The sequence below is a fragment of the Ignavibacteriales bacterium genome (assembly GCA_016709765.1).
In the GTDB taxonomy this organism is placed as follows: domain Bacteria; phylum Bacteroidota; class Ignavibacteria; order Ignavibacteriales; family Ignavibacteriaceae; genus IGN3.
The window spans coordinates 1-55,089 of record JADJMD010000004.1 but is presented as its reverse complement, the minus strand read 5'-3'; the positions used below and the strand labels follow the sequence as shown (position 1 = coordinate 55,089).

Annotated in this window: 43 protein-coding genes and 7 pseudogenes; 37 read left to right on the top strand and 13 right to left on the bottom strand. The window is 34.1% G+C overall.

Features of this window, described 5'->3' with window-relative positions; translation table 11 throughout:
• On the bottom strand, positions 1-571 hold a 571-nt coding region (locus IPJ23_00715), incomplete at its 3' end, for a pirin family protein (protein MBK7629263.1).
• Positions 572-724: 153 nt separating this feature from the next.
• On the opposite strand from IPJ23_00715, the gene IPJ23_00710 reads away from it, so the two are divergent.
• The 12 genes and pseudogenes from IPJ23_00710 to IPJ23_00655 all read left to right on the top strand — a co-directional run bounded on the left by IPJ23_00710 (position 725) and on the right by IPJ23_00655 (position 10,738).
• Positions 725-3,967, top strand: a complete 3,243-nt coding sequence (locus IPJ23_00710; GenBank protein ID MBK7629262.1) for a hypothetical protein — start codon at positions 725-727, stop codon at positions 3,965-3,967.
• Positions 3,964-4,602, top strand: coding sequence for a response regulator transcription factor (locus IPJ23_00705; GenBank protein MBK7629261.1), 639 nt, complete (start codon positions 3,964-3,966; stop codon positions 4,600-4,602). The genes IPJ23_00710 and IPJ23_00705 overlap by 4 nt, the downstream gene beginning before the upstream one ends.
• A 404-nt stretch (positions 4,603-5,006) precedes the next feature.
• On the top strand, positions 5,007-5,276 hold the full coding sequence (locus tag IPJ23_00700) for a hypothetical protein (protein ID MBK7629260.1): 270 nt from the start codon (positions 5,007-5,009) through the stop codon (positions 5,274-5,276).
• A 134-nt stretch (positions 5,277-5,410) separates the two neighbouring features.
• A pseudogene (locus tag IPJ23_00695) lies at positions 5,411-6,318 on the top strand (1-aminocyclopropane-1-carboxylate deaminase/D-cysteine desulfhydrase).
• 112 nt (positions 6,319-6,430) lie between these two features.
• The gene (locus tag IPJ23_00690; protein ID MBK7629259.1) at positions 6,431-6,841 is read left to right on the top strand and encodes a response regulator; all 411 of its coding nucleotides are present in this window, start codon (positions 6,431-6,433) and stop codon (positions 6,839-6,841) included.
• A complete protein-coding gene (locus IPJ23_00685) occupies positions 6,822-7,913 on the top strand; it encodes a PAS domain S-box protein (protein ID MBK7629258.1) in 1,092 nt (363 codons plus the stop codon). Before IPJ23_00690 ends, IPJ23_00685 begins: the two co-directional genes overlap by 20 nt.
• 137 nt (positions 7,914-8,050) lie before the next feature.
• Positions 8,051-8,767, top strand: coding sequence for an MFS transporter (locus tag IPJ23_00680; GenBank protein ID MBK7629257.1), 717 nt, complete (start codon positions 8,051-8,053; stop codon positions 8,765-8,767).
• On the top strand, positions 8,731-9,243 hold the full coding sequence (locus IPJ23_00675; GenBank protein ID MBK7629256.1) for a hypothetical protein: 513 nt from the start codon (positions 8,731-8,733) through the stop codon (positions 9,241-9,243). Before IPJ23_00680 ends, IPJ23_00675 begins: the two co-directional genes overlap by 37 nt.
• Positions 9,218-9,370, top strand: a complete 153-nt coding sequence (locus IPJ23_00670) for a hypothetical protein (protein ID MBK7629255.1) — start codon at positions 9,218-9,220, stop codon at positions 9,368-9,370. The genes IPJ23_00675 and IPJ23_00670 overlap by 26 nt, the downstream gene beginning before the upstream one ends.
• A gap of 44 nt (positions 9,371-9,414) precedes the next feature.
• Entirely contained in the window at positions 9,415-9,813 is a 399-nt protein-coding gene (locus IPJ23_00665; protein ID MBK7629254.1) for a hypothetical protein, read from the top strand.
• Positions 9,814-9,881: 68 nt separating this feature from the next.
• On the top strand, positions 9,882-10,454 hold the full coding sequence (locus IPJ23_00660; protein MBK7629253.1) for a trypsin-like peptidase domain-containing protein: 573 nt from the start codon (positions 9,882-9,884) through the stop codon (positions 10,452-10,454).
• A gap of 62 nt (positions 10,455-10,516) precedes the next feature.
• Positions 10,517-10,738 (top strand): hypothetical protein, encoded by a 222-nt coding sequence (locus tag IPJ23_00655; GenBank protein ID MBK7629252.1) that lies wholly within the window; start codon positions 10,517-10,519, stop codon positions 10,736-10,738.
• A gap of 21 nt (positions 10,739-10,759) precedes the next feature.
• Here IPJ23_00655 and mnmA read toward each other — a convergent pair.
• The 7 genes and pseudogenes from mnmA to IPJ23_00620 form a co-directional block, all read right to left on the bottom strand.
• Positions 10,760-11,810 (bottom strand): annotated as a pseudogene (gene mnmA / locus IPJ23_00650) (tRNA 2-thiouridine(34) synthase MnmA).
• Positions 11,811-12,212: a hypothetical protein gene (locus IPJ23_00645; protein MBK7629251.1), complete on the bottom strand. Its 402-nt coding sequence runs from the start codon at positions 12,210-12,212 to the stop codon at positions 11,811-11,813. It abuts the pseudogene before it with no gap.
• 235 nt (positions 12,213-12,447) lie between these two features.
• Positions 12,448-12,903 carry a DUF4920 domain-containing protein gene (locus IPJ23_00640; protein MBK7629250.1) on the bottom strand — a complete coding sequence of 152 codons (456 nt, stop codon included), beginning with the start codon at positions 12,901-12,903 and terminating at the stop codon, positions 12,448-12,450.
• A 43-nt stretch (positions 12,904-12,946) separates the two neighbouring features.
• Positions 12,947-13,606 (bottom strand): hypothetical protein, encoded by a 660-nt coding sequence (locus tag IPJ23_00635; GenBank protein ID MBK7629249.1) that lies wholly within the window; start codon positions 13,604-13,606, stop codon positions 12,947-12,949.
• Positions 13,607-13,767: 161 nt separating this feature from the next.
• A pseudogene (locus IPJ23_00630) lies at positions 13,768-15,128 on the bottom strand (PhoH family protein).
• Positions 15,129-15,308: 180 nt separating this feature from the next.
• Positions 15,309-16,304: a HAMP domain-containing histidine kinase gene (locus IPJ23_00625; GenBank protein MBK7629248.1), complete on the bottom strand. Its 996-nt coding sequence runs from the start codon at positions 16,302-16,304 to the stop codon at positions 15,309-15,311.
• A 139-nt stretch (positions 16,305-16,443) separates the two neighbouring features.
• Positions 16,444-17,235: a tetratricopeptide repeat protein gene (locus tag IPJ23_00620; protein ID MBK7629247.1), complete on the bottom strand. Its 792-nt coding sequence runs from the start codon at positions 17,233-17,235 to the stop codon at positions 16,444-16,446.
• A gap of 348 nt (positions 17,236-17,583) precedes the next feature.
• Here IPJ23_00620 and carA point away from each other — a divergent pair, with 348 nt between their 5' ends.
• The 12 genes from carA to IPJ23_00560 all read left to right on the top strand — a co-directional run bounded on the left by carA (position 17,584) and on the right by IPJ23_00560 (position 35,900).
• The gene (gene carA, locus IPJ23_00615) at positions 17,584-18,660 is read left to right on the top strand and encodes a glutamine-hydrolyzing carbamoyl-phosphate synthase small subunit (GenBank protein MBK7629246.1); all 1,077 of its coding nucleotides are present in this window, start codon (positions 17,584-17,586) and stop codon (positions 18,658-18,660) included.
• Positions 18,657-21,854 carry a carbamoyl-phosphate synthase (glutamine-hydrolyzing) large subunit gene (gene carB / locus IPJ23_00610; GenBank protein MBK7629245.1) on the top strand — a complete coding sequence of 1,066 codons (3,198 nt, stop codon included), beginning with the start codon at positions 18,657-18,659 and terminating at the stop codon, positions 21,852-21,854. Before carA ends, carB begins: the two co-directional genes overlap by 4 nt.
• Before the next feature lie 566 nt (positions 21,855-22,420).
• The gene (locus IPJ23_00605) at positions 22,421-23,008 is read left to right on the top strand and encodes a T9SS type A sorting domain-containing protein (protein ID MBK7629244.1); all 588 of its coding nucleotides are present in this window, start codon (positions 22,421-22,423) and stop codon (positions 23,006-23,008) included.
• A 158-nt stretch (positions 23,009-23,166) separates the two neighbouring features.
• A complete protein-coding gene (locus tag IPJ23_00600; protein MBK7629243.1) occupies positions 23,167-23,736 on the top strand; it encodes a sigma-70 family RNA polymerase sigma factor in 570 nt (189 codons plus the stop codon).
• Positions 23,737-23,925: 189 nt separating this feature from the next.
• Positions 23,926-24,735, top strand: a complete 810-nt coding sequence (locus IPJ23_00595; GenBank protein MBK7629242.1) for a hypothetical protein — start codon at positions 23,926-23,928, stop codon at positions 24,733-24,735.
• Entirely contained in the window at positions 24,719-26,464 is a 1,746-nt protein-coding gene (locus IPJ23_00590) for a T9SS type A sorting domain-containing protein (protein ID MBK7629241.1), read from the top strand. The genes IPJ23_00595 and IPJ23_00590 overlap by 17 nt, the downstream gene beginning before the upstream one ends.
• Before the next feature lie 134 nt (positions 26,465-26,598).
• Complete coding sequence (locus IPJ23_00585) at positions 26,599-28,122, top strand: T9SS type A sorting domain-containing protein (protein MBK7629240.1); 1,524 nt, start codon at positions 26,599-26,601, stop codon at positions 28,120-28,122.
• Positions 28,123-28,613: 491 nt separating this feature from the next.
• Positions 28,614-29,588 (top strand): serine/threonine protein kinase, encoded by a 975-nt coding sequence (locus IPJ23_00580; GenBank protein ID MBK7629239.1) that lies wholly within the window; start codon positions 28,614-28,616, stop codon positions 29,586-29,588.
• 20 nt (positions 29,589-29,608) lie between these two features.
• Positions 29,609-30,922, top strand: a complete 1,314-nt coding sequence (locus IPJ23_00575) for a tetratricopeptide repeat protein (protein ID MBK7629238.1) — start codon at positions 29,609-29,611, stop codon at positions 30,920-30,922.
• Between the two features lie 124 nt (positions 30,923-31,046).
• Complete coding sequence (locus IPJ23_00570) at positions 31,047-31,616, top strand: sigma-70 family RNA polymerase sigma factor (protein MBK7629237.1); 570 nt, start codon at positions 31,047-31,049, stop codon at positions 31,614-31,616.
• A gap of 18 nt (positions 31,617-31,634) precedes the next feature.
• Positions 31,635-34,187, top strand: coding sequence for a serine/threonine protein kinase (locus IPJ23_00565; protein ID MBK7629236.1), 2,553 nt, complete (start codon positions 31,635-31,637; stop codon positions 34,185-34,187).
• Positions 34,188-34,283: 96 nt separating this feature from the next.
• Positions 34,284-35,900 (top strand): T9SS type A sorting domain-containing protein, encoded by a 1,617-nt coding sequence (locus tag IPJ23_00560; GenBank protein ID MBK7629235.1) that lies wholly within the window; start codon positions 34,284-34,286, stop codon positions 35,898-35,900.
• A 55-nt stretch (positions 35,901-35,955) separates the two neighbouring features.
• Here the strand turns inward: IPJ23_00560 and IPJ23_00555 are convergent, their stop codons facing one another.
• Together IPJ23_00555 and IPJ23_00550 are read right to left on the bottom strand one after the other, a co-directional pair.
• Positions 35,956-36,756: a M48 family metallopeptidase gene (locus IPJ23_00555; GenBank protein ID MBK7629234.1), complete on the bottom strand. Its 801-nt coding sequence runs from the start codon at positions 36,754-36,756 to the stop codon at positions 35,956-35,958.
• A gap of 104 nt (positions 36,757-36,860) precedes the next feature.
• Positions 36,861-38,228, bottom strand: coding sequence for a TrpB-like pyridoxal phosphate-dependent enzyme (locus IPJ23_00550; GenBank protein MBK7629233.1), 1,368 nt, complete (start codon positions 38,226-38,228; stop codon positions 36,861-36,863).
• A 280-nt stretch (positions 38,229-38,508) separates the two neighbouring features.
• Here IPJ23_00550 and ychF point away from each other — a divergent pair.
• The 6 genes and pseudogenes from ychF to IPJ23_00520 all read left to right on the top strand — a co-directional run bounded on the left by ychF (position 38,509) and on the right by IPJ23_00520 (position 44,079).
• A pseudogene (gene ychF / locus IPJ23_00545) lies at positions 38,509-39,592 on the top strand (redox-regulated ATPase YchF).
• A 21-nt stretch (positions 39,593-39,613) separates the two neighbouring features.
• Positions 39,614-40,468, top strand: a complete 855-nt coding sequence (locus IPJ23_00540) for a helix-turn-helix transcriptional regulator (protein MBK7629232.1) — start codon at positions 39,614-39,616, stop codon at positions 40,466-40,468.
• A 326-nt stretch (positions 40,469-40,794) separates the two neighbouring features.
• Positions 40,795-41,274 carry a DUF2938 domain-containing protein gene (locus IPJ23_00535; GenBank protein ID MBK7629231.1) on the top strand — a complete coding sequence of 160 codons (480 nt, stop codon included), beginning with the start codon at positions 40,795-40,797 and terminating at the stop codon, positions 41,272-41,274.
• 36 nt (positions 41,275-41,310) lie between these two features.
• On the top strand, positions 41,311-42,024 hold the full coding sequence (locus IPJ23_00530; protein ID MBK7629230.1) for a hypothetical protein: 714 nt from the start codon (positions 41,311-41,313) through the stop codon (positions 42,022-42,024).
• Between the two features lie 81 nt (positions 42,025-42,105).
• On the top strand, positions 42,106-42,807 hold the full coding sequence (locus IPJ23_00525; protein ID MBK7629229.1) for a DUF4386 domain-containing protein: 702 nt from the start codon (positions 42,106-42,108) through the stop codon (positions 42,805-42,807).
• Between the two features lie 60 nt (positions 42,808-42,867).
• Positions 42,868-44,079, top strand: coding sequence for an alpha/beta hydrolase (locus IPJ23_00520; GenBank protein ID MBK7629228.1), 1,212 nt, complete (start codon positions 42,868-42,870; stop codon positions 44,077-44,079).
• 216 nt (positions 44,080-44,295) lie between these two features.
• Here the strand turns inward: IPJ23_00520 and IPJ23_00515 are convergent.
• Positions 44,296-46,246 (bottom strand): annotated as a pseudogene (locus IPJ23_00515) (S9 family peptidase).
• Between the two features lie 135 nt (positions 46,247-46,381).
• Positions 46,382-46,660, bottom strand: coding sequence for a hypothetical protein (locus IPJ23_00510; protein ID MBK7629227.1), 279 nt, complete (start codon positions 46,658-46,660; stop codon positions 46,382-46,384).
• A 316-nt stretch (positions 46,661-46,976) separates the two neighbouring features.
• On the opposite strand from IPJ23_00510, the pseudogene nifJ reads away from it, so the two are divergent.
• The 7 genes and pseudogenes from nifJ (at position 46,977) to IPJ23_00475 (ending at position 53,936) form a co-directional block, all read left to right on the top strand.
• Positions 46,977-50,563, top strand: a pseudogene (nifJ, locus tag IPJ23_00505) (pyruvate:ferredoxin (flavodoxin) oxidoreductase).
• An 82-nt stretch (positions 50,564-50,645) separates the two neighbouring features.
• Positions 50,646-51,636, top strand: a pseudogene (locus IPJ23_00500) (dihydroorotate dehydrogenase-like protein).
• A gap of 275 nt (positions 51,637-51,911) precedes the next feature.
• Positions 51,912-52,253 carry a hypothetical protein gene (locus IPJ23_00495; protein ID MBK7629226.1) on the top strand — a complete coding sequence of 114 codons (342 nt, stop codon included), beginning with the start codon at positions 51,912-51,914 and terminating at the stop codon, positions 52,251-52,253.
• Between the two features lie 35 nt (positions 52,254-52,288).
• Positions 52,289-52,567: a metallophosphoesterase gene (locus IPJ23_00490; protein MBK7629225.1), complete on the top strand. Its 279-nt coding sequence runs from the start codon at positions 52,289-52,291 to the stop codon at positions 52,565-52,567.
• 20 nt (positions 52,568-52,587) lie between these two features.
• Entirely contained in the window at positions 52,588-53,007 is a 420-nt protein-coding gene (locus tag IPJ23_00485; protein MBK7629224.1) for a hypothetical protein, read from the top strand.
• A gap of 200 nt (positions 53,008-53,207) precedes the next feature.
• Positions 53,208-53,513 carry a hypothetical protein gene (locus IPJ23_00480; protein ID MBK7629223.1) on the top strand — a complete coding sequence of 102 codons (306 nt, stop codon included), beginning with the start codon at positions 53,208-53,210 and terminating at the stop codon, positions 53,511-53,513.
• A 57-nt stretch (positions 53,514-53,570) separates the two neighbouring features.
• Positions 53,571-53,936 (top strand): hypothetical protein, encoded by a 366-nt coding sequence (locus tag IPJ23_00475; GenBank protein MBK7629222.1) that lies wholly within the window; start codon positions 53,571-53,573, stop codon positions 53,934-53,936.
• A gap of 646 nt (positions 53,937-54,582) precedes the next feature.
• Here IPJ23_00475 and IPJ23_00470 read toward each other — a convergent pair.
• Positions 54,583-54,876 carry a hypothetical protein gene (locus tag IPJ23_00470; GenBank protein ID MBK7629221.1) on the bottom strand — a complete coding sequence of 98 codons (294 nt, stop codon included), beginning with the start codon at positions 54,874-54,876 and terminating at the stop codon, positions 54,583-54,585.
• Positions 54,877-55,089: the final 213 nt, after the last annotated feature.

Sequence of the window (55,089 nt, the reverse complement as noted above, 5' to 3'; positions counted from 1 at the left end):
GAATGTAAGCACCATTTGCAGAATTGCTTATTTGATAATTTACTTTTTTTCCCTTCTCAAAATTCCCAAGATAAATTTCTGCATCCTGATGAATATATAATGAGCCTTCTTTATTCAATCCGGAAACTGCGGGAATAAGTTTATTCTTTCTCTTAGAAATAGGAAATGATTTTTGATCATATCTCGGTTTTATGTTTTTTTCTTTTGGGAAAATCCATAACTGAAAAAGTTTAACCGCTTCTTTATCGGATGGATTAAACTCAGAATGTGTAATCCCTGATCCCGCAGACATAACCTGAACTTCATCTTTATAAATAACTGAACCAGTGCCCATACTGTCTTTATGTTCAAGCGCACCTTCTAAAATAATTGTTATAATTTCCATATTATCATGCGGATGAGTTCCAAATCCCATTGCCGGCACAACAGTATCATCATTAAGAACACGCAGCATTCCAAAGTTCATCATCTTTGGATTATAATAATTTGCAAAGCTGAAACTGTATTTTGTATCCAGCCAGCCGTAGTTTGCCTTTCCCCTGTCTTCGGATCTATAAATTATCTTTTTCATTGTTACCTCTTTTTGTCTTTTTTTTAATCACAATGTATGTCATAACACGTTTTTAGTCAAATATCCAGATCACATATTCTACACAGAAATATTTTGGCGATATAGAATCTTTGCAAAAATTATCCTATATATGGTTAAAGACTTACCAAAATGATGAAAACCTTAATAAAAAGTAAAAGCAAAACTTTTTCTCTGTTGATCACAACTGTAATTATGCTTTTAATCTCCACAAAAGTATTGCCGCAGGATTATGTGATAAAGCAATTACGAATTGAAGACGGTTTGTCACAAAGCACTATCTTTGCTTCTTTACAGGATAGCAAAGGCTATATGTGGTTTGCAACACGCAGCGGTTTAAATCGTTACGATGGTTATAAGTTTAATATTTACTTCAATGATCCCAAAGACTCCACTTCCCTTTCCGATGATGGAACAAACTCGCTTTATGAAGATAAGAATGGAAACCTGTGGATAGGAACTATTTACGGTAACATAAACAGATTTGACCGAAAGACTGAAATTTTTAATTATAAAAATGTTTCTGATTTACTGGATGTACTTCCGGATCAGGCTGATGATTTTTATGAATATCCCCTGTCGTTTTCAAGAAATCAAAAAACTACCATAACTTCTCTTGCTGAGGACAAAGACGGCAAACTCTGGATTGGTACCTGGGGTTCGGGAATAATTGTAATTGATAAATTTTTTAAACTGTATCATCATTTTTATTTTGATAAAAATAATCCCGGCGGACTTAAAACAAACAGGATAATGGATTTGATTTTTGATCACGAGGGCAAATTGTGGGTTGCAACTTTTGGAGGAGGATTAACAAGAATTACAAAATCGATTGAAAATTCTAAAGAAAATTTTTCTTTTGAAACTTTGCTCCAGGGTGAAGACGAGTTTTCACTATCAGACAATAAACTGTTAAACCTGTTTCAAGATTCTAAAATGAATATCTGGATCGGCTCTTACTATGGCGGACTGATACATATACCGAGTGATCAAACTAAATTACCTTTTGGAAAAGCTAAAATAGATTGTCAACGATGCCCTATTTCTGTAAACAATTTAACTCCAAATACAATTATGTCTTTTGCAGAAGATATTGAACAATATTTATGGATCGGAACTTTTGGCGGTGGATTAATAAGATATGATAAAAATAAAAACACAACGCTGCATTTTTTTAATGATCCAATCAATCAATATTCGCTGGGTGATAATGATGTGCTTTCACTGTGTACGGATCGCTCCGGAATTATTTGGGCTGGTTCACATCTTGGTGCTGGGGTTACAAAAATTTATAAAAACAATGCCCGGTTTAATCATATTAAACATCAACCGGGAAAAAGTAATAACCTTAATGATGATGTAGTCTGGTCTATTTACAAAGATCAGGAAAACATTCTCTGGATTGGAACTTACAAAGGCGGCTTAAATAGATATGATCCGTCTTCAAAGAATTTTTCATACATAAAAAAAACTGATGGCAGCAATTCTCTGAGCAGCAATCACATAAGAACAATTAAAGAAGATAATTATGGTAACCTTTGGATTGGAACGTACGACGGCGGATTAAATATCTTAAATAAAAAATCAAAAAGAGTAAGCGTATTTAAGAATAATCAAAAAGATTCTTCGAGTATTAGTGGAAACCAGATTCAGGATATATTAATTGAATCAGATTCAGTTTATTGGATAGCAACTTTTGGAGGCGGGTTAAATAAAGCGATAATAAACGGAAATCCAATTGATCAAAAAATAAAGTTCAAAAAGTTTATCAACGATAAAGATAATCCAAATTCGATAAGTGATAACCGTATCTATAAATTGTATCGATCGCGTGATGGTGTTTTTTGGATTGGCAGTTATGGCGGCGGATTAAATTCTTTTGATCCGCGAACGGAAATGTTTAAAAGTTATCCTTCCAACTCAGGAAATGATGATAGTTTTAATATCGAAAATCTTATGACCATTCTCGAAGACTCAGATGGTATAATCTGGTTGGGCTCGTACGGTGGCAGTTTAACAAGTTTTAACCGCACAACAGGAAAATTTAAAAGATATTCTTTTACCGAAAGCTTAACTAGTGGTGTTGTATATGGAATACTAGAAGATGATTCAAAAAATCTTTGGATCAGTTCTGACAATGGAATCTTCAGACTTAATCTTATAACAAAAGATATAAAACGTTTCGATATTCAGGATGGATTACAAAGTCTGGAATTTAGCGGAGGTGCATATTTTAAAGATAAAACCGGAATAATGTATTTGGGCGGTATAAACGGTTATAATTTTTTTGATCCAAATAAAATTAAATCAAACAATTACATTCCGCCCGTAGTAATAACCTCTATAAAAGTTTTTAATGAACACATAAAAGGTGAGCCAAAGGAATTAGTACTTGATTACAAGAAAAATTTTATCTCTTTTGAATTTTCTTCTCTCGATTTTTCTGATCCCAGGGATAATCAATATTCGTTTATGCTCGAAGGATTACAAAATGAATGGCAGGTAACTGAATCCTCTTCAAGAATTGCTACTTACACCAATCTTTCGCCGGGTACCTATGTATTTAAAGTGCGCGGTTCTAACAGCGATGGTATTTGGTCTGATTCTTATGCATCAATAAAAATTGTTATTCTTAATCCATTCTGGCAAACATGGTGGTTTATAATTCTTGCGGTAATTCTATTGGCTTCGTTTTTGTATTATCTAAGCACAATAAGGATTAAAAACTTGCTTGCAATTGAAAAATTAAAATCTAAACTTGCTGCAGATTTACATGATAATATTGGTTCAGGTTTAACGGAGATTTCAATCTTAAGCGAAGTTGCATCAAGAAAAAATAATTTTGGCGAAATAAACTCAAACAGCGAGTTAAAAAACATTTGCGATATTTCAAGAAAACTTGTTGATAGCATGAGTGATATTGTCTGGGTGGTAAATCCAAGTCGTGATTCTTTACACGATTTGATTATAAGATTAAAAGATACTTACAGTGAGTTACTCAACTCGGTCGAAATATCTTTTAAAACAAAAAATCTTGAAAAGCTAAACGATGTGAAGCTGCCAATGGAGGTAAAACAAAATCTTTACTTAATTTTTAAGGAAGCAATTAATAACTCAATTAAACACAGTAAATGTAAACGCATTACACTGGAAGCGAATTTAAGAAATGATGTTTTGGAAATTATCTTAAATGATGATGGAATTGGATTTGACGAATCACTGCTGTCTAAAGGCAACGGGTTAAAAAATATGGAAAACAGGGCTGATCAGATCAACGGAAAAATAAAAATTAAGTCATCAATAAATAGTGGAACTTCTATTAGATTTATTGGTAAATCCGGTTTAACAAATAAACTTAAAGTACTTTTTAAACAATGATCAACGTAGCAATTGTAGAAGATAACACAACTATTAGAGAAGGACTAGCAGCATTAATTAATGGAACCGAAGGTTATAAATGTATTGGTTCATTTGGTGATGTGGAATCATTTTTACCAAAGATCGGTTCGCTGCCGATAAATGTTGTACTTATGGATATTGGGTTACCCGGAATGAATGGAATTGATGGAGCAAAATCTGCTGTTACAAAAAATCCGGATCTAAGCATTCTTATGTTAACCGTTTATGAAGAAAGTGAATTTGTGTTTGATGCGCTTTGTGCCGGTGCTTGCGGTTATCTAGTAAAAAAAACTCCACCGGCAAGATTACTTGAGGCAATAAAAGATGCTAACGATGGCGGATCACCAATGAGCTCCAGAATTGCGCGACAAGTAATAACAGCTTTTAAAGAAGGCAAAAGTATTACTCGTGAAACTCAGAATTATGATTTAAGTGATAGAGAAATAGGTGTGCTTAATCTTTTATCCGATGGATATAACTACCAGGAAATTGCGGAGACACTTTTTATTAGTGTTGATACAGTTCGACATCACATCAGAAACATCTACAAAAAACTCCACGTTCACTCACAATCCGAAGCTGTTGCAAAAGCAATTAGAAAAAAGATTATTTAGGAAATCAAATTATCCAATCTGTTCAAAATGAATTGCCACGACTTTCAGATTCTGTTACATTACTTTAAATTGCCATGACTTTTAAGTCGGGGACAAAGGTTAACAACTTTACTTTGGGCTTTAGCTTATACCTATCCCACAACTTAAAAGTCGTGGCTATTTCAAACTGGTTTTACTTGATCAAGTTTTTAAGTGCCCTCAATTTCCACATAATTATGTATTAATCCTGATTTTTTAATCGATCATAACTAAAAAACCGCATATCTATGCTGTTGCGCGCCTATCAATAATTTTGCACTTTTATCCCAGAAATTGACCCTGAGATTTTTTAAGCCAATTAAAGTATTATGAAACCAGAAAACGACCGAATAAAATCTATACTAACCAACAACGAGGAGGATGTTATGGAAAACATCATATATCCAAAAACAATTTCTAATCCATTAGCCGATCTTATTAGCGATGAGATTTGGGAATTACTGAACAGTCGCGGTTTAATTAATGATCGTTCAGTAAGAGATTATATTATTCGCAGAAGATTTAAAACATTGCGCTCGCAAAAAATTAGAACCGGTGATGCGATTGATACATTAAGGGCAGAATATCCTTATCTTCAATTTGACACGATTAGGAAGATAGTGCATAACCCTCCAAAACAGATAAGTAGATCATAGATCTTTTTAGGAATTCTACCCTTACCCGTCCTGATTACAAAATTGGGTCGGGTTTTTTTATATAAAAAATTTGGTTTACTGATTTTTTAATTTAATCTATAGTTAATTTTAATTGAATAGTTAAATTAGAATTAATGATAATAGAAAATCCTACAACTCCACTTACAGAAATCTTTGATCCGTTATTTGAACAGAAACAGATTAGATTTTTTGTAAAGCGAGAAGATCTCACTGATGATTTTATTTCCGGTAATAAATTTTATAAACTAAAATACAATCTAATAGAAGCTGAAAAGCTTGGTTATAAAACACTGCTGACATTTGGTGGCGCCTATTCAAATCACACTCACGCAACTGCCGCCGCAGGTAAAAAATATGGATTTAAGACAATCGGAGTTATTCGCGGTGAAGAACATTTACCACTTAATCCGACATTAAACTTTGCCAAAGAAAATGGAATGATTTTAGAATACATAGATAGAAAGTCTTATAGAAATAAATACGATAAATACATTGTTGATGAATTTAAAAATAAATTTGAAGATTTTTATTTAATTCCGGAAGGGGATCAAATCATCTTGCAATAAAAGGCTGTGCGGAAATTATTCCCAGCATTACAACTGATTTTAATTTTATTTGTTCTGCGTGCGGTACCGGCGGCACACTTGCCGGATTAGTTTTAGGATTGGATTCAAAATCTTTTGCTCTTGGTTTTTCTGTTCTTAAAGGTGGAGAATTTCTTTACAAAAACATTCGCACTCTTCTATCATATTATCAAAAAGACAAACTGAACAATTTTCAGATAAATCTGGATTATCACTTTGGAGGATACGCAAAAACAAACAACAAGCTAAACAAGTTTTGCAATAGTTTTGAAGAACAGCATAACATCCCCATTGAGCCAATATATACAGGCAAAATGTTTTATGGGATTTATGATTTAATTAAGAATAATTTTTTCCCGTTAAACAGCACAATTGTTGCAATCCATACAGGCGGTTTACAAGGATTGCAAGGTTTAAAACAGAGAAAAATGATTTAAAAAACTTACGTGTTTTAATAGAATAACATTTATAACTTTACAATATAGTTTGATTAATATTTTATTTCTTCGTAACTATTTCTCACAGTATCTCTAATTATTAAGAGTCTTTATGAGTCAAGAAAAAATCCTGATATGCGTACAGGAAAATAGTGCTGTAAAAAATCTGGAATCAAAACTTATTAATTCCGGTTTCTCTGTTGTTGTATCAAAAACAGAAATTAAATCTGTTGTTTCACTCGCGTTAGAATCCTATCCTGATTTTATTGTTATAAGTGTAAATCTTAATACTAAATTTTCCGGAATTGAAGCAGTTTCAGAGATCAAACAACAATTAGACATTCCGGTTATTTATCTTTCTCATGATGATGACAAAGAATCTTATAATAAAGCTAAGTCTACAAATCCAACCGCATATTTTTCATTTCCATTCGAAATTGATAACCTTATACGATCGATAGAGTTGGGATTAGCCAATTATAAGTTGCAACAAAAAATTAGTGATGCGCGCAAAAAAGTATGAAATGGTTATCAAAGCTAGCAAAGCCGGTGTTTATGAAATTGATCCCATTACTTTTGAGATAGATTGTGAAGAAAGTCTAGCAGAAGTGTTTAGTTATTCTATACAAGAAGTAAAAGACAAAGGTTGGGGCAATTTATTACCAATTGAAGATTACAACAAAAAGAAAGAATTATTGTCAAATTTATTGCAAGACAAAATTAAATCTTATTCACTTGAACACAGAGTAATAAAAAAAGATGGGTCACTTGCGTGGGCATTGTCTCATGGTTCATTAGTAACCGATACACACGGCAAATCTAAAATTGTTGGAACACTTACTGACATAACCGAGAGAAAAATTAATGAAGAAAGATTAAAAAAGTATTCTGAGGATTTGCAAAAAAGCAATTCTGCTAAGGATAGATTTTTCTCAATAATATCGCACGATTTAAGAAACCCCTTTAACTCTTTATTAGGATTTTCAGAATTACTTGCTAATAATATTGAAGACCTTACAGAACAAGAAGTAAAAGACTCCGCAAAAACATTGCATAGAACTGCAACTAATCTTTTTAATTTACTCACAAATCTTTTGGAGTGGTCCAGATTGCAGACGGGTAATTTCTCGTTTGAAAAATCAGAGTTTTCAATATGTATTATCGTAAACCATGTTCTCAGTATCTTTTCAGATTCATTTGAAGCTAAGAACCTTACGCTGACTAAAGAAACTGATCTTGAAATAAACGTGCTGGCCGATCAAAATATGATTGAAGCTTCAATAAGAAATCTTGTATCTAATGCAATTAAATTTACTCATGATGGAGGGACAATTACTGTTGGTTGTAAAACTAATGGTGATAAAGCCGAAGTATTTGTTAAAGATACAGGTGTTGGTTTGTCGTCAGAGGATCAAGAGAGATTATTTAAAATAGAAAAACAGTTTACTACTGAAGGAACCAAAAACGAAAAAGGTACGGGTTTTGGTCTGCTGTTAACTAATGAGCTAATCAAAAAAAACGATGGCACCATAAAAGTAACAAGCAAAAAAGAAAGCGGCTCTACTTTTACTATTGTACTGCCTTGTGTAAAGTAATTATTATTTCATTCAATTACAGGAAAATATATGTCCGATAATTCATCACCGGAAATTGATCCACAACCAAGCACTTTTAAAGTGTATTTAAAGAAATAACACAACCGTTTATAGATTTATTTCATTCTTCCCGAGCGTTGTGGGGAATAAATCTCACATACCTGCTTGAAGGAATTACATACTTTGGCGTAGTTGGTTATTTGGTTATTTATTTTACTGATTTTGTTAAGCTGGATGATATTAACGCAGGGCAAATGGTTGGATTTCAAACTGCAGGAATTACGCTGGCGATGCTGTTTCTCGGTGCGACTGTAGATTGGATTGGTGTAAGAAAATCTCTCATATATGCTTTGCTTTTTATGTTGATTGGAAGAGTTTTCTTAACTCTTGGACCAACAATTACTTCTAATACCGGATTATGGTCTTCTGCTCATTTAATTGCTATGGTGGGATTATTGGGCATCATTTTAGGTTACGGTATTTACCAGCCAGCTTGTTATGCTGCTGTAAAACTATTTACCACAGAAAAAACATCTGCCATGGGTTATGCAATGCTATATGCGATTATGAATCTTGGCGGATTTCTTCCCGGAATTATCGCCCCGCCAATAAGAAAGGCATTTGCAAATGATCAAGAAGGAATGTTAGGTGTAATGTGGGTTTATGTCGGATTAACAGTTTTAGGAATTATTGTTGTTGCAACCATTCTTTCCAAAAAACCATTGAAAAGACAATACGAGAAGTTAGCACAGAAACTAAAGAGCAGATTGAGGCTGATAAAAAAGCTGAGGATGAAAAATCCGCTAAAGAAAAAATTATGTTCTATCTTAAAAATTTTCCTATTAGAGATTTAAGATTTATGTTTTTTATCTTCATTCTAATTCCTGTACAAACACTTTTTGCACACAATTGGTTAACGCTGCCTGTTTATTATAAAAGAGCATTTACAGGAGTAGTGGCTGATAACTTTGAGTTCTTTACGAACTTTAATCCGCTGTTAATTTTCATTCTAACTCCAATGGTTGCAGCATTAACCGTAAAGCGCGACACTTATAAGATGATGATTTATGGAACGTTTGTTATGGCAGCACCGACCTTTATACTAACTCTTGGTCCAAGTATCTACACAGTTTTTGCATATTTAACTTTGATGACTATCGGAGAAGCAATGTGGCAGCCAAGATTTTTACAGTGGGTTGCTGAAATTGCTCCAAAGGGAATGACAGGAATTTATATGGGAATCGGACAGTTCCCATGGTTTTTAACTAAAGTTGTTACGAGTTTATACTCTGGATGGTTTTTTAATGCACTACGCTCCAGAAGGTATTGATCCATCCCAAATGAATACTGAAACAATGTGGTTTATTTATGGCTGTATTGCTATGGTAAGTAGTTTCGGGTTATTTTTTGCACGTGGCTGGATGCAAAAAGGTTTTAAGACAAAGCATGGTGAATAAAAGAACTAACAAGTTCAATCGATAAATATTTAAGGATATCTGAAATGAAAAAAAGAGATTTGATTTCAATCGTTTTTTTACTGATATCCTTATTTGTTTTTTATGGCTGCTCATTTACATCGTACGAAAAAGTGTATCCCACATTACTGGATGGAAAGTATGATAGTGAATTTCCGTATAAGTCTTCTTCTGTTGAATTAGGAAAGATTAGTGAAACAATCCAGCGAGTTAACTCAACAGCTTTTTATAAAATCTATGTGTTTGATGGAAAAGATAATTTTACTTTAAAAGATTTAGAAACTAAAAGACTAACCAAAGTCGCAATAAAAGAAGCTCTTGCAGATAATTCATGCTCGGGAACTGCAGTATCTGTTTATTCTGAAAATGGAAAAGTTGCATTACTAACCTGTGCACACAAATCTCTTTTCCGGATACTATTATAGCATACAAATATGATGAATTAGGTTTTGCGACAAATTTTGTTGAGTCAATTTCGATCAAAGAAAAACAGGTGATCTATGTTGCAGGATTTCCCGAAGGCAGCCAGGTAGAAGTTATTGCAATTGATGAGCACTCTGATATTGCCTTGATAGGAAGAAAATATGGTGGTCAAAAGGGAATATTTTTTCCAACATTTAATTATCCCTTAGGCAAAGCAAAAGATGTTGAATGGGGCACATTTGTTTATCTTGTTGGGTATCCAGTTAATTTTAAAATTATTACTAAAGCGATTGTAAGCAGTCCGCGCAGAGATGAAGCGGGTTCATTCCTTGTTGATGCGGTAATTAATCCCGGATTTAGCGGTGGATTTGCGCTTGCAATTCGAGATGGAGTTCCAAATTTTGAGTTGATAGGAATGGTGCAATGGGTTCCGGAAGAAGAAGAGAATTTAGTTTATCCGGAAAATTTGAAAACCAAAACAACTTATAATCCCATTGTACCTTACGATGGGAATCTTTATGTAAGAAAACATTCAGCAATCCGTTATGGCATTGCCAAAATAATTCCTGTTGAAAGCATTATGACTTTTCTGCAACAAAATAAATCTTATATTAATGAAAAAGGGTTCTATATTTTTGAGTAAAATTTTTAATATTCAGTAACTTTTTTATATACTTATGCGTCTTATGTGTACTGAGGAGCCTAATGACCAAAGAAATTGAACAAATAGAATTTAAATCAATATGCCCAATTTGCGATAATCCTTTTACAGAATTATGGGTTGCAAAACTTGATTCCGTAATCGGAGTAAGGTATGCTTATATCTGCATGAATTGTAAAAACCTGATTAAAATAACTAAAGAAAAATATGTCGACACATCAAATCTTAAACAAATTCTTTTCTCCCAATCAGCTACTGTTATCTAATTAATTTTTTTAATAATAATATTATTCTAAAATAACACTTCCACCAAGACAAACGTCATCTTTGTAAAAAACCGCAAATTGTCCCGGTGCAATTCCACGATCTTCTTTTTCAGTTACTACCATTGCGGAACTATCACCAAAATTTAAAGTGCAATTATAAAAATGCTCACCATGACGAATCTTTACAAGATAATTTCCATCTTCAGGTTGCTCTTCCGCAATCCAATTAAACTTACCAACTTTAAATTCTTTTCTAGCACGGTTTGTAATATTTTCTTTTGAGATATAAACAATATTTTTTCAATATCCTTACTAATAACATACCAAGGACCACCGCCTAATCTTAAACCGGAGCGCTGACCAATTGTATAAAAATAAAATCCTTTGTGTTTACCTAGAACTTTGTTTGTATGAATATCAACTATATCGCCTTCTAATTCCCCAAGGTGATGTTTTATAAAATCAGAAAATTTAATCTTACCCAGAAAACAAATTCCCTGGCTGTCTTTCCTACTCATATTTGGCAGATTATATTTTGCCGCAAGTTCCCGTATTTCTTTTTTTCTGTAAGTTCCAATCGGAAAGAGCGTCCGGCTTAATTGCTGTTGAGTGAGATAAGCAAGAAAATATGTTTGATCTTTTATAGGGTCAGGAGAAATTTTTAAGATAAACTTTTTATTTTTTTGTCTTCAATTTTTGCGTAATGACCAGAAGCAACTTTTTCAAACGAGTTATCAATCTTATTTATAAACTGTCCAAACTTTATTAAACGGTTACAAAACATATCAGGATTTGGCGTTCTGCCTTCTTTAATTTCTGAAATCGTATAAGAAACAACAGAATCCCAATATTCGGTTTGCATGTTTATAGTTTCAAGTGGAATGTTGGCTTGTTTACAAACGGCACGAGCAAATTCTAAATCCTCTTCCCACGGGCAATCACCAAGAAATGAAAATTCATCCTGCAGCCATATCTTTAAATAAAAAGCTGTTACATCATGCCCTGCATTTTTAAGTAAACGAAGCGCAACTGAACTATCAACACCACCGGAAAGTAAAACTGCAACTTTCATTTATTTTTTTGTATCCGGTTTAATCTTAGCTGATTGAATCTGTTCAATCACTTTATCATAGATCTTTTTTTCAACTTTACTAAGAATAAGTGTAACAAGTTTATTTGAGTCAGTCAGCCTATCAAAAAAGCCTATACATACTTTGCTTTTGCCATCACAGATTTTCATTATTCCGCGATACTTACCATCAAATATACCACCTGAAATTGCATCGATATCTTTAATAAATATTGTAATTGACTTATCCTTAAAAATAAATTCAGTGCAAATAATTTTTTCAGTATCAACTTCAATCTTATAAGGAACAAGTTTATAAAAATTAATATAGGATTTATTCAAATAGTAAATAACAAATAGCGATAACAGAAATGGGATAAGAATAACAAGGTTCTTATCAATCAAGGCGGCAACTGAAACAGCATAAAAAAATTAACATTGGTGTTAATACTAAATTCAAATATCGGTAAATAAACTTCCAGAATATTGGATATGTAAATGTTTGCATAAATTATTTTAGATTTCTTTATTCAAATTTACTCAAGTCTGCAATTACATTAAAATTGAAAATTAGGGGTTTGTTTAACACAATAAAAAAGGGCTCGATTGAGCCCTTAATAATCAATTAAAAATTCTATCTTTATTTTATTACAGCACCAATTCCTTTTATCTGATAAAAAGTAACCGGACCTGTAACGCTTGCAGGATCAAACTCTGTTCCCTGTTCTGCTGCAACGTGCTCATAATATTCAGCCGCTTCTTCTTTTGTTAACTCAATTTTATAAACGGTTCCTTCAACCAACGCTGATTTACCTTTTGCTTCAACGGGAAAAACAATATCACCGTCTTTAACTTTTATTTTTACTTTTTGATTTTCAGCATCGCTTTTTAATTCCATCCAGCAACCAGCCATTGCGCAGACATCAATAATTTCACCTTCAACTAAAACTGTTTTCCCAACAAATTCTTCAGGCATTTCAAGAATTTTTGAAATATTTGTTTTTTCTGTTAAAGAAATATCCTTACCGAACTTTTCTGTTTGTGAATAAATATTAACTGTCGTAAAAAGAAATAGAACCATTAATAAGCTTTTCATTGTTTCTCCGTTTTTAAGTTTTTAAATATCTAAAATTTTATAGTTACTTTTCCTTAAACTCAACTTTTATTCCGGGTAGATCACCAATAATTTTTTTAAACTGTTCCATCGTTTCAGGTTTTGTTTTTTGCAAGTTTTCTAAAACATCTTTGTTTTTTATCACTTCAGAAAAATCAACCTGCATAAGAGTAACTTCATTTCCATCAACAAACGATGCATCTGTTTCCTTTATTGATCCGTTAAAATTAAATGAAACATTAATTTTCATCCCATCAAACATTTCGATGATCTTTTGTTGAGCATCTTCATTAAAAGTTGAGTCTTCAAACTCTGTTTCATTTGAATCTATTTCAACTTCTTCTTTCATTTCTGGTTTTGGAAAATTAATAACCAAGGTTGAAGGATTACCTTTTTTAAAATCAAACTTTAGTAAATCATCAACTGGTTTTTCTTCTTTAGTCATCATCTCATCGCCAAACGGCATTTTATCATCCGGGCTTGGATTTATTTTTACTTTATTGATATCCTTAAAAGAATAAATTGCTTTATAACCTTCGTAGTTTCCAATAGTAATTTTTTCGCCGGATAGATACTTAACTCCTTCACCATAATTTGCAGCTTTTTCTGTCAACTCACCTTCTTTAAACATACTATACTCTTCTGATTTTGTTGAATCAAAAGCCATTGCAAATTCTTTCATCATATTAATAACTGTGCTTTTAATAACAACTGTCTCCTCAATTGTCCCGCTTCCATCATTATTAAGATTAACTTTTGTGTCAACCTGTAAACAACCTGAAAAAATATTGTCGCTAAAAATCCCATTAAAAAAGTTTTATATTTTTCATTTTAATCCTAAATAGTTTATAAAAGATTACTTGCTAATTCTGCTAACTCAGATCGTTCCCCTTTTTCAAGATTTATATGTGCATAAAGTTTTTGCCCTTTAAATTTATCAATAAGATAAGAAAGTCCGTTTGATTGCCCATCAAGATATGGATGATCAATTTGATAAATATCCCCGTAAAAACAATTTTAGCCCCTTCACCGGCACGTGTAATTATAGTCTTAATTTCGTGTGGAGTAAGATTTTGAGCTTCATCCACAATAAAAAATATTCTTTGCAAACTTCTTCCGCGTATGTATGATAGAGGCTCGATAACAAGTTTTTGATCCTTTATCATTGTATCAATCGCGGTATGCTTGTTATCATTTTCAGGGAATTGATCCTGAATAACTTTTAAATTATCCCAGAGCGGCTGCATATATGGTGCAAGTTTACTTTCTACATCACCTGGCAGAAAACCAATATCTTTATTACTTAGCGGAACAATTGGTCGAGCAATAAAAATTTGCCTATAATTCTTTTTAACGTGCAATGCACTAGCAAGTGCAAGAAGTGTTTTTCCTGTTCCTGCTTTTCCTGTCATAGATACAAGTCTTATATCCGGATTTGTTAACGCATTTACAGCAAAAGTCTGTTCAGCGTTACGCGGATTTATTCCATAAACATTTGTCTTGTCAACTTTAACAATTTGTTCTTTGTTCTGATCAAGTTGAGCAAGTACGGAGCGATTTGTATTTCTTAAAATGTAATATTTATTTGAAAGTGCTTCTCCATTTAATTTTTTAATAAACGGCTTTGCCGGCACTGAATATGGAGGCTGAAAAAGTTTTACTAAAAGATCATCATTTGCATCTTCAATAATTCCTTTTCCGCTGTAAAGTTCTTCAATGCTGCTGACTCTATCGGTTGTATAATCTTCAGCAAGTATTCCAAGTGCTTTAGCTTTCATTCTAAGATTAACATCTTTAGTTACAAGAATTACTTGCGATTTTTCTTTTAACTTTGCCTGCCACTCATAAGCAACACTTAATACACGATGATCAGGTGTATCATCTTTAAAAACATCTCGTATTGCCGGAGCTAATCCTTTTAGAATTGCTATACGGAGTTTCCCTCTTCCCTTTCCCATTGAAATACCACCATTAAATAATGCTGATCCGGTGATTGAATCAAGCGTACGTGCAAATTCTCTGGCGTTAAGATTAATAACTTGACTGCCACGCTTAAAATGATCAAGCTCTTCTATAACCGTTAAGGGAATTACAACATCGTTTTCTTGAAATTGATTTATTGATGTTGCATCGTGCAAAATTACGTTCGTGTCCAGAACAAATGTTTTAGGAGATTTTTTTGATGAACTAGTTTTTTTTGCAGACATAATATCTCTTTATTATTAAAAAATATTTTTTGTGGATAATAAAAATGGATGAAATCTGAAAAAGTTTTTTTTATTTAGTTAATATTTTATCAAAATATAGATGTGTTTCTGTATAAAGATTTACTGGCAAAAATCCTAAATAAGATTATCAATTTCAAATTATTAAACATAAAATTATTATTACAATTCAACGTCACTGTTCGGAATATAAATCATAAACTTGCTTCCTGCATTAACTTCGCTTTTAACATTAATTTTCCAGTTAAGTTTCTCTACTAATTCTTTAACTAAAACTAATCCCAAACCGGTTCCTGATTCGCCCATCGTTCCTCTTCCTGTAGAAACCTTACCAAGTACAAAAATGTTTCTTAATTGTGATGGTTCGATTCCAATACCATGATCTTTAACTGAAAAGATAGAGTGCTCGTTCTGTTTATAAAATTCAACAGTAATTTCGCTTAATGTATTTGAAAACTTAATTGCGTTGTTTACCAAATTTCCGATAATCGCTTGAAAAATAAATTTATCAGTTGTAATCAAAACATCAGTTGGGGTATTAACATTTAATTTTATTTTTTTGTTTTGCGCGGACTGCAAATACGGATGTACTGCAGCTTCAACTACATCAGAAAGTAAAACTTTTTCCGGATATACTTCAATTTTATTATTTGATAACCTTGCCCAGGTAAGCAAGTTTTCTAAAAGCCTTATTAAATTTTTAGATGAAACATTCATCTGGCTGATAATATCCTTTTTGTCAGCTTCACTTAGCTTATCAAAATCTTCCTCCAATAATTCGGAAATATTTACAAATGCTGCTATCGGATTTCTTAGATCGTGAGCAATAATTGAAAAGAATTTATCTTTGGTCGTATTCAGCCCAGCAAGTACATCATTATTCTTGCTAATCTCAACTCTGCTGTTTTCAACCTCTTCGTTTTTTATCTGCAATAAATCTTTTGCTTTTAAAATCTTATTTCTATTGCGCAACAATACCCAAATAAAAATAATTGAGGCAATTGCGAGAACCGATATTACAAGAGCAATTATTTTTTGCGAACCTATAATTTTTTTTTGTAATTCATTTTCATTCACTAAGAGTTGTGTTTCGCGCTCTTTTTGTTTTAGTTCATGTTTTGCCTGTAGTTCAGCGATCTTTTCACTATTTGTTAACACATAAAGACTATCACTATAGAACTTGTATTCTAGTCTTAACTCATAAGCCTTTTATAATTACCGGTATTGTAATAAAGCGAAGCTAGTTCCTGATTTATAATACTCAAATCACTTAATGAGTTTAATTCTTCAGATAGCCTTATTGCTTCTTTAAGATTTTTTCTGCTTCTGAATAATTTTTGGTTTTATTATAAAATTTTCCAAGTTCAGTTAATGCGTGTATAATTTCCAGCTTATAATCTATACTACGAGCAAGATTAAGTGATTCTTGAAAATAATTTTCCGCCGACCTTTCATTACCTTTACTTAATTGTATTTGTCCTAAGTTTGTATAAGCCCAAATCATACTTTTAGTATCGCCAGAAGCACGGGAATTTGTAATGGCTTTATTTAAATACCCTTCGGCGTCGTCAAATCTTTTGGTTTCTATATAGATTTCAGCAATATAACTTTGCAATAGTGCTAGTGAAGACTTGCTATTTTCATCAGCATAGTCAATAGCCTCAAAATAGTATTTTAAAGACTTTTCATTATCGCCGTTATTATCATACAGAACACCAATGTTTAATAATGTGTTAAGTATTGTTGGCTTATCGTTTATCTTTTTAGCATAATCAAGTGAATGGAAAAAGTTTTCAACTGCAAGATTAATATTTCCCTTCATTTGATGATTGATTGCTTGAGAATTAAAAACTTTTATTAGACTAAGCGAGTCATGAAATTCCTCATAAATCGGAATAGCCTTTTGATAATATTCATCAGACTGATTTATTTCACCTAGGTGCCAAAGCGCAACACCTTTGTTAAATAATGCATCTGCTTTGCTCCATTTACTATTAACTTTTTCTGATAAACTAATCGCTTCATCAAGATATTTTATTGCTTCATTTGGATTTTCGGAAGAAAGAAAATATCCAAGCTTAATTAACAATTTTACCCTCGCTTTTCCTTCGGACGAATGTAATAATGTTAATAATGAATCAACTTTTGATTGAGCATAAAGTGCAAATGCTAATCAAAATAATTGATAGGCAAAGAAGTAAAAATATTTTAGTTTGTTTAAGATGTTTATTGTGAAAGAAATTACTAATTAACCGTCATTGAAATATTAGCAAAATTTATATCAGAAATTCTTGTCGGTTTTAAAAATAATATCATATATTTACGCTTAAAATAACTACGGCATTGCTAAAATACTATTTAGAAATATTACTATGATTTGAAGTTTTAAGCCACTTTTGGAGTGGCTATTTTTTTATCCGAAAGTACTTGATGAACTATGAATAAACAAAAAACAAAAGCCAAACTAATCCTTGAAGACGGAAGTGAATTTGCCGGATACAGTTTTGGATATGAAGGAAACACTAACGGCGAAGTTGTGTTTAATACCGGAATGGTCGGCTATCCAGAAACAATGACTGATCCATCCTACCGCGGACAAATTCTTGTTTGTACATATCCACTAATAGGTAACTATGGAATTCCATCTAAAGATAAAGAAGATGGAATGCTTAAAAATTTTGAATCAGATAACATTCACTGCCGTGCTTTGATTGTTACGGATTATTCATTTGAATATTCCCATTGGAGTGCAGAACAATCTTTATCGGATTGGATGATTGAAGAAAAAATTCCAGGAATTTATGGTATTGATACAAGAATGCTTACAAGAAAACTCCGTGATAAAGGAACAATGCTTGGAAAAATTATCGTTGATGAAAATTCTAAAATTGATTTTATAGATCCCAATAAAACAAATCTTGTTGGAGAAGTAAGCGTAAAAGATGTTGTTGAATACAAAGCAGGAAAACAAAAAATTATTCTTGTTGATTGCGGAACAAAGAATAACATAATTCGTGCTTTTCTAGGTAGAGATATCACAGTTATCCATGTTCCGTATGATTATGATTTCACTAAAATTGAAGCAAACGGAATAGTAATTTCAAATGGTCCCGGCGATCCAAAACTTAATAATAAAACTATTGAACATGCTAAAATTGCAATGCAATCAAACAAGCCTATTCTTGGAATTTGTCTTGGTTCACAAATACTCGCACTTGCTGCAGGAGCTGATACTTACAAATTAAAATATGGTCATCGCGGGCATAACCAGCCATGCAATGAACTTGGAACAAAGCGTTGTTACATCACTTCTCAAAATCACGGCTATGCAGTTGATGCAAAAACTTTAGCACAAGATTGGCGTGAATGGTTTGTTAATGATAACGACGGAACTAACGAAGGAATAATTCATATATCAAAACCATTTTTTGCTTCACAGTTTCACCCGGAAGCTTCACCAGGACCAGACGATAGCGAATTTATTTTTGATATGTTTGTGAGGGCATTGAAATGATAAAAAAAGGTAAACCAAAAAAAGTTTTAATTCTTGGCAGCGGTGCTTTGCAAATAGGGCAAGCTGGTGAGTTTGATTACTCCGGCTCGCAAGCTATAAAAGCACTTAAAGAAGATGGGATTACGACTGTACTTGTCAATCCAAACATTGCAACGATTCAAACATCAGAAAACTTTGCAGATAAAGTCTACTTTGTTCCGATTAAAACTGAGTTTGTTGAAAAGATAATTATTAAAGAACAACCTGATTCTATTCTTCTACAATTTGGTGGTCAAACAGCTCTTAATGTTGGTGTTGATTTATACGATAAAGGAATTTTAGAAAAGTATAATATTAAAGTCTTAGGAACTCCGGTTGATACCATTAAAGATACCGAAGATAGATTATTATTTGGGGATCGTGTTGCGGAAGTTGGATTAAAGATTGCCAGAAGTAAAACAGCAAAAAGTGTGGATGAAGCTGTAAAAGCAGCTGAAGAAATTAATTTTCCGGTTATGGTTCGTATTGCTTATGCTTTGGGTGGATTAGGCTCAGGTATCGTCAATAACAAAGAAGAACTTGTTGAAAAAGCGCGAAGAGCATTTTCATTTACAAATCAAATATTGATTGAAGAATCACTTTACGGATGGAAAGAGATTGAATACGAAATTGTTCGCGATCAATATGATAATTGTATTACAATCTGTTCGATGGAAAATATTGATCCAATGGGCATACATACCGGCGACAGCGTTGTAATTGCTCCTGTTCAAACATTATCAGCAAAAGAAAATTTTAAGCTCCGTTCAATTGGAATAAAATTAATTCGCCATCTTGGAATTATTGGTGAGTGCAACATCCAATATGCACTTGATCCATATTCTGAAGATTATAGAATTATTGAGGTTAACGCAAGACTAAGCAGAAGTTCTGCGTTAGCATCAAAAGCGACTGGGTATCCGCTTGCATTTATCGCAACAAAACTCGCTCTTGGTTACGCGCTTAATGAAGTTGTAAATATTATTACACAAGAAACATCTGCAAACTTTGAGCCTGCGCTTGATTATGTTGCGTTAAAATTTCCCCGTTGGGATTTGCAAAAATTCCAGCAAGTAAGCACACAGCTTGGTTCAGAAATGAAATCCGTTGGGGAAGTAATGTCACTCGGCAGAAGCTTTGAGGAAGTATTACAAAAAGCAATTCGTATGCTTGATGTTGGGATGCAGGGATTTACTGGCAACGAAATGAATTTTGTAAATCTTGACAAAGAATTATCCGAACCAACCGATAAAAGAATTTTTGCGATAGCTGTAGCTCTCAAAAAAGGTTACTCTGTAGATAAGATTCACGATCTTACAAAAATTACAAAATGGTTTTTGTATAAGATGAAAAATATTGTTGATCTTGAAAACCAAATTTCTGATAATCAGTTAAAAAATATTGATACCGACTCAATGCGCCACCTAAAGCAAAATGGATTTTCCGATTATCAAATTGGCAAACTAACTAACACTAAAGAACTTGAAGTCCGTACATATAGAAAATCATTAAATGTAATTCCTGCTGTAAAACAGATTGATACAATGGCAGCCGAGTTTCCTGCACAGACAAATTACCTCTATTTAACTTATCACGGTGTTGAAGACGATATTTCACTTGGTGAAAAAGATCAGATAGTTGTTCTTGGCAGCGGCGCGTACCGTATCGGCTCATCAGTTGAATTTGATTGGTGCTGTGTTAACGCAGTAAATCAGGTTAACAAGAGCGGTTACAAATCAATTATGATTAATTGTAATCCAGAGACAGTAAGTACAGACTACGACATTTGTGATAAACTTTATTTTGAACAATTAACCTTTGAACGAGTTCTTGATATTTATGATAAAGAAAATCCCCGTGGAGTGATTGTGTCGATGGGAGGACAAGTTCCAAATAATCTTGCTATGAAACTTCATAAAGCAGGGCTAAAAATAATTGGGACTTCTCCAGAACAAATTGATAATGCAGAAAGCCGTCACAAGTTTTCGCAAATTCTTGATGATATAAAAGTTGATCAGCCGGAGTGGCAGGAAGTTACCACACTTACTGATGCAAAACGGTTCTCACAAAGTGTTGGTTATCCTGTTTTGATAAGGCCAAGTTATGTGCTTAGCGGCGCAGCAATGAGTATTGTGTTAACTGAAGACGAACTTGAAATGTATCTTAAAAAAGCAACAGATTTAAACTCTGAACATCCTGTTGTGATAAGTAAGTTTATAACTGATGCACGAGAAATTGAAGTTGACGCAGTTGCAAATGAAGGCGAACTTTTTTGTTATGCAATTGCTGAGCATGTTGAAAATGCAGGCGTGCATTCCGGTGATGCAACGATTGTGCTCCCACCCCAGCGTACTTACTTGGAGACAATGCGAAAAGTAAAAATGATTACTCGTGAGATTGCACAGAGACTTGAGATTACCGGACCTTTTAATATTCAATTTATTGCAAAGGATAACGAAGTAAAAGTTATTGAGTGTAATCTTCGTGCATCAAGAAGTTTTCCGTTTGTTTCTAAAACTCTAAAAATAAATTTTATAGAAATTGCAACACGCTTAATGCTCGGAGAAAAAGTTCCAAGGATTGATAAATCATCTTTCGATCTTGATTACGTTGGTGTAAAAGCTTCTCAGTTTTCTTTTACACGATTAAAAGGATCCGATCCGGTTACAGGAGTCGAAATGTCATCAACTGGTGAAGTTGCTTGTTTGGGTGATGATTTTAATGAAGCTTTTCTAAAAAGTCTGCTTGCAATCGGACAAAGAGTGCCAACCAAAGGAGTTTTACTTTCTACCGGAACACCCAAAAACAAGGCGGAGCTAATTGATGAATTAAAAATCCTGCAAAAGATGGGATTGAAATTCTATGGAACAAAAGGCACATCAGAGTTCTATAAAGAAAATGGCGGACTTGATGTTGAAGTACTCTATCGCCCATTTGATAACCAGGAACCAAGTATATTAAGCTTTATGGCAAATGGAGATATTGACCTTGTAATAAACATTCCGAAAACTTCTGAAAAAGTTGAACTTGACAGCGATTACATAATACGAAGAAAAGCTGTTGATCTTAACATTGCACTTTTTACAAACGTACAGATTGCAAAAAGATTTGTTAAGGCACTAAAAAACTATAAGCCATCTGAGTTGAAAATGAAAAGCTGGGACGAATACGAATAAAAAATAAATTAGATTTATATTTTATTGTAGTAACTTGCAGTATGAAAATAAAATCTAAGTTACTACTCGCTGCAATTACAATTTGTTCAACACTGTTTATAGGATGGGGAAATGTTGGGCATAGAATTATAAACAAACAAACAATTCTTTCAGTTACACCTGAAATGAGTTTCTGGGGAAGCTGGTCTGATTCACTTGCGGCACACGGTTCAGATGCTGATAACCGAAGAAATATTGATCCAACAGAAGGACCAAAGCATTATATAGATATTGATAATTATCCGGAGTTTAATTTAAATGGTTTTATCACACCAAATTTTGATTCTTTGGTTTTATTGCACGGAAATACTTTTGTAATGGATCAAGGAATACTGCCCTGGGCAATTTTAAAAACATTCGATTCACTCCAAACAGCTTTTCAGAATAATCAATATAACAAAGCAATGCTGCTCGCTGCTGATCTTGGACACTATGTTGGTGATATGCATATGCCGCTCCACATCACAAAAAATTATAACGGGCAGTTAACTGGACAAACTGGTGTGCATAGTAGATATGAATCAACTATGATTGGAAATTACAGCACACAAATTATTTATTCCGGAGATAGTTTAGTTTATATAAATAATGTATCAGATTTTATTTTTAATATACTGTATGCTAATTATATCTATGTAGATTCTGTTTTAAGATGCGATAGTTTAGCAAAAGCATTCGCAGGTAATACTAATAGTACTGCTTATTATTCAAAACTATGGGAACTAAGTAAAGGTTTCACAATAAAATTGTTTAAAGATGCATCCTATAAATTGACTTGCCTTATTTATACAGCTTGGTTGAATGCAGGAAGTCCAGTCTCTGTGGAAGATGACAATTCAATTCAGATTGTATCTGGTTTTGAGTTAGCACAAAACTATCCTAATCCGTTTAATCCAAGTACGAGTATTCAGTATGCAATAAGCAACAGGCAATTTGTTTCATTAAAAGTTTACGATGTTATTGGAAATGAAGTTGCAACCTTGGTTAATGAAGAAAAACCCGCAGGAAGTTACGAACTACATTTTGATGCAAATGGATTATCAAGCGGAGTATATTTCTATACAATTAATGCAGGCAGTTTTATAGAAACAAAGAAAATGATTTTGCTGCGGTAGGTAATTTGAGGTTTAAGAATAATGTTAGTAGAAAAGTTATTACCGTCTTATATGTAGTATTAGTAAAAATATTTTGTAACAATAAACTATTGACAAGCCTCCATTAATCCCCTATTTTCAATTGTGAATTCCACTTTCATAAACTAAATATTAATAACATGTTTGAATCAGATAAGCAGAACATAACTTTATTGTTGGAAGATTGTGTCAATGGAAAAAAAGAAGCAATTAATGAATTACTTCCGCTTGTTTATAATGAATTAAAAAAAATCTCCTCTAAATACTTACACGAGGAATATCGTAATCACACATTACAAACCACTGAACTTGTTCACGAAGCTTATATTAAACTTATTGGCGGACAGGAAATTAACTGGCAGAATCGTGGCCACTTCTTTGGGATTGCAGCAAATTCGATGAGGCAGATTCTTGTTGACTATGCAAGGAAACATAATTCACAGAAAAGAGGGGAAGGTAAAACTCATCTTTCATTGGAAAATGCTGAGGATATTGCTTTTGAATCCGAAGAAGATATAATCGCACTCGATGATGCAATGAAAAAACTTGAAGCATTTGATCCAGATTTAAGCAAAGTTGTTGAATTAAGATTTTTCGGGGGATTGAATGTTGACGAAACTTCAAAAGTCCTGAATTGCTCTGCATCCACAGTTAAAAGAGACTGGAGTCTGGCGAAAGCCTGGCTTTTTAGAGAATTAGGAAAAGAATAAGTACATAATCCTTTCCCAACATCCCATAAAAATAACCTTTCAGTAATTTTCTTCTTTCAATCAAGACTTTTATCATTTGTCCAAACCACCTGCACTTTTTTCTAAATAATTGACCCCGTTTTTTTAATAATACGCATGTACTTGTAGAAGCAAAAAAAATTAAAATCATTTAACAAAAACGGAGGTTCTATGAAAAGGATTTTTTTCTTTTCAATATTTACTTTGGTACTAGTTTTTCAAACATTGCTTAATGCGCAAACCACCTACACTGCAGTTGTAAACGGCGGTAATTGGCAAAATGTGGGAACTTGGTCGCCGGCAGGTGTTCCAGGCCCTGGTGATTATGCAATAGTAGTGAGCAAACAGGTTATAATAACCGGCTCTGTTGAAATAGCAGGTTTTACTTTAGATTGGGGTACCTCTGGTGCTGGTTCTATTGAGTTTGAAGGCGGCGGAAATCCATCGCTTACGGTTACCGGCAATTCAACCTGGGGTGCCGGCGTATTTAAAGGTGGCAATGGAGTTCACGGTGGAAATGATGTAAACAACACACTTTTGTTTACCGAAACTTCAGTAGTTACAATGACGGATAACCCTGAGCACAATTTTCATACTTTGTATGAAGGAACCTATATGATAAATAGGGGGACTATTATTTTGCAAGGAAACGGTGGTGTTGGGGGAAGAGGAATGTCAACCCTGCATAATGAAGGACTTTTTGATATTCAAGGGGATGGTTACTTTGATGGGGAATCTTTTAGTGGCGCAACATTTATCAATACCGGAACTCTGCGTAAAAGTGGAGGAACTGGTATATCAACGTTTAACTTTTGGTGGATTTTTGAAAATCAGGGTGGTACAATTGAAGTACAATCCGGTACATTAGGATATTCCGGTGGCGGGAGTTTTAACGGGGGGACATATAATATAGCAGAAAGTGGAATTCTTACTCTGACCGGTAGCACATGGATATTTAGAGACTTTGACCGGTTCACCTGACGGAGTTTTCAGCCTTGATGGTGCATCAATCAGTACAGATAGTGCAAACGTAACATTTAATTTTCAAGGTGCCGGATTCCAATTTATTGATGGTTCAATCACAGGGGGTGGAACATTAATTATTCCTGAAGGTGCCCTTTTTGTGCTACCGGGAACCAATTATGCAGGATTTAGAGCTGGCACAACTTTGCTAAACCAAGGAACTGTAAAACAGGAAGGCACATTTGCATTCGGGATACAAGGAAACTCCATTGTTGAGAACCAATCACTTTGGGAAATTACTTCTGATGCAGATTTTAGTGGTGGTACTGGAAGCGGGGGTACATTTAAAAATACCGGAATTTTTCGTAAAAGTGGAGGAGTTGATATTACCTCAATAAATAGCTGGTGGGATTTCCAAAATCTGGGAGGTACTATTGATGTTCAGTCAGGTACATTAAATTTTTCAGGAAGTGGAAGCCTTAATGGAGGAACTTACAATGTAGCTGAAAATGCTACACTTACTTTTACAGGAGGAACCTGGTTAGTTAGCGGCATCTTAAGTGGAACACCTATTGGGACATTAAGCCAAGAAAGTGCGACAATTACAACAGAAAACTCAACAGCAACATTTAATTTCCAGGGAACAGGATTCCAATTTATTGATGGAACTATCCTCGGTGGTGGAACTTTAATTATTCCTGAAGGGGCTCTTTTTGTTTTACCGGGAACCAATTATACAGGATTAAGAGCTGGAACAACCTTGCTAAATCAAGGCACAGTAAAACAGGCAGGCACATATGCATTCGGAATACAAGGAAATTCCTTTGTTGAAAACCAATCACTGTGGGAAATTACTTCTGATGCCGATTTTAGCGGAGGAACAGGTAGCGGGGGTACTTTTACAAATACCGGAATATTCCGCAAAAGTGCAGGAAATGATATTACTCAAATGAATGGATGGTGGAAATTCTTCAATCAAAATGGCGGAGTTATTGATGCTGCTTCAGGAGAGTTAGAGTTCACAATGACAAATACCAACTTTTCAAATGAACCTGGCGCGATCATTAAAGGCGTAGGCATTATTAAAGTGCCATCAAATTTTACTAACAACGGAATTACTGCCCCTGGTAATTCTGCTGGTACGCTTTCATATATCGGCAACTTTCTTCCTTCTACTACGGCTGTGCTGGATGTTCAGCTTGGGGGTGTAACTGAAACTGATTATGATAAATTAAATGTAACAGGCAGTGCAAAATTAAACGGTACTTTAAAAATATCTTTAATAAATGGATTTATACCTGCGGCGGGAGACAGTTTTGTAGTGATTACTACAACAAGCGCAATTACCGATAGTTTTGTAACTCTTGATGCTCAATCCGGTTTATATCTGACGATAAAAAAGAACTCAAACAATGTTACAATTTATGTTGATAGTGTTGGGATTATATCTTCACTTGAAAATGATACAGATGTGAGAACAATTACGAGTTATGAGTTATCACAAAATTTTCCAAATCCGTTTAATCCTTCAACCACAATCCAATTTGCTTTACCGCAAGCCGCGTTTGTAACACTTGAAGTTTTTAATGTTGTTGGAGAGCGTGTTGATGTGCTTGTGTCTCAGGAATTAAATTCAGGTAAATATAATTATGAATGGAATGGCTTGACCCTTACGAGTGGCGTTTATTTCTACAGGCTTCAAGCAGGAAATTTTGTTGAGACAAAAAAAATGATTTTACTCAAGTAACTAAACATATTTTGTTCCAAAGACTCTAAACTTATATTCTATTTTGTTTATCAAGTTTAGAGTCTTGTTTGTAAACAGTCTTAAATATAAAAGAAGATAAAAAATTACGAAACTCATCATTAAAGGAGATACTTATGAAGCTCTTTTCAAATTTTGTTTGTCAACTTATTGTAATCAGCATGTTTCTTCTATCTACAGCTTATTCACAGTGGATTCAACAAGGAAGCAAGCTTTTTCCAGGTAACAGTATAGGATCTACTATTTACAACGGATACTCGGTCGCGCTATCATCTGATGGGAACACTGCAATTGTGGGTGGAATTGGGGACGATGCAAATGCCGGAGCTGCGTGGATCTATACTCGAAGTGGTGGCGGTATATGGACCGTAGAAGCAAAACTAGTTGGCTTTGGCGCCATTGGAAAAGCAAGCCAGGGTTTTTCTGTTGCTCTTTCCGCCGATGGTAATACTGCGATTGTGGGTGGAATTGGTGACAATACAAATGCCGGAGCAGTATGGATATTTAAACGAACTGGTAGTTCGTGGGCTCAACAAGGACTTAAACTTGTAGGAACAGGTGCTGTGGGAAATGCACAACAAGGTGTTGCTGTATCTCTTTCTGCAGACGGCAATACAGCTATAGTTGGAGGAAATCGTGACAATAATTTTGCGGGTGCTGTATGGGTCTTTACTCAAAGTAACAACGGTGTTTGGTCTCAACAAGGAAGTAAACTTGTCGTCACAAATGCGATAGGAAACTCGAGGTTTGGAATTTCTGTCGACCTTTCATCAGACGGAAATACAGCTATTATTGGCGGACATACTGACAACGCTAATGCCGGTGCAACATGGATATTTACTCGAAGTGGTAACACTTGGACAGCTCAAACGAAACTCAGTGGTGCAGGTGCTATTGGAAATGCCCGATTCGGTCGATCTGTTTCAATTTCATCCGATGGAAATACTGCTATCGTTGGTGGATATGAAGACGATGCCGCACAGGGTGCAGTTTGGGTTTACACACGCAGCGGAAGTACCTGGACTCAGCAAGGAAACAAGCTTGTTGGCACTGGTGCCACCGGGAATGCAAGCCAAGGGTTTTCTATTTCTCTTTCTGCTGATGGAAATACAGCAGTTGTTGGCGGGATAGATGATAATGCGTTTGCTGGTGCCGCATGGGTTTTCACGCGGAGTGGTGGTGTTTGGTCTCAGTTAGGGAACAAACTATTTGGTTCGGATGCAGTCGGAATTGCAAACCAGGGCGGCGCTGTTGCAATATCACCCGATGGTAATACGATAATTGTTGGAGGAATTGCGGACAATACAAACAAAGGCGCCGCATGGGTTTTCGTTCCCGGTACAACTTCAGTCCAACAAACTTCTAACGATACTCCAAGTAATTTTTTGTTAGAACAAAATTATCCCAACCCATTTAATCCGAGTACTAATATTCAATTTGAATTACCGCAATCAGGTTATGTAACATTAGAAATTTTTAGTGTTACGGGCGAACGAGTTGATGTTTTAATTTCTGAAGAACTGAATGACGGTAAATACAATTACGAATGGAATGGTTCCAACTTAACAAGTGGAATTTATTTTTATCGAATAAATGCTGGAAGTTATGTTGAAACAAGAAAGATGGTACTTCTAAAATAATTTTAATTTCCTTTTAATAAAGACTCTAAATTTCTTTTTATCTATCGATTAAAAAGTTTAGAGTCTGGTTTATTGTAAAATTTATTAACTCGTGGTTGAAGAAAATATTTTTACTCAAGGCTTTACAGTAAGAATTAAAATCACTAATCTTGTTTTGAGTATAACTATTTGTATCTAAAAATATCTAATCATAAAAAACCAATTTAAGTATCTGAGTGCATTATGGATAAGAATATCTGGACTGATATAAAATCAATCTTTTTTAAGGCTCTTGAGTTAGATGGCAAGGATAGAGAGATTTATTTAAATGAGGTTTGTAAAACTCCTGAAATCAAAAAGAAATTCTTACTTTAATATTTGCACACGATAAATCTGAAAACTTTCTTGAAGATTCGATAATTGCTTACGAACCTATCACTGATAATTCAAATCTATTTATAGGCAAAACATTTGGAAAGTATAAGGTTGATAAATTAATTGCACGTGGTGGTATGGGCCTGGTTTATCTTGGCTTGCGTGATGATGAAGTAAAACAAAAAGCTGCTGTTAAGATTATCAACCCTGGTGTGTCCAGTGGCATTGTTATTAAGAGATTTCAAAATGAAAGACAAACACTAGCTAATCTTAATCATCCTAATATTTCCCGATTGCTTGATGGCGGTATTACTGATGATGGAATTCAGTTTTTAGTGATGGAATACATTGAGGGAATTCCGATAGATGAATATTGTGATGCGAAAAAACTTGGCATAAAAGACAGGTTGAATCTTTTTCTTAAAGTTGCAGCAGTTGTTCAATATGCACATAAGAATCTTGTTATACATAAAGATTTGAAACCAAACAATATTTTGATTACACAAGATGGCGAACCAAAGCTTCTTGATTTTGGAATTGCAAAAATTCTTTCTCCCGAAAATAACCCACTTGAGACTGTTACTCAAAGAGGTATATGGAACTTAACTCCGGAATTTGCAAGTCCCGAACAAATCAATGGCGAACCAATAACTACATCAAGCGATGTATATTCGCTTGGAATAATTTTGTATAAGCTATTAACAGGACATAGTCCTTACAAAATAAAAAGTGTATTTCATTCAGATATAAGCAAAATCATTACGCAATCAGAACCAACAAAACCAAGTGAAATAATATTCAAAACAATTGTAAATGAATCCGAAGAAAACAATTCTGAAATCAATCCTGAAACCATCTGCAGGACAAGAGAAGGCAGCATTGATAAACTTCATAAAAAATTAGTTGGAGACTTAGACAATATTATTTCAATGGCGATAAGAAAGGAACCTGAAAGAAGATATTCCTCCGTTGATAATTTTGCCGACGATATTAAAAGGTATTTAAACGATAGACCTGTAAACGCACATAGTGATTCTCTTATCTATAGAAGTAAAAAATTTATTAAAAGAAATAAAACCGCTGTTATACCTGCTGCAATAATTTTTTACTAATAAATCTGGGACTGGCAGGCGTGTTGTGGCAAGGGCATATAGCCGGTATTGAAAGAGATATAGCTAAGCTGGAAGCGGATAAATCGAATAGAATAAAATCATTTTTACTTGAAATGATTTCGTCTCCTGACCCATTAAAAGATGGTAGCGAAGTAAAAGTAATTGATGTTATTCAAAAAGCATCCGCCAAGCTAAAATCTGAGTTAATAAATCATCCGCAAATTGAAGCTGAGATAAGGACAATACTTGGAAACACATATCAAAACCTTGGTATATATGATTCAGCAGAAACTGAATTAACAAAAGCTTTAGGTTTAAACAAAAAAATATATGGTGATCAAAGTAAAGAAACTGCAATGAGTTTAAAGAGTATTGGATTGATCTATCATTACGAAGGTGATTATGAAAAAGCAGAAGAATACTACAAAAAATCTCTCGCGATTTTGAAGTCAATCGAAACTAAGCCTTCTTTTGAAACAGCGTTAGTGTTAGATACATATGGCACTTTAATGACTGATCAGGGAGAATATGAAAAAGCGGAAAAAATAACAGAAGAAGCCCTTCAGATTGCTGAATCAGCTAAAGGTCCTGATGATCCTGATGTTGCCCAAATAAAAAATAATCTTGCAACCTCATACAATTACCTCGAAAAATTGGATAAAGCAGATTCGCTATATAAAGAAAGTCTTAGAGTCTTTAGAAAAGTTTATGGGAATTTTCATATAAGAGTATCAAGCAGCCTGAACAATTTAGCTTTTATATATATCTTTAAGAAAGAACATAAGCAGGCGCTTCCATTGCTTGAAGAAGCATTGAAAATAAAAATAGTTGTGCTTGGTATAGATCATCCTGATTTAATAAATGCTTACTCAAACGTTGGCAGCACATATTTTAATATTGACGATTATAATAATGCTGAAAAATATATGAAAGCCTCTATTGATGTAGGACTTAAAAACTATTCTGAGGACAACATTAATTTAAGCCGCCCTTATAGTTGGTACGGAAAAACTTTAGTGGCTAATAAAAAATTTGAAAAAGGAATTTATTATTCAAAGAAAGCATATTTGATTCGTAAAAAAGCTTTTGGAGAGAAGAATAATCTAACATTAATTACTCAATCACAGTACGGACAAAACTTGCTGGACACAGGTAATTTTAAAGAGGCTGAAAAACAGTTACTCGAAAGTTATAAAGGATTGAATGAAATTTTTGGAAATAAAAAAGAAGCTACCCAGAAAACTTTAGGGGCAATTGTTGAATTGTACAAAGATTTAAAAAAAGAGAATAAGGTTAAATACTATTCAAATTTAATTATTAAGGAGAAAAATTGATTATTGATTGACAAGATAATCGATTTGGTTCAATGATTTTAATTAAATAACTATTGACAAGCCTCAATTATTCTGCTATTTTCATCTCCAAATTGCGCTAATCTTATAACTATCTTCTAATTTCATGCTTGAACTTACTCAGCAGAACGTGACATTATTACTACAGGATTGCATCAAAGGTAAAAAGGGTGCAGTTGATGAATTACTGCCTCACGTTTACAGCGAATTAAGAAGAATTTCATCCAAGTATCTGCACGACGAATATCGCAAACACACCCTTCAAACTACCGAACTTGTTCATGAGGCTTACATAAAATTGGTTGGAGATCAGAATATTTCCTGGCAGAATAGAGCGCATTTTTTTGGAATAGCCGCACAATCAATGAGACAAATTCTTGTTGATCATGCTCGAAAAAGAAAATCATCAAAACGTGGTGATGGCAAAGCAAATATTTCACTTGATGATGTTCTAGAAACTTCCGATAAATCCGATGAACAAATTCTTGCCCTTGATGAAGCTTTAAAAAAATTAGAATTAAAGGATCAACGTTCTAGTAAGCTTGTTGAGTTAAGATATTTTTCTGGCCTAACAATCGAGGAAACAGCAGAAGCACTCCATATATCCCCTGCGACAGCAAAGCGAGACTGGAATTTTGCAAAAGCATGGTTGTACAGAGAAATTACCAGCATTTAACAATCAAAGGTTTTTATTTTGGATCAGGATAAGTTTTTAAAAGCTAAGCAACTTTTTGAAGATGCAATAAATCTTAACTCATCTCTGCGAAAAGTATTTCTTGACGAAAAATGTGGTGGTGATCTAGAATTAAAGAAAGAAGTTTATTCATTATTACACTCCCTTGAAAACACAGTTGATTTTTTAGAAAAACCAATAACAATTTCACAAAATAGTAATGAATTTTTTTCCGATCCTTATATCGGAAAACAAATCGGCTGCTATATAATTGATGGCGAAGCAGGTGTTGGGGGAATGGGAATTGTTTACACGGGGAAAAGAAATGATCAAGAATTTGAACAAAAAGTTGCTATTAAAATATTAAAACACGGTATCTCTTCAGAATATCTATTAAAAAGATTCCAGATTGAAAGACAAACACTTGCAAACCTTCAGCATCAGAACATTGCAAGACTTTTAGATGGCGGCAGAACAAATGAAGGTCTTCCCTATCTTGTTATGGAGTTTGTTGACGGAATTCCCATTACTGAATGTTGCAATCAAAAAAAATATCATATAGAAGAAAAGCTAAAATTATTTCGAGAAGTATGTAATGCCGTTCAATATGCTCATCAGAATCTTGTGATTCATCGTGATCTTAAACCTGGAAATATTTTAGTTACTAAAGATGGTGTTCCAAAACTCTTGGATTTTGGTATTGCAAAACTTATTGATGATGAGTTAGAAGAAAATAACGAAGCATTAACTCGGACTGGAGTTTGGCATCTTACTCCGGAGTATGCTAGTCCTGAACAAATTAAGGGAGAAAAAATCACAACGGCTAGTGATATTTATTCACTTGGGGTTTTGCTTTACCAAATCTTAACCGGTAAGCAACCTTATAAAATATCAACAAATTCTCCCGCGGCTATAAGCAAAATTATTACTGAAGAAAAAGTTCAGCTTCCGAGTGAAAGTGTAAAACAAATCCATTTAGTAAATACAGAAAACAAAAAAAATAATCCTGAAAAATTTTCACATTTGTTAAAAGGAGATTTGGATAACATTGTATTTAAAGCAATGCATAAAGATCCTTCAAGAAGATATGTTTCGGTTGAACAGTTCTCTGAAGATATTAAAAAACATCTTGTGGGCTTACCAGTTATCGCGCAAAAAGATACTGCCAGATATAGACTATCAAAGTTCATTCAAAGACATAAAGTTGGATTTGTTTCTTCGGTTGGATTTGTTGTTTTTTTGATTGCAAGTTTTATTGCAATTATCTGGCAGGCAAATATAGCTGCACACGAAAGGGATAATGCAAAATCTGAAACAAAAAAAGTTGAAGCTGTAAATATGTTTTTGCAGGATATGCTCTCTTCAGTAGACCCAACAGAAATTGGTAAGGATGTAAAAGTTTATGATGTTTTAAAAAAGGCTTCCGACGATGTTGGAAATAATTTTGTCGGTCATCCAGGAATTGAAGCAGCAGTTAGAAAAACGATAGGAAAAACCTTAGTCGGTCTGGGTGAATATAATGAGGCAAAGTCTCATCTGCTAAAATCTTTGGAACTGAATAATAACGCTTATAGAAAAGAAAGCTTTCAAAGCGCTGAAAGTTTACATGAGCTTGCTCTGCTTTATGATTGGGATGGCGATTTTAATTTATCGGATTCATTGTATAGAACTAGCATTTCACTCTTTAGAAAAAACAAAAACTCACCACCTCGTTCTTTTGCAAGTGTACTAAATGATTATGCAACTTTAAAACAGGAACAAGATAAATTTCCAGAATCTATAGATCTGCTTAATGAAGCATATAAAATATATTTGAATAATTTTGGTGAGAAGGATAGAGATGTTGCTAGTGTTTTTAATAATTTAGGCATCTCTTATGAGTCATTAAATAAACTTGATAAAGCAGAAAATTATTATAGAAGATCACTTGAGCTATACTTGGAGCTTTATGGTCAAAATCGCCCTGAAATAGCAACACTATATAACAACTTAGCATACGTTTACATTAGTAAAGATAATTTGATCAAAGCTGAAGAGTACTTTAAAAAATCACTTGAATTAAAAATTAAGACTTTAGGCAAAAAACACTCGCTTGTGGGTTTAGCGTACACAAACCTTGGGGCACTTCAGTATACAATGAAAAATTACAAGGCATCAGAATCAAATTTACTTTCAGCATTCGAGAATTTTAAAACCTCGCTGAACAAAAACCATGTTTGGTTAGGTTTGGCTGATTTTTGGTACAGCAAAATACTTATTGAACAATCTAGATACGAAGACGCTGAAATTTATTTAAGAAAATCACTTACCATCTATAATAGTAATTATTCGCAAGATCATCCTAATCTTATTTCAACTTATTCAGAGTTAGGAATCGTAAAGTTTTATCAAAAGAAATACAACGAAGCAGAAAAATTACTTGTCGATGGATATGAAAAGATAAAAAAAATAAAAGGTGAGAAAAATTTTAACACTATTAGAGTACTTGATTATCTTGTTAAATTTTACGAAAAAACAAACAATCCATCAAAATTAGCTTACTATAAAGCTATTCTAAGTACTACTTCAAAGTAGAAAACAAAATACCTTAAATAAAGTGAGCCAATTCTCAAGTCTTTTGCGCATGTAGTCCCAAATCCTATTTCTATTTTTACTAACCAGGAGAAGTGTATGAGAAGGTCTATATTGTTTTTTGCTGTAATCATCTTTCAATTCTTAACAAGTTTGGTTTTTGCTCAAGTATCACAACAGTGGGTCGAAAGATTTACCTCTGACAGCACTCTTGATGAGTCTGTAAATGATATGTTCGTTGATGAGCAAGGAAACTTTTATGTTACGGGCTCACAAAAAGGCCCATCCCAATCTCAGCTTGAAGCCGTAACAGTTAAATACAATTCTAATGGTGTTCAACAATGGATTCAAAACTATCATGCACCATTGAATAATGGCGCATTCGGGAGAGCAATTCATGTTGATGATGTTGGAAACGTTTATGTTACAGGTGAAAATGCAATAGTATCCGGTGGTGCTAATGAGGCACTTATTATTAAATACAATTCCGTTGGAACACAGCTGTGGTCCTACAGATTCCAATATATACAAGGTCTATATTGTGGTGGATACGATATAGTCACGGATGCTGATGGAAATATTTATGTGACAGGAGAATACTATACAGGCGTTAACTTTCTAAATAATATATTTCTTGCAAAGTTTGATCTTAACGGAAACATAGTCAATCAAATCTTTTATAATTCTGGTAGTGAGGGTGGAAGAAAAATTGCTTTAGATGGTACCGGTAAAATTATTGTTGGTGGATATGTAAATGATAATGACTCGCTTTCTTTTATAGCTTTAAAATATGAACAAAATCTTGACTTTGTGTGGGCATCAAGATGGGGATTGAATGTTGGGAACCAAAACGTTATCGATATGACCATTGATAATAATAATAATATTATTCTAGCAGGAACATCAAACCTTGATTATGAAATAGTAAAGATAGACCCCTCAGGCATTGTGCAATGGAGTAAACTTTACAACTCACCTGCAGGTTGGGATTATTGCAAAGGAGTTGTAAATGATGATATCGGAAATATTTATGTTACAGGTGAAACAGGTACTTTAGGATTTCCACTTTCTTATAAAATTACAACAATAAAATACAGTCCAGATGGAAATGAAATTTGGGTAAACAAATTTGACAGTGATACTACTTATACCGATGGATACGCTGGTTACAATATTGCAATTGATAATTTTGCAAATGTCTATGTTATTGGGCAGAAATACAGCAGTTCAGACATTACAACAATAAAGTATAATTCTGAGGGCAGCTTTCAATGGGCTATTAATTATAACGGACCAAGCAATAGTCTGGATATTCCAGTAGCTATTGGAGTGGATCTAAATGGTAATGTCTATTCAACAGGTAAAAGCTTGGATTTTACTACCGGATATGATATTGTAATAATTAAGTATGTTCAGTCTCCAACTTCAGTCGATAGAGAAAGTAATATTCCGAATTCGTTCTCTTTAGAACAGAATTATCCAAATCCATTTAACCCAAGCACCAGTATTCAGTATGCAATAAGCAGTAAGCAATTTGTAACGCTTAAGGTTTTTGATGTTTTAGGTAAAGAAATTGCAACACTTGTTAATGAAGAAAAAAGTGCAGGAAGTTATGAAGTTAATTTTAATGCCTCACAATTCTCATCAGGAGTTTATTTCTATGAGCTGCAGACAGGTTCTTTCGTTGAAACGAGAAAGATGATTTTGCTAAAATAATGAGAAGAATTTTAGAGATGACACCTTGAAAAAGATGTCATCTCTAAAAACACATTTATTTTTGATAATACTGTAATGCTTCTGGTAAATGTTTTTTAATATCTGCAATTCTTGTTTCATCAGAGGGATGAGTACTTAACCATTCCGGTGGTTTTCCTCCGCCTTGTGCAGCCATTCTTGTCCAAAAATCTACTGCGGCATTTGGATTATATCCTGCCATAGCCATAAAGATTAATCCTAAATGATCAGCTTCACTTTCGTGTGTTCTACTGAATGGAAGCATAACACCGACAGTAGTTCCAACTCCATAAGCTGTCATAAAAATATTTTGTGTCGTTTCAGGTTCGTTTTTTAAAGCAACAGAAAGGGCTACTCCGCCAAGCTGCTGTAATAAACCCTGGCTCATTCTTTCGCCGCCGTGCTGTGCTATTGCATGTGCAATTTCGTGTCCCATCACCACTGCCAATCCTGTTTCATCTTTGGTTATAGGAAGAATTCCTGTGTAAACAACAACTTTGCCGCCGGGCATACACCAAGCGTTTACTTCAGGGCTTTCAACCACATTAAATTCCCACTGATATCCTTCAAGTTCTTTAGATAAATTTTTTTGTGCAAAATAAGTTTCAACAGCCTTTTGTATTTTTAACCCGACACGTTTTACCATATCAATATCTGTTTTGTTTGAACTAAGTGTGTTGGTTTTTAGAAACTCACTATATTGTGCAAAACTCATTGAGTTAATTTCGCTTGCAGAAATAAGGTTTAATTGCGATCTGCCTGTAATTGGAACGGTAGCACAATAATAAACTGTAAATGCCAGCAAAATAATCGGAACAAATACTTTAAGTAACTTCATTTATACCTCTTGGTTGATTATCAATTTTGTAGTGGTTAAATATATAAAATATTTATTGTAAAAGATGACATCTTTAAGAAAGATGTCATCTTTAGAAATGATAATTAGACAGCAATTGGAGTATCAAGTTCTCTAAGTGCAGAATAAAGTTCCTTGTCTGTTAACTCGTGATCCTGCAACTCGCCATTAAAGTAAGCCTGATAAGCACTCATATCAAAATAACCATGCCCGCAAAGATTAAATAATATTGTTTTTTGTTTTCCTTCGACCTTTGCTTTTTGTGCTTCGCGAATTACTTGCGCAATTCCGTGAGTTGCTTCGGGAGCAGGAATAATTCCTTCTGTTTGTGCAAACTTTACTCCAGCTTCAAAACATTCAAGCTGAGCAATTGCTGATGCTTCAATTAATTTATCTTTTAGTAATTGACTGATAATTGCACCAGCACCGTGATAACGCAGTCCACCAGCATGAATAGGCTCCGGAACGAATGTATGACCAAGCGTGTACATTGGAATCAGCGGAGTTAATCCAACTGTATCACCAAAATCATATCTGAATTCTCCCTTAGTAAGTTTTGGACATGATGCAGGCTCAACAGCAATGCAGCGAACATTTTTTCCTTCCTGAAAATTGTAGCGAAGAAATGGAAATGCGATTCCCGCAAAGTTTGAGCCGCCGCCAAATGGAGCAACCACAATATCAGGAAAATCACCAGTCATTTCTAATTGCTTTATAGCTTCCTGTCCAATTACTGTCTGATGCAGAAGAACGTGATTAAGCACGCTTCCAAGAGCGTAATTTATGCCTTCTGTTGTGGCCGCTCTTTCAACAGCTTCTGAAATTGCAATACCTAAACTGCCGGGAGAATTTGGATCCTGCTCTAAAATTGTTCTGCCGGAATTTGTATTTCTGCTTGGTGATGCAATAACAGTTGCACCCCATGTGTTCATCATAACTTTTCTGTAAGGTTTTTGATCATAACTGATCTTCACCATATATACTTCACAGCTTAAACCGAATTTATGACAAGCAAAGCTTAACGCACTTCCCCATTGTCCCGCGCCTGTTTCAGTTGTTAATCCTTTTGCGCCTTCCATCTTGTTATAAAATGCTTGTGCAATTGCTGTATTAGGTTTATGTGAGCCTGCAGGACTTACACCTTCATACTTATAATAAATTTTTGCCGGAGTATCGAGTAACTTTTCTAATTCGAAAGCGCGGTAAAGCGGAGTTGGGCGATATAGTTTATAAATATTCCTTACTTCATCGGGAATTTCAATATATCTTTCTTTTGAAACTTCCTGTTTAATTAATTCCATTGGAAACAATGCTGCTAAATCTTCCGGTCCAATTGGCTGCTTTGTTCCGGGATGCAAAGGCGGAAGCATCGGATTCGGCATATCTGCCTGAATGTTATAATAGTTTTGCGGCATTTCAGATTCATTTAACAGAATTTTTTTTGATGCACTCATAGAGCACTCCTTTAATTGATTTAATAAATAAATGGATAATTAATTTGTAATTAACTAAAGTTTAAAAAGATTGTACGGATTTTTAGAATATGTAAATGTTTAGAGGCGCCAACGCCATGTTTGGCTAGCTGAAGAAAAAGAGAAGTTATATGTAAGTTTTTTGTTCAAGATTTTTAATTTGAATTTCAAGTTCAAGATAATTTGCTAACCAGGAATTGTCAAGAGAATCTTAATTATATTTGCACATAATCTTTAAGAATTTTAAAAGTAAGAGGAATAAATGCAAATAGGAATTGTTGGACTGCCGTTTACAGGAAAATCAACTCTTTTTCAAACAATAACAAAAACTTTACTCGATCCAAACGAATTAACTAAATCTGAAGCACATCAGGCTATGATAAAAGTGCCGGATGCAAGATTGGATAAGTTAACCGAAATGTTCGTTCCAAAGAAAAAAGTAAATGCTACGATTGAAGTTGTTGATGTTGTAGGATTGCAAAAAGGTGATTCAGGTTCAACACAGTTTACAGGAAATTTTTTAGGAAAAGTAAAAACAAATGATGCGCTTGTTCAGGTTGTAAGATTATTTGAGAATGAAACCGTTCCTCATCCCGATGGATCAATAAATATGATGCGTGATATTAATTCATTTGAGACAGAATTTATTTTATCTGATATGGCAATACTTGAAAAAAGATTAGAGACGATTAAAAAACAAATCTTAAAAACTCAGGATGATAATCTTAAACGGGAATTGCCAGTACTTGAAAAGTGTTACGAAATTCTTCAGACCGAAAAACCCTTGCGTGATGCAGAACTTACAAAAGATGAACTGCACATTTTAAAAACATATCAACTTCTTTCTGTTAAGCCAATGCTTATAGCTTTAAACTTTGATGAATCACAAATAAATGACACTGAGAAGTATTTAGAAGAACTTGTTAAACATAAACTTGGGCATAACACAAAAGCGTTATCATTCTTTGGTCAGATAGAAAAAGAAATGGCTGATCTTCCTGAAGAAGATGCAAGCGTATTTATGAGTGACTATGGGATTACTGAATCCGCTTTGGATAAGTTGATTAGAGAGGCTTATGACTTACTTGGACTTCAATCATTTCTAACTGCTGGTGAAGATGAATGCCGTGCCTGGACAATTAAAAAAGGAATGACTGCACAGGAAGCTGCGGGAGAAATCCATACAGACTTTTTCCAAAAAGTTCATCCGTGCAGAAGTTGTGCATTACGATGATTTTATTGAAACAGGTTCATTTGCAAAAGCTAAAGAACTTGGCAAATGGCGACTTGAAGGAAAAGAATACATCGTTAAAGATGGTGATATAATTTCTGTAAGGCATAGTTAGGCTTTCAACAAAGTGAAGAATATACCTATCAGAAATATTAATGTAATTCCAGATAGTATAAATTTATCAGAGAAATTTAGAATTAGAACTGTACAAGAAGTACAAACTGAACAGAAACTAATACAAGATACCCACAGACACGATTATTATTTTATTTTAGCACTAATCAAAGGTAAGGGAAAACATACAATAGATTTTATAAAATATGAGGTAACCGACTATTCTATTTTTTTTATGCGGCCAGGTCAAGTGCATCAGCTTTCCTTAGAAAAAGGATGTACAGGGTTCTTAATGCAATTCAGTAAGGATTTCTATCGACCTGGAAACAAAACTGATCAACAGTTATTACGTAGTGCAAGTAATAAAAATTTTTGTAAGCTAGATTTAAAGAAATCTAAGAATCTTTTTAATGTCTTAAGCTACATTTATAAAGAATATATTGAGAAAGAAAAAATGTATTTTGATATTATAAAAGCTAATCTCAGTATTTTCTTTGTCGAGCTTACAAGATATCGAGAAAACCAAATCAAGCCGGAAAATAAAAACACAATGTTTACACATGAGCGGCTGGATGAATTTTTAGAACTGTTGGAGAATAATATTTCTAAGAATAAGCAGGTATCAGAATATGCCAACATGCTAAATCTTTCTACATTTCAGCTTAACTCAATGACAAAATCAAATCTGGGCAAAACTTGTTCAACACTGATTGACCAACAAATTATTTTAGAGGCCAAAAGATATTTGCTTGCAACAACAGAACAGGTTAAAGAAATCGCATATAATCTGGGCTACGAAGATGTTTCTTATTTTATACGATTTTTCAAAAAACACACCGGACAAACGCCAGAGGTCTATAGAACCAATTTTACATAAATCCTATTAAACTACATTCCTGTCCTATCATACTGATTATGCTCAATAATAAATTTGAAATAGAAATTAAATTAATTAAGGAAGCTAAAAAGTATGAAATCAAAACTAAAAATGATAGCCTCACTAAAAATATGGGTTGTAATATATCCTGCTCTCACTTTGTTTCTCTATGTATTTAAGGAACCATTATCAATTATGCCTATTTATTTAAGGACACTACTGGTGACTCTTTCTCTGGTTCCCTTAATAGTTTTCGTTGGGGTTCCTTTTGTTGATTCAGTCATACGTTTATTTACCAGAACACTTAACAAATAGATGGATGAAATATGTATAACGTATTAAAAATTGTACTAATTGGCATAGGAGCTACGCTTACAGTTGATATCTGGATTTATGTTTTAGGTCTATTTAATATTAAAAGCTTGGATTATCGTTTTGTTGGGCGTTGGATAGGCAATTTTCCAAAGGGTAAGTTTTTTCATCAAAACATAATAGCAACTGAACCTGTTAAGGGAGAATTAGTTATTGGGTGGATTGCACATTATGTTATAGGTATCAATTTTGCATTTTTTCTTTTTCTATTTTGTGGTAAAGAATGGATTCAAAATCCCCAAATTTATTCTGCAGTTTTTTGGGGAATACTTACCGTAGTAGCCCCACTATTTATTATGCAGCCAGCCTTTGGTTTTGGAATTGCATCATCAAATCTATCCAAACCGAACATTAGAAGAATAAAAAGTTTATTGACCCATCTTATTTATGGGATCGGGTTGTATATCGCGGCATTTCTAGTTAAACAGTTCTAAAAAAGTATCTGAAAAAATTATTAAAAAAGGAGCATTATGAAATCATTAGTTCATTCCGAATATCAGGGAGCAAAAACTTCTACCAAAATCTACTTGCTTATATTTTTTATCTTCAGTTTAATTATGATTGGATGTTCATCAGCTCCAACATTTATTAAATCTGATTATGATCAAAAACATATCAAGTCAATTGCGATAATGCCAGTGATTGATAAAAGAAATGTAGTAGAAGATTCAGTTCAATCTCAAAAAAGTTTATCAAATATTGAAGGATTAATATCAAGAAAAATTATGGATAAAAACTATGATGTTTTGCCAGTTGATTCAGTAATAAATATTATAAGTAAAAACAGGGTTGAAAATATGTCGCCAGATAACTTGTGTTCAATTCTAAACGTAGACGGGATACTATTTAGTGAGCTATACAATTATTCAGATGTATTTTTTATAAATCATTCTATAAATATGAATTTTAAGATTTATGATGCAAAAGGTGACAGTTTATGGATAAACAACCTGGATGATGTTGACAGACCATTTCTATCTGCAATTGGAGCATCGTTGGGCTGGGCAATCGGTGTAGCTGTTCATAACAAAGTATCTGCAAAAAATAAAGTACCGACAATCCTTGCTGGTGTTGCTGCTGCAGAACTAGTATATATAGTTGTAGATGGAGTTAGTGATGAAACATCTCAGAGCATTGATAAAGTATTTAAATCTTTACCAGATGCAAAAGGTTCTATAAAATGAAATTCTTGATCACTTACAAACAATAGAATATACTAGGCGACTATTAATTTATTTCATGAAATTAGCAAAGGAGAAAGTACAATGACCACTTATGAACAAATTGCAACCTCCCCTAGAAAAATTGCTTTGACTGCTGGGATTTTCTATTTACTCACTTTTGTTTCAATCCCAACTTTATCACTTTATAGTTCGATACACGATCCTGACTACATTCTTAGTCCAGGACCCGATACAAATGTTTTCATCGGCGTAATTCTGGAACTAATAGTGGCATTAGCAGGAATTGCTACTGCTGTTGTGCTTTACCCGTTGCTCAAGAAGCAAAACGGAAGTGCTGCATTAGGCCTCGTCGGTTCAAGAATTTTGGAAGCCGGAACAATCTTCGCCGGTGCTGCGTTCCTCCTATCAGCAGTTACCTTAAGACAATCTGGAGTCGGTGCAGATGGTTTGGTTACTGGGCGTACTCTGGTTTACTTGTACGACCGAATATTTCTGGTTGGGCAAAGTTTTATACCAGCAGTGAATGATGCCTTATTGGGTTATCTGTTGTACAAATCGCGCTTAGTACCTGGCACTTTATCACTAATTGGGTTGGTAGGAGCGCCACTACTTATTACTGGCGATATAGCAGTGCTGTTCGGTTTCATAGGGCAACATGACCCTTTGACAGGACTTTTCGCAGTAGCTGTTGCACTATTCGAATTTGCACTGGGCATCTGGTTAGTTGTTAAAGGATTCGATAAAACATCCCCTTTAATATTGGCTGCTGAAACAAATCATTGAACGGTTTGAAAAAATGAGTTTTAAGATACTTTTATATCTTTATTACCAGGAAAAAATCCAATGAAAACATTTTTTTGTTTTTTTATGATATTACTATTTTCTTTCTATGCCAAAGCACAGGAAAACAACCCTTTTACAGTTGGATTTCAAACAAGCTCACCTTCGAAAATATTAGGTGAACAGCGCACAGTTTGGATTCATATTCCAAACAGCAATGAAGGAAATAAAAATACCGATAAAGAACGTTACCCGGTAATTTACTTATTAGACGGAGATGCAAATTTTAATACTATTGTAAGTATGACCGAATTCATGAGTAGCGCAGGTCTTTGTCCGCCAATGATTGTTGTCGGGATATTACATCCTGACCGAATGACAGATCTAACATTTGGTACAGACGAGGAGACTCCAGGTATCGTTGGCAGAGGTGAAAAATTCATGCTCTATTTGGAAAAGGAATTGATGCCATACATCGAATCAATTTACCCAACAGCTTCCTATAAAATATTCATTGGTCACTCTGTTGGCGGACTGACTGTTGTGAACACATTAATTCATCATCCATATTTATTCAACGCTTATGTTTCTCTTGATGGTGCTTTATGGTGGAACAATCAGCAAATTGTAACAGAGACAAAAAGTATTTTAGCAAATAAGAATTATAAAGGGAAAGCCTTATTTATAGCCCTGGCAAACCGAATGGAAAAAGGAATGGATACGCTTGCAGTTCAAAAAGATACTACCGAGGGTACAGAACTTATTCGCAGCAACCTGGAATTCATTAAAGATATTTTCAAAAACAAAACAAATCAATTGCGTTTCCAACATAAATATTATGAAAATGACGATCACAGTTCCGTCCGGTTGATCGGGGAGTATGATGCCCTTCGTTTTATATTTGATTATTATAAACTTAAAATTTATAACAGCCAATTAGACGATCCCAATTTTAAATTGGATTCTATATTAGTAACACATTATAATAACGTTTCAGAACAAATTGGCTATCTCATTAAACCAGATGAAAACCAGGTGAATAGTCTGGGATACTATATGTTGAACCAAAAACAATTTATTAAAGCGGAAGCATTGTTTAAACTAAATATTTCAAACTATCCCGAAACGGCTAATTGTTATGATGGATTGGGAGATTTGTATCTCGCAAAAGGTGATAAATTAAAAGCCATCGAGAGTTTCAAAAAAACGTTGACATTAAAGGCCATCCCCGAAACAGAACAAAAACTTGAAACATTATTGAAAGAAAAGGAATAAGGATCTCTATAAATTACAGTTAGAAAATCATTTTTGATTGGATGAATTTATCAAGTGGTATTTGTTTTCAAAAAATAACAACTTTAGAAAAAGTGAAAAAATGCTACGAATAAAGCAAGTGACATAACCGCTTAAAAAAATAAAAATGAGGTTTAAGATAGTTTTATAATTTCATTGAGCCGCTGTCACGGTCTCACCGTGACAGCTTAAATGTAACTACTTCAACAAATACTTTTCTAAGAACAACACTTCAGACCAAATATAAAAATCACGATTAGTTTTTTTCCTAAAACCGTGACCTTCATCTTTTGCAATTAAGTACCAGACCTCTCCGCTGTTTTTTCGAACAACATCAACAATCTGTTCTGCTTCTGTATAAGGTACGCGTGGATCGTTTAAACCCTGCACAACAAATAATGGTTTTGTAATTTTGTGTGCGTTTGTAGTTGGAGAAATCTTTTGTAAAAATTCATTCATCTTCGGATCACGTTCATCACCATACTCAACTCTTCGTAAATCTCTTCTGTAATCCTGGGTATTAGTTAGGAAAGTAACAAAGTTGCTAATGCCTACGATATCAACTGCACATTTTAATCTATCATTAAAATGTGTCATTGATGCAAGCACCATATAACCTCCGTAAGATCCGCCTGTTACTGCAACACGTTTTATATCAAGATCAGGCTGTGTTGCAATCCAATCTAAAAGTTTACCAATATCCTGTACTGATTCTTCACGTTTAAAACCATTATCAAGCTGCAGATAAGATTTTCCATATCCGCTTGAGCCGCGTACATTAGGCTCGATAACTGCGATAGACATTTCGTTAGCGTAGTATTGCACAATTGGATTAAAATATGGCTGTGCCTGCCCTTCCGGTCCGCCGTGAATATCAATCACAACAGGAAAAGGACCATCACCTTTTGGTTTTGTGATAAAAGCTGGAATCATTCTCGGTTTACCATCAACCTGATCAAAAGTTGGGAAGTGAATTAGTTCAGGAATAACAAAGTTAGAAGTGTTAAGTCCACCAACTTCACTGTAAGTCCAACGTTCAAGTGAGTTGTTAGAAAGATCCATAACATAAACATCGCCGGAAGATTGAGGAGTGTTTTAAAACCATAGCAAGTTTTTTTTCCATCCGGTTTAAAAGATAAACCGTAAACCTGTCCAACTGGAATCCCGGGAACAGCTTTATACTTCATAGTTTTTGTATCAAGTATAAAAAGTTTTGCCATTCCATCTTCATTGATTGTAAAAGCAAGTTTATCGCCTTGTTCAGAAAGTGTAAATGATTCAACATCCCAATTAATTTCTGAAGTAACAACAGTAAACTTTTTTGATTGTAAATCGTAATAACGAAGTCTTTGAAATTCAGTATTTTCATCTGAAGTAAAATAGATTCCTTTACTGTCTTTTGAGTATGCTGCCCCGCCGTAAGCAATTTTTCTGATGATGGATTAACTTGGGTAAGTTTTTTGGTTATCAGATCTAAAGTATAAAAATAGCTTTCGTTTGCAGAAACATATTTTCCAAGAATTAATGATTTATCATCAGGAGCCCAATCCACAGCGTACCAGGAACCGCCTTCGCTTGCAACCATTTCCGCGTTTTCGGGATTGTTAATGTCTGCAACATAAATATCCCAATCAGTTCCGTTGCGTTTTGTGGAGAAGTAGGAATACTTATCACCTTTGTTATTCCAGCTAACTCCGCCGTTACTAGATTTACCATCTGTTAACATTTTGAAGTTTCCGTTATCAACATCAAATGAAAATATTTGATAAAATTCAGCTCCGCCAACATCTTTTGTAAAAAGAAAAATATTTTTGTTTTTATCTGGGCAAAGAGTTGCACCGCTAACCGGCTCTGTAAAAAATGTAATTTGTTCACGCGAACCGCCAGGTATTTTTACTTTGTGGAATTGTGAAGTTTCAGCAAATCGAGTAGAAATTAAAATTCCTTCATCATTGTGTAGCCAATCCTGAAAGGAAGCAGAACGAGTGTTTTGATACTGGAAAATTCTATCCTTTAATTGCTGTGGAATTTCAGGAATGTTTTCCATCACAAGATTTCCAACTTCTTTTCTTTCCACCTGAGAAAAAGTTTGCGTAAATGAGAAGAGAAGAATTGAGAGAAGTAAGTAAAGAGTGAATTTAGTTTTCATAGTTCATCCTTTTTTTGTTTGACTGGAAAAATTGCATCTGGAATACAAATACACAAGAAATAAAGTATCAGCGGTCGTATTATTAAATAAAAAACCCGATTCATTTCTGAATCGGGTTTTATTATCTATTTACAATTACACACTGCGAATATTGTATCCGCTAGAAAATAATGAGCTAATTAAAGTCCACATTGCCGCTAAAATGATGACTGCTAAAACGATCATTATTAATGCAAAGATTAATGAAGCCTGCGCCCAGGTTTTTTTGCTTGGATGTGTTCCATCACCAAAAGCCCAAACAAAAAGCATTATAAATCCAACTAACGGTATTGCTTGAATAAGAAAAGTAATTAACCAATCGCCAATAGACATTGGTTTGTAGTTAGTATTAAAACCGGTATTCAAAGTATCCATCTTAGCTCCTGAAAAGTATGTTAAAAAAGTGAAAGTATTATGCTGGCAGTAAAATTATGTTTAATAAAACTTAATGACAATAAAGTGGTTATTATTCAATCCTATAATCTTTACAACTTACAATAGTTTACGTTACCAAAATATTATTCTTAAAAGTGGGAAAAGCACTTCAATTTATTTCTTCACATTTAAAATATTTGTTTGATTATTGCTCAAATTCTTTGTTTTTGGGCTTATTTGCTTGGTACTATTATTGGGTAAATATAGGCACTTGATATCCGAAAAAATTTCAAACTAATAACTAAACGGTATAATAATGGACAGAAAAAAAGTAACTATAGATGGCAATGAAGCAGCAGCGTATGTAGCGTATAATACAAACGAAGTAATTGCTATTTATCCCATCACACCTTCTTCAAATATGGGCGAGTGGTGCGATGCCTGGGCTGCAGTTAATAAAAAAAATATTTGGGGCATGATTCCTTCAGTAAGCGAACTTCAAAGTGAAGGTGGTGCTTCAGGTAGTGTGCACGGAGCATTACAAACCGGGGCACTTACAACAACATTTACTGCCTCACAAGGTTTGCTGTTAATGATTCCTAATATGTTTAAGATTGCTGGTGAATTAACTTCTACAGTTTTCCACGTATCTGCAAGATCAATTGCCGCAGCTGCTCTATCAATTTTTGGCGATCACTCAGATGTTATGGCAACACGCTCAACAGGTTTTGCACTATTATCATCAAACTCAGTTCAGGAAGTAATGGATTTTGCATTGATTTCACAAGCAGCAACTTTAGAAGCACGCATTCCTTTCATTCACTTTTTTGATGGATTCAGAACATCACACGAAGTAATGAAAATTGAAGAGCTGACTAAAGAAGATATGAAAGCGATGATGAGTGATGATTTGATTATCGCGCATCGTAAACGCGGATTGACCCCTGATAACCCTGTAATGAGAGGAACTGCACAAAATCCTGATGTTTACTTCCAAGGAAGAGAAACTGTAAATCCATTTTATAACGCGTGTCCTGCAATCGTACAAAACAAATGGATAAATTTTCAAAACTAACCGGAAGACAGTACAATTTATTCGATTACGTTGGCGCTCCTGATGCTGAAAGAATTATAATAATGATGGGCTCAGGTAGTGAGGCTGCTGAAGAAACTGTGAACTATTTAGTAAGCAAAGGCGAAAAAGTTGGATTGCTAAAAGTTAGATTATACAGACCATTCTCATTAGATTATTTTATAAAAGCATTACCTAAAACAACAAAAACTATTGCTGTTTTAGACAGAACAAAAGAACCAGGTTCCGGCGGCGAACCGCTTTATCTAGATGTTGTAAATGCGATTTCAGAAAAGTATATGGCAGGCGAACTGCAATTCGCTTTTCCTAAAATTGTTGGCGGCAGATACGGTTTATCTTCCAAAGAATTTACACCTGCAATGGTTAAATCAGTTTATGATAATTTGTCGAATGAAAAACCTAAGGCTCATTTTACAGTCGGAATTATTGAAGATGTTACACACAGCAGTTTAGAATTTGATGCAACATTTTCAGTTGAATCAGCTGAAACGTTCCGCGGCAAGTTTTATGGTCTTGGTGCTGATGGAACTGTTGGAGCTAATAAAAACTCAATTAAAATTATTGGTGAAGGAACAGATTATTTTGCACAAGGTTATTTTGTTTACGATTCTAAAAAATCAGGATCAACAACGGTTTCACACTTAAGATTTGGACCAAAAGAAATTAAATCAACTTATTTAATTAACCAACCTAGATTTATAGCATGCCATCAACAAGTTTTTCTGGAACAGATGGACATGTTAAAAGATGCTAGTGAAGGCGCTACTTTCTTACTTAACACAAAAATAGATAAAGAACACGTTTGGGATTCGTTACCTGAAAAAGTTCAGAAAAATCTTATAGACAAAAAAATGAAATTCTGGATTATTGACGCTTACAAAGTTGGTGAAGCAACCGGAATGGGTGCTAGAATTAATACAATTATGCAAACATGCTTTTTTGCAATCTCGGAAATCTTTCCGCAAGCAACAGCAATTAAAGATGATTAAAGATTCAATTAAAAAAACTTACGGCGCTAAAGGTGATAAGATTGTTCAGATGAACTTTAATGCAGTTGATCAAACAGTTGCAAATCTTTTGAAGTTTCTGTTCCTAAAAATCTTACAAGTAAACTTCAATTGCAGCCGCCTGTTTCAGGTAATGCTCCTGACTTCGTGAAAGAAGTTACAGCAAAAATTATTGCCGGCGAAGGTGATCTTCTACCTGTAAGTAAAATGCCTGTTGATGGAACTTTTCCGCTAACAACAACAAGATGGGAAAAACGAAACATAGCATTAGAAGTTCCAGTATGGGATATGGATACTTGTATTCAATGTAATAAGTGTGTTATCGTTTGTCCTCACGCTACAATACGGGCAAAGATTTTTGAAGAAAAAGATTTGAAAGGCGCACCTGCAACATTTAAATACACAAAATTCAAATCCAAAGACTATGGCGAAGATTTATATTACTCTTTACAAGTTGCGGTAGAAGATTGTACTGGATGTGAAATTTGCGTTGATGTTTGCCCCGCAAAGAATAAAAAGGAAACAAAGTTAAAGGCCATTAATATGGCTGAACAGCTTCCAATCCGTGAACAGGAAAGAGCAAACTGGGATTTCTTCTTCAACATTCCTGATCTTGATAGAAGAAGAGTTGCAGTTTCAAAAATAAAGGACTCACAATTCTTGCAGCCATTGTTTGAATTTTCTGGTGCTTGTTCAGGCTGCGGAGAAACACCTTATGTAAAATTAGTAAGTCAATTATTTGGTGATAGAACTATCATTGCAAATGCAACCGGCTGTTCTTCAATCTACGGCGGCAACTTGCCAACAACTCCTTGGGCAGCAAATAATGAAGGTCGCGGTCCGGCTTGGTCCAATTCACTCTTTGAAGATAACGCTGAGTTTGGCTTCGGATTTAGATTAGCAATTGATAATCACAATCATCAAGCAAAAGAATTACTAAAAGGATTTGCTTCAGAGATCGGCACAGATTTAATTGATGCGATAGTTAACGCAAAACAAAATGATGAATCAGATATTTATGATCAACGAGAAAGAGTTGGTGCTTTAAAGAAAAAATTGGAAGATATGTTAAAAGCTGGAGCTAATGGAAAGGCAAGTGAAATAAAGCATCTGCTAAGTCTTGCAGATTATCTTGTTAAAAAATCTGTTTGGATTATGGGCGGCGATGGCTGGGCTTATGATATAGGGTACGGCGGTTTGGACTATGTTCTTGCATCAGGAAAAAATGTCAACGTTTTAGTTCTTGATACAGAAGTTTATTCAAACACAGGTGGACAGTGTTCAAAATCTACTCCACGTGCTGCAGTTGCAAAATTTGCTGCTGCCGGTAAAACCTCTGCCAAAAAAGATCTTGGTTTGATGGCAATGACTTACGGAAATGTTTACGTTGCTAAAATTGCAATGGGCGCAAATGATCAGCATACATTACGAGCCATCCTAGAAGCAGAAGCTTATGATGGTCCTTCATTGATTATTGCATACAGCCATTGTATTGCACACGGTATAAATATGGGAACTGCAATGCAAAATCAAAAAGCGGCTGTGGATTCAGGACATTGGCCATTGTATCGTTACTCTCCTGATCTTGAAACAGAAGGTAAGAATCCATTTAAACTTGATTCAAAAGGGCTTAAGATTCCATTAAAAGATTATGCGTATATGGAAACACGTTATAAGATGTTAACAAAATCTCATCCAACAGAAGCAGCTATAATGATTAAAGAAGCTCAGGCAGATGTTGTGAGAAGATGGAAAGAATATGAGAGACTTGCAGCTTACGTTCCTGAGAAATCAGAACAATAATTAATTGAACTCATTCCGTCCTTTTACTAGGACGGAATGGAATTTTATGAATTTGAAATAAGTATTAGTTAAGGAAAATAAAATGGATATCACAACAAACTATTTGGGATTAAAATTAAAATCGCCAATCGTTCCTTCTGCAGGTCCGTTGTCAGAAAAAATATCTAACATCAGAGAGATGGAAGATGCTGGTGCAGGCGCAGTTGTTCTTTACTCTATTTTTGAAGAACAAATTGAACACGAACAACTAGAATTAGATTATCATACATCTGCTCATACAGAAAGTTTTGCAGAAGCTACATCATACTTGCCGGAGCCATTTGATTTTAAGCTTGGGCCGGATGAATATTTAAATCACATCCGCAAAGCAAAAGAAGCAGTTGATATTCCAATCATTGCAAGCTTAAATGGTAAATCTATCGGTGGTTGGACTGACTACGCAAAAAAGATGGAACAGGCCGGCGCAGATGCACTTGAGTTAAATATTTATCTTCTTCCAACAGATCTAAAAAAATCCGGAAGCGAAATAGAAAAAACTTATGTTGAAATTGTTAAAGCTGTTAAATCAAATGTTAAAATTCCTATTGCAGTAAAGATGCATCCATTCTTCAGCTCAACTAGTTACGATGGCTAATGAATTGAGCAACGCCGGTGCAGATGGATTGGTTATGTTCAATCGTTTCTATCAGCCGGATATTGATCTTGAAACTCTTGATGTTGTACCAAATGTAATACTAAGTACTCCAATGGCGATGCGATTACCATTGCGATGGATTGCAATGATGTACGGAAAAGTTAATGCTGATCTTGCTGCAACAAGTGGAATTTACACTGCAGAAGATGTACTTAAGATGGTTATGGCAGGAGCAAAAGTTACGCAAATGCTCTCATCCTTATTAAAGTTTGGAATTGGGCACATTGCAGATGTTACAACAAACTTAGTTGCCTGGATGGAAGAAAAAGAATACGAATCAATTGAACAAATGCGTGGTAGCATGAGCTATATGAATGTTGATGATCCTGCAAAATTTGAACGTGCAAATTATATGAAAGTGCTTCATTCATATAAATAAAAACTAAATTATTAAATACTCACATCCATTGCCGGCTGATGCCCAGAGGAGAGTCCTGATCTTTAATGAAGCAGAATGCGAATCAACCGGCAGTGGATTTTTTGTATTATTTTACTCTTAATGTCATTTCTCTACCAATCTTGTCTGCCTGCGTGTATCACTTCCTCAAAATGACTCTCAACACCTATTACAAAATGTCTTTTGTGATTCACACCAATATAAAATTGAACTTATCTTTATAACTTTTGTTTTAAATAAAAATCATTTAAGGACTTATGGCATTATTCTTCATTATCTTTTTAACTGTTTACACATCACTTAACTTTTATGTGTTTATTCGTGGCTGGCAGGTAATCTCTTCTTATCCTGTATTAAAACCTATTTATGCGATTTTATTCATTATAATTGCCTATGGATATGTAATAGCAAAAGTACTTTATAAGTATTTGTCACCTTTAGCATATGATGTTTTACTCGGAGTTGGTGCAATATGGTTTGCGTTTCTAGCTTATTTTATTCTTTCTCTTTTGTTGATCGATATTGTAAGACTTTTTAATGGATGGTTTCATTTTCTACCTTCAACCATTACAAATAATTATGAAACCGTAAAAGATTAACTGCAATAATTGTAATTGCTCTTGTTGGATTAATAGTGTTTCTCGGGAATTTAAATAAACGAAATATTGAGATTAGAAATATTGAGATTACGATTCCCAAAGGCGATAGCAAACTTGATGTGCTAAATATTGTAATGGCATCAGATATACATCTTTCTCCTATCGATGGTGAAAGATTATTAGTCGAAATTGTAAATAAAATGAATTCACTTAATCCGGATATTATTTTACTTGCAGGAGATATAGTTGATGATAAAGCAAGCGTATTAGATGAAAGAAATATTGGCAAATTGTTTAAAAAAATTAAGATCTAAATACGGCCTTTATTCAATAAATGGAAATCTATGAATTTATAAATGGAGTTGATTCATGTGTAAGATTTGCAGAGAAGTTTGGAATAAAATTCCTTCGTGATTCTTACGAATTGATAGACAGCAGTTTTTATTTAATAGGAAGAGAAGACAGTTCTATGCCCCAATTCACAGGCAAACAAAGAAAATCACTTGAAGAAATTGTAGAAAATATTCCTAATAATTATCCGAAAATATTATTAGACCATACACCATTTAAATTAGAACAAGCACAACAAAATAAAATAGACCTACAACTTTCCGGACACACACATTATGGACAAATCTGGCCAGCTAATCTTATCACAAAAATGATTTATGAAATAAGTTGGGGTTACAAGAAAAAAAGGCAACACACATTATTACGTTTCATCTGGTGCAGGCACTTGGGGCCTGCCGGTTAGAACTGGCAGCAGTTCAGAAATAGTAAATATCAAAGTGAAATTTGAGTAACTAATATTAAGTTTTTTCTCATAGCCATCTGTTAAAGATGGCTTTTTTGTTTAATCCACCCTAAAATAATTTCTTTCCCTTCGATAATACATTGTAAATGGTGTGCCTTTATCGGCACAAAAAATATAAATGGGATAAATCGGGTGGAAAGATGCAAAAGCTATATTGCTGTGTCTTAATTCTTTTTTTAGCTGCACAAAATATTTTTGCGCAGCAAATAGATAAGATTATAATATCCGGATACGGCGGTCAACACGATCTTGATGTTAAGACGTCGTTTCTTCTTGGTTACGAAAGTTACAACAACACTCCTTTTACCGGCGAGGTAATTCTTTATTCCAATACTCTTCAATCTAGTTATGACTATGCAGTTGCAAATGATTATGATTTAATCATTCGTTCAACTTCTGGCCTTTCTACAGGACTTAGGGCTTTGCACCAGACTATCCTTCTATAGAATTAGTAATGCCAGCAGGCAGTAACATTTACACTCAAGTTTTTTTTTGGTGACGTTTTGACATCTCCAGTGGTAATTACAGGTGCAGGGATAGACAGCAACATGACTGGCTACAGATTAGAGTTTTATTCAAAGGATCCAATTATCCTAAATAATTATTCAAGTTTTTCTAATGGGTATGTTGCCGGGCAACTTGCTTTTGTTGCGAACACACACTCAACTGTAGTTTTGATTCTGCAAGAGCACTTGCAAGAGCCAAAGGGTCTGAAAATGGAAACTGGGATATGTGTAATGGATTTGGCGAAGGTTAAGCCGGAAAATATCATTACTGATCCCCTTCCCGTTGAACTTACATCATTCTCTGCAAAAATTATTGGCAAAACAATTTTATTAAAATGGCAAACAGCAACCGGAAATAAATAATTTTGGGTTTGAGATCGAGCGAAAGATTCTGAACCAAGTTCAGAATGACAACACGGGTTGGGAAAAGATTGGATTTGTAAATGGAAATGGAAATTCTAATTCACCAAAAGATTATTCTTTATCGATAAAACCCTGACGGTGTTGCAGAGATAAAATATAGATTAAAACAAATTGATAACGATGGTCGGTTTGAGTATTCAGATATTATAAATGTATACTTTTTAACAAATGATTTTGAATTATATCAGAACTATCCTAATCCATTTAATCCAAGCACTACTATAAGCTGGCAATCTAAAATTGATGGAATGTTAGTATAAAGATTTTGATATTCTTGGTAACGAAATTGTTGAACTAATAAATGAATTCAAACCTGCCGGGAAAACATGAATTAAAATTTGAATCTTAAGTACGATTAGCATTGGTCTACCAAGCGGTATTTATATATACAAAATTGAAATAAAACTAATGAATTGTTGTACACGATGAACAGAAAAATGACACTAATTAAATAACGCTAAACTTTAGATACGAAAACACCTGACTTACCAATACAAGTCGGGTTTTCTTTTTAAATAATCGGTAAAATTAAAAACTACGGTAAATACCAAATTTAAATTGATCATAAGAAATTGGTGCTTCACCATTAAACGGCCAATTCATTTTTCTGTCTTAACTCATACATTCCGTAAGTCAATCCGTTCTTTAACAGGAAGTTTAAGATCGGTCCTGCTGAGGGTGAAGATTCAAAAACCTCATTAATAAATCCATCCAATAAACTTTGTCCCATACCTTCAATCATAGCACTGCCAGCCCACTTCCAGAATAAGTGCCGCTGAAGTAATGATTGATCTTTCATATCCTGCATCAAAATAAGGTTATCAAGAGCTTTTATTCTAATGCCGCCTTCGTTGCTTGTACCCAAATCTAAAAGATTCATGATACAGATTTAAGACATCATTATCCGGATCAGATTAAAGGAGCGAATATCAGGGAATTTTGAAATCAATGTTAGACTGGTTTAAAGTAGATAAGAATTGTATGGAATGATTGCACAGTTTACCAAGCTTATATCCGTACCCATTTGAGCTTGAAACCAAAACGCCACATACTTGATTCTATTTCAGTACCCAAAGCAGTTTTCCAGCAAGCT

What these genes read in the sequence shown, in the direction of transcription:
- IPJ23_00485 (MBK7629224.1), top strand. Translation starts at nt 52,588, where the DNA reads ATGGAAATCTATGAATTTATAAATGGAGTTGATTCATGTGTAAGATTT.
- IPJ23_00585 (MBK7629240.1), top strand. Translation starts at nt 26,599, where the DNA reads ATGAAGCTCTTTTCAAATTTTGTTTGTCAACTTATTGTAATCAGCATG.
- IPJ23_00635 (MBK7629249.1), bottom strand. Translation starts at nt 13,606, where the DNA reads ATGATGAAAGAATTTGCAATGGCTTTTGATTCAACAAAATCAGAAGAG.
- IPJ23_00640 (MBK7629250.1), bottom strand. Translation starts at nt 12,903, where the DNA reads ATGAAAAGCTTATTAATGGTTCTATTTCTTTTTACGACAGTTAATATT.
- carB (MBK7629245.1), top strand. Translation starts at nt 18,657, where the DNA reads ATGATAAAAAAAGGTAAACCAAAAAAAGTTTTAATTCTTGGCAGCGGT.
- IPJ23_00470 (MBK7629221.1), bottom strand. Translation starts at nt 54,876, where the DNA reads ATGAATCTTTTAGATTTGGGTACAAGCAACGAAGGCGGCATTAGAATA.
- IPJ23_00525 (MBK7629229.1), top strand. Translation starts at nt 42,106, where the DNA reads ATGACCACTTATGAACAAATTGCAACCTCCCCTAGAAAAATTGCTTTG.
- carA (MBK7629246.1), top strand. Translation starts at nt 17,584, where the DNA reads ATGAATAAACAAAAAACAAAAGCCAAACTAATCCTTGAAGACGGAAGT.
- IPJ23_00560 (MBK7629235.1), top strand. Translation starts at nt 34,284, where the DNA reads ATGAGAAGGTCTATATTGTTTTTTGCTGTAATCATCTTTCAATTCTTA.
- IPJ23_00555 (MBK7629234.1), bottom strand. Translation starts at nt 36,756, where the DNA reads ATGAAGTTACTTAAAGTATTTGTTCCGATTATTTTGCTGGCATTTACA.
- IPJ23_00600 (MBK7629243.1), top strand. Translation starts at nt 23,167, where the DNA reads ATGTTTGAATCAGATAAGCAGAACATAACTTTATTGTTGGAAGATTGT.
- IPJ23_00535 (MBK7629231.1), top strand. Translation starts at nt 40,795, where the DNA reads ATGTATAACGTATTAAAAATTGTACTAATTGGCATAGGAGCTACGCTT.
- IPJ23_00705 (MBK7629261.1), top strand. Translation starts at nt 3,964, where the DNA reads ATGATCAACGTAGCAATTGTAGAAGATAACACAACTATTAGAGAAGGA.
- IPJ23_00665 (MBK7629254.1), top strand. Translation starts at nt 9,415, where the DNA reads ATGAAAAAAAGAGATTTGATTTCAATCGTTTTTTTACTGATATCCTTA.
- IPJ23_00690 (MBK7629259.1), top strand. Translation starts at nt 6,431, where the DNA reads ATGAGTCAAGAAAAAATCCTGATATGCGTACAGGAAAATAGTGCTGTA.
- IPJ23_00495 (MBK7629226.1), top strand. Translation starts at nt 51,912, where the DNA reads ATGGCATTATTCTTCATTATCTTTTTAACTGTTTACACATCACTTAAC.
- IPJ23_00655 (MBK7629252.1), top strand. Translation starts at nt 10,517, where the DNA reads ATGACCAAAGAAATTGAACAAATAGAATTTAAATCAATATGCCCAATT.
- IPJ23_00520 (MBK7629228.1), top strand. Translation starts at nt 42,868, where the DNA reads ATGAAAACATTTTTTTGTTTTTTTATGATATTACTATTTTCTTTCTAT.
- IPJ23_00580 (MBK7629239.1), top strand. Translation starts at nt 28,614, where the DNA reads ATGGGCCTGGTTTATCTTGGCTTGCGTGATGATGAAGTAAAACAAAAA.
- IPJ23_00530 (MBK7629230.1), top strand. Translation starts at nt 41,311, where the DNA reads ATGAAATCATTAGTTCATTCCGAATATCAGGGAGCAAAAACTTCTACC.
- IPJ23_00670 (MBK7629255.1), top strand. Translation starts at nt 9,218, where the DNA reads ATGCACTACGCTCCAGAAGGTATTGATCCATCCCAAATGAATACTGAA.
- IPJ23_00605 (MBK7629244.1), top strand. Translation starts at nt 22,421, where the DNA reads ATGATTGGAAATTACAGCACACAAATTATTTATTCCGGAGATAGTTTA.
- IPJ23_00510 (MBK7629227.1), bottom strand. Translation starts at nt 46,660, where the DNA reads ATGGATACTTTGAATACCGGTTTTAATACTAACTACAAACCAATGTCT.
- IPJ23_00700 (MBK7629260.1), top strand. Translation starts at nt 5,007, where the DNA reads ATGGAAAACATCATATATCCAAAAACAATTTCTAATCCATTAGCCGAT.
- IPJ23_00480 (MBK7629223.1), top strand. Translation starts at nt 53,208, where the DNA reads ATGCAAAAGCTATATTGCTGTGTCTTAATTCTTTTTTTAGCTGCACAA.
- IPJ23_00570 (MBK7629237.1), top strand. Translation starts at nt 31,047, where the DNA reads ATGCTTGAACTTACTCAGCAGAACGTGACATTATTACTACAGGATTGC.
- IPJ23_00710 (MBK7629262.1), top strand. Translation starts at nt 725, where the DNA reads ATGAAAACCTTAATAAAAAGTAAAAGCAAAACTTTTTCTCTGTTGATC.
- IPJ23_00685 (MBK7629258.1), top strand. Translation starts at nt 6,822, where the DNA reads ATGCGCGCAAAAAAGTATGAAATGGTTATCAAAGCTAGCAAAGCCGGT.
- IPJ23_00675 (MBK7629256.1), top strand. Translation starts at nt 8,731, where the DNA reads ATGTTCTATCTTAAAAATTTTCCTATTAGAGATTTAAGATTTATGTTT.
- IPJ23_00595 (MBK7629242.1), top strand. Translation starts at nt 23,926, where the DNA reads ATGAAAAGGATTTTTTTCTTTTCAATATTTACTTTGGTACTAGTTTTT.
- IPJ23_00550 (MBK7629233.1), bottom strand. Translation starts at nt 38,228, where the DNA reads ATGAGTGCATCAAAAAAAATTCTGTTAAATGAATCTGAAATGCCGCAA.